The sequence below is a fragment of the Pseudomonas sp. WPR_5_2 genome, from assembly GCF_003634475.1.
GTDB classification, from domain to species: Bacteria; Pseudomonadota; Gammaproteobacteria; order Pseudomonadales; family Pseudomonadaceae; genus Aquipseudomonas; species Aquipseudomonas izuensis.
Genome location: NZ_RBLA01000006.1, coordinates 113630 through 171300 on the forward strand (window position 1 = coordinate 113630; position 57671 = coordinate 171300).

A 57671-nucleotide genomic window follows, 5' to 3' on the forward strand; every position below is an offset into this window, starting at 1 on the left:
CGCATTCCGGTGGTGCCGCGTGCAGAGATGCTGGCCGAGCTGATGCGCTATCGCCACGGTATCGCCGTCGCCGGTACCCACGGCAAAACCACCACCACCAGCCTGATCGCTTCGGTGTTCGCCGCCGGTGGCCTGGACCCGACCTTCGTGATCGGTGGCCGTCTGAATGCCGCGGGCACCAACGCCCAGCTCGGTACCAGCCGTTATCTGATCGCCGAGGCCGACGAAAGCGACGCCAGTTTCCTGCACCTGCAACCGCTGGTGGCCGTGGTCACCAACATCGACGCCGATCACATGGCGACCTACGACGGTGACTTCAACAAACTGAAGAAAACCTTCGTCGAGTTCCTCCACAACCTGCCGTTCTACGGCCTGGCTGTGGTCTGCCTGGACGATCCGGTGGTGCGTGAAATCCTGCCGCAGGTCAAGCGTCCGACCGTGACCTACGGCTTCGGCGACGACTGTGACGTGCGCGCCATCAATGTCCGCCAGCAAGGCATGCAGACCTTCTTCACCGTGCTGCGTCCGGATCGCGAGCCGCTGGATGTCTCGGTGAACATGCCGGGCAACCACAACGTATTGAACGCACTGGCGACCATCTGTATCGCCACCGATGAAGGCGTCAGCGATGAAGCCATCGTCCAGGGCCTGTCCGGGTTCCAGGGCGTCGGCCGGCGCTTCCAGGTCTACGGCGAACTGCCGGTGGACGGTGGCAACGTCATGCTGGTCGACGACTACGGCCACCACCCGACCGAAGTCGCAGCGGTGATCAAGGCTGTACGTGGTGGCTGGCCGGAGCGCCGACTGGTGATGGTCTATCAGCCGCACCGCTACAGCCGTACCCGCGACCTGTACGACGACTTCGTCAATGTACTGGCCGACGCCAACGTATTGCTGCTGATGGAAGTCTATCCGGCCGGCGAAGAACCGATCCCGGGCGCCGACAGCCGCAAGCTGTGCAACAGCATCCGCCAGCGTGGCCAGCTCGACCCGATCTACATCGAGCGTGGTGTCGACCTCGCGCCGCTGGTCAAGCCGCTGCTGCGTGCGGGCGACATTCTGCTGTGCCAGGGCGCCGGTGATATCGGCGGTCTCGCACCAAAACTGTTGAAAAGCGAGTTGTTCGCCGGCGCCGTGGCCGCGCCGGTCGAGGGGAAGTTGAAATGACTGCTGCCTACGCCAACCTCGTCTCCACTGTCGCGCCGAAAGATTTCGGCCGCGTCGCCGTGCTGTTCGGCGGCAAGAGTGCCGAGCGCGAAGTGTCCCTGAAGTCGGGCAATGCGGTTCTCGATGCGCTGCAAAGCGCGGGCGTGGACGCGTTCGGCCTCGACGTGGGCGATGATCTGCTGCAGCGTCTGCTGAACGAAAAAATCGACCGCGCCTTCATCATCCTCCACGGTCGTGGCGGTGAAGACGGCAGCATGCAAGGCCTGCTCGAATGCCTGGGCATTCCTTACACCGGCAGCGGCATCCTCGCCTCGGCATTGGCCATGGACAAGCTGCGCACCAAGCAGGTCTGGCACAGCCTGGGCATTCCGACGCCACGTCACGCGGTGCTGAGCAGCGAGGCCGATTGTATTTCGGCGGCCACGGAACTGGGCTTCCCTTTGATCGTCAAACCGGCGCATGAAGGTTCAAGTATCGGTATGGCCAAAGTGACTTCCGCGTCCGAATTGATCGACGCCTGGAAAGCGGCCAGTACCTACGATTCGCAAGTGTTGGTCGAGCAATGGATTCAAGGTCCGGAGTTCACCATCGCCACCCTGCGTGACCAGGTGTTGCCTCCCATTGCCCTGGGCACGACGCACAGTTTCTACGACTACGACGCCAAGTACATCGCCAACGATACCCAGTACCGCATTCCGTGCGGGCTGGACAGCGCCAAGGAAAAGGAACTCATGGACCTCACGGCCAAAGCCTGTGAGGCGCTGGGTATTGCCGGTTGGGGCAGGGCGGACGTGATGCAGGACGCCGAAGGGCAGTTCTGGTTCCTGGAAGTCAACACCGCGCCGGGCATGACCGATCACAGCCTGGTGCCAATGGCGGCCCGTGCGGCCGGCCTGGATTTCCAGCAACTGGTTCTGGCCATTCTGGCCGAGAGCGTTGGCCGCAACGCTGCCAGTCAGCAAGAGCCGCGAGGTTAAGACCATGCAAGGCGCACAGTTGAGACATCAGCCCCCCGCACCCGGCCGCAAGCCGGTGCCGCGGGGTGCCAGCCGAATGGTGGCCAAAGAGCCGATGTCTGCGCGCCTGCCGAAAGCCAATTTCGGCTTTCTGAAAAGTCTGTTCTGGCCGGTGCTGTTGGTCGCATTGGGGTTCGGTACTTACGAAGGCGCACAGCGTTTGCTGCCGTACGCCGACCGACCGATCACCAGGATCAATGTGCAGGGCGACTTGAGCTACATCAGCCAGCAGGCAGTGCAGCAGCGAATCGCCCCTTATGTGGCGTCGAGCTTCTTCACCATCGACCTGGCGAGCATGCGCACCGAACTGGAACAGATGCCATGGATTGCCCATGCCGAGGTACGGCGGGTGTGGCCGGATCAAGTGGTGATCCGCCTGGAAGAACAACTGCCGGTGGCTCGCTGGGGCGACGAATCGCTGTTGAACAACCAGGGACAGGCGTTCACGCCGCGTGAGCTGGCGAATTATGAACACCTGCCGCAGCTGTTCGGCCCACAGCGGGCTCAACAGCAAGTGATGCAGCAATACCAGGTGCTGAGCCAGATGCTCAGGCCCCTGGGTTTCTCGATTGCACGCCTGGAGTTGCGTGAACGAGGCAGTTGGTTCCTGACCACTGGCCCCGGCAGTGCGGGCCCTGGAATAGAACTGCTGCTGGGACGCGGCAACCTGGTGGAAAAGATGCGCCGTTTCATTGCCATCTATGACAAGACGCTTAAAGAACAGATTACGAACATTGCGCGCATCGATCTGCGTTATGCCAACGGCCTGGCCGTTGGCTGGCGCGAACCTGTAGCGCCTACGACAGCCCAACCCGCTGTCGCGAAGAATTAAGAGAGGCAGGACCCATGGCAAACGTTCAAAGCGGCAAAATGATCGTCGGTCTCGATATCGGCACCTCCAAGGTGGTGGCGCTGGTAGGCGAGGTGTCGGGCGACGGCACGCTGGAAATCGTCGGGATCGGTACCCATCCGTCCCGCGGCCTGAAGAAAGGCGTGGTGGTGAACATCGAGTCCACCGTGCAGTCGATCCAGCGCGCCATCGAAGAGGCACAGCTGATGGCCGGTTGCCGCATCCACTCGGCGTTCGTTGGCGTGGCCGGCAATCATATCCGCAGCCTGAACTCCCACGGCATCGTGGCAATTCGTGATCGCGAAGTCAGCTCCGCCGACCTCGAGCGTGTGCTCGACGCCGCCCAGGCCGTGGCAATCCCGGCCGACCAGCGCGTGCTGCACACCCTGCCGCAGGATTACGTGATCGATAACCAGGAAGGCGTCCGCGAGCCTCTGGGCATGTCCGGTGTGCGACTGGAAGCCAAGGTTCACGTCGTCACCTGCGCCGTCAACGCCGCACAGAACATTGAAAAATGCGTGCGTCGCTGCGGCCTGGAAATCGACGACATCATTCTCGAGCAACTGGCGTCGGCGTACTCGGTGCTGACCGATGACGAGAAAGAGCTGGGCGTGTGCCTGGTGGACATCGGCGGTGGCACCACTGATATCGCGATCTTCACCGAAGGCGCGATCCGTCATACCGCGGTGATCCCGATTGCGGGCGATCAGGTGACCAACGACATCGCCATGGCGTTGCGCACCCCGACCCAGTACGCCGAAGAAATCAAGATCCGCTACGCCTGTGCCCTGGCCAAACTGGCCGGTGCCGGTGAGACCATCAAGGTGCCGAGCGTTGGCGACCGTCCACCGCGCGAGTTGTCCCGTCAGGCCCTGGCCGAAGTGGTCGAGCCGCGTTACGACGAGCTGTTCACCCTGATCCAGGCCGAGCTGCGTCGCAGCGGCTACGAAGACCTGATCCCGGCCGGCATCGTGCTGACCGGCGGTACGTCGAAGATGGAAGGCGCTACCGAACTGGCCGAGGAAATCTTCCACATGCCGGTGCGCCTGGGCGTGCCTCATGGCGTGCGGGGTCTGGATGACGTGGTCCGCAACCCGATTTATTCCACCGGTGTCGGCCTGTTGATGTACGGCCTGCAGAAACAATCCGACGGCATTTCGTTCTCGGGTATCGGCAGTCGCGACAGCTACAGCAACGAAGAACCGAAAGGCGCCTTGCTCGATCGCATCAAGAGCTGGGTCCAGGGCAATTTCTAAGATTCACCGCAGCACCGCTACACCGTTGTAGATACAGGCAGTAGGCGAAAAAACTAGAGAACGTAAAGGAGAGGGAAAATGTTCGAACTCGTAGACAACATCCCCGCAAGCCCGGTTATTAAAGTTATCGGTGTTGGCGGTGGCGGCGGCAACGCCGTGAATCACATGGTCAAGAGCAACATTGAAGGCGTTGAATTCATCTGCGCCAACACTGATGCCCAGGCGCTGAAGAGCATCAGCGCGCGGACCATCCTGCAACTGGGTACCAGCGTGACCAAGGGTCTGGGTGCCGGTGCAAACCCTGAAGTAGGTCGTCAGGCCGCTCTCGAAGATCGTGAGCGCATTGCCGAAGTCCTGCAGGGCACCAACATGGTGTTCATCACCACTGGCATGGGCGGTGGTACCGGTACCGGTGCTGCGCCGATCATTGCTGAAGTGGCCAAGGAAATGGGGATCCTCACCGTTGCGGTGGTGACCCGTCCGTTCCCGTTCGAAGGCCGCAAGCGTATGCAGCTGGCTGACGAAGGCATCCGCCTGCTGTCGGAAAGCGTCGACTCGTTGATCACCATTCCCAACGAGAAGCTGCTGACCATCCTCGGTAAGGACGCCAGCCTGCTGTCGGCTTTCGCCAAGGCTGACGATGTACTGGCCGGTGCCGTTCGCGGTATCTCCGACATCATCAAGCGTCCGGGCATGATCAACGTCGACTTCGCCGACGTACGTACCGTGATGAGCGAAATGGGCATGGCAATGATGGGCACTGGCTGCGCCAGCGGTCCGAACCGTGCACGTGAAGCGACTGAAGCGGCCATCCGCAACCCGTTGCTCGAAGACGTGAACCTGCAAGGTGCACGCGGCATCCTGGTGAACATCACCGCCGGTCCTGACCTGTCCCTGGGTGAGTACTCCGACGTGGGTAGCATCATCGAAGCCTTCGCTTCCGAGCACGCCATGGTCAAGGTCGGTACCGTTATCGATCCGGACATGCGCGATGAGCTGCACGTGACTGTCGTTGCGACCGGTCTGGGCGCTAAAATCGAGAAGCCTGTGAAGGTCATCGACAATACCGTTCACACATCGATGGCTTCCCAGCCACAACAACAAGCCCCTGTTCGTCAGGAAGCTCCAGCAGTGAACTACCGTGACCTGGACCGTCCGACCGTCATGCGCAACCAGGCTCAGGCCGGTGCTGCGACTGCCGCGAAGATGAATCCACAGGATGATCTGGATTATCTGGACATCCCGGCTTTCCTGCGTCGTCAGGCCGATTGATGAAATGTATCAGGGCTATGAAGGTGATTGGTGTTCAGCAAAGGCGTGGTCTGCTATCATCGCCAGCCTTTGTTGATACCAGTTCGCAATTTGCGCTGAAGCGGCCCAAGCCATGATTAAACAACGCACACTGAAAAATATTATCCGTGCCACAGGTGTAGGTCTGCACTCCGGGGAGAAGGTTTACCTGACCCTCAAGCCTGCGCCGATCGACACCGGCATTGTGTTTTGTCGTGCCGACCTCGATCCGGTGGTGCAGATCCCTGCACGCGCGGAAAACGTTGGTGAGACCACGATGTCGACCACGCTGGTCAACGGTGACACCAAAGTGGATACGGTGGAGCACTTGCTCTCGGCCATGGCTGGCCTGGGCATCGATAACGCCTACGTCGAGCTCTCCGCGTCCGAAGTCCCGATCATGGATGGTAGCGCTGGACCCTTCGTATTTCTGATTCAATCGGCTGGCCTGGAAGAACAGGACGCCGCCAAGAAGTTCATCCGCATCCTGCGCGAAGTGACAGTGGAAGACGGCGACAAGCGCGCCACTTTCGTCCCTTTCGAAGGTTTCAAGGTGAGTTTCGAGATTGATTTCGATCACCCGGTTTTCCGTGATCGCACACAAAGTGCAAGCGTGGATTTTTCCAGCACTTCGTTCGTAAAAGAAGTCAGCCGCGCCCGTACTTTTGGTTTCATGAGCGATATCGAGTACCTGCGCAAGCACAACCTCGCACTCGGCGGCAGCGTTGAAAACGCTATCGTGGTCGACTCGGATGGCGTACTGAACGAAGACGGTCTTCGCTACGAAGACGAATTCGTGAAGCACAAGATCCTCGATGCAATTGGTGACCTCTACCTGCTGGGCAATAGCCTGATTGGTGAGTTCAAGGGCTTCAAGTCCGGACATGCACTGAACAACCAACTGCTGCGCAAGTTGATTGAACAGAAAGATGCCTGGGAAGTCGTGACCTTTGAAGACGCCAGCACTGCACCGATTTCTTACATGCGCCCTGTTGCGGCCGTGTAAGTAAAAAACCTCTCTAGTTTTTAAAGGCTACCTTCGGGTGGCCTTTTTTTATGCCCTGATTTTTGTAGTGCCTGGTCGGGCCTCTTCGCGGGCAAGCCTCGCTCCTACAAAGTCTGCGCGAACCTGTAGGAGCGAGGCTTGCCCGCGAATGGGCCGGAAGAGGCGACACACATTTCAGGCACAAACCACCCGATTTCGCCCCCGTTCCTTGGCCTGATACAGCGCCTTGTCCGCCAAAAACAGCAACTGCTCCAGGCTGATATCGCTCGCTGTCGTCCAGGTGCTGATGCCGATGCTGACGGTCATCGGCTGGTCATCGCCTGCCACCACGGGCAACTGTTCCACCTGCGTACGGATGCGTTCGGCGATCTGCCGCGCGCCTGCGTGGTCGGTTTCGGCCAGGATCACCGAAAACTCCTCGCCGCCGTAGCGGGCCACCAGGTCTGTCGGGCGATGGACGTTGGCGCCAATGACCTCGGCCAGTGAGCGTAGAGCCTCGTCGCCGGCCTGGTGGCCATGGCGATCGTTGAAGGCCTTGAAGTGATCGGCGTCGATCATCAGCACTGACATCGGCTTGCCGGAGCGTTGCGCCCGAAACCATTCGTGGCGCAGGGTCTGGTCGAGCGTCCGGCGATTGGCCACGCCGGTCAAGGCATCGGTGGCGGCCAGTTGCGCCAGTTCCTGCTCGGCGCAGTGGCGCAGGCGCAGTTCGCGACAGAGCAACCAGGTCAGCCAGAGCAACGCGGCGCACAGGACTCCGGTGGCGCCGCTGATCACAATGGCCGTGCGTTGCCAGGTGGCGAATACCTCGTCGCCGGAAAGGGCAACGATGACCGTCAGCGGCAGGTTTCCGACCCGGCTGAAGGTATACAGGCGTTGTTGTCGGTCGATGCTCGACACGCCGTCGAAGCTGCCGCTGCCCTCGCGCAGCATGCGCACGACGTTGGGCCGGCCGGCGAAGCTTTTGCCAATTGAGTTGTCTTGCAGAAACGGCTTCTGTGCCAACAGAACTCCGTCGTCATTGATGATGGCCAGCGTACTGCCAGTACCGATGTCCAGGCTGTTGAACAACTGATCGAAGTACGCCAGGCGCATCGAGGCCACCGCGACACCCAGGAACTCACCGGTGGGTGATGAAATGCGCCGGCTGAAACTGATTTGCCATTCGTCACTGTAGGCGCAGTCGCAACGGGGTTTGAACGGGCGGCTGATGAACATGCCGCTGTCGCGGTTCTGGACATGGGCGAGGAAATAATCGCGGTCAGCGAAGTTACCCGGCTTGGGCTCGATCAATGACGAGTCGGCGAGCACTTCACCCTTCTGGTCCAGCAACAGAATGTCGCCCTTGTAGCGCGCCGTAGTGGAGCGGTCGAACAGCACCAGGTGACGGATTTGCGCCGAAACCTGTTTCAGGTCATCCCGTTGCGCCGCGGCAATCAAGCCTTGCAGGGTCAGGTCGTAGAGCTCCACGGTGCGCAGCACGTCGGCGTCGATCAATTGCGCGATGGTGGTTGCACTGCGTGTGGCGGCCTGCTGGGCGTTGGCGTGTTCGCGGATCAGCAGAAAGGTGACGATGCTGAGAATCGCAATGACCGTCAGGATGCTACCGAGGATCACCAGGATCTCGGGCCGTCCGGCGTTGCCTGAACCATTGGAAGTACGGCGTACGGTCATGGGGCTGAAGTCTGCGGGAATGACTGAGTAAGCGTAGTCCCATAACCGTAGCAGCCAGGAAAAAGGCCCGCGACAGCAAACCTCTGATCTCTGTAGGAGCCGGCCTGCTGGCGATAGCGGCGTGTCAGGCACCCGCATGTCTATTGATGCGCCGCCTTCGCCGGCAAGCCGGCTCCTACAGGTTACGCGGTTGATCAGAACACATTGATCGGGTAGTCGACGATCACCCGGTACTCATCGGTGTCCTGATCCAGGGCGCCGTAACCATTGCCGCCACGGTTGGTCGCCCATTGCAGGTGCAGTGCCAGGTCCTTGGCTTTACCGCTCTGGACCACGTATTTCAGGTCAATGTCACGCTCCCAATGCCTGGCGTGTTTGCCGTTGGCGTTGTAGAACGCGGCATAGCCGGGACTGTCCGGGTCAACCTGGGTCAGGTCCAGTTCGCCTCGTGAGTACGACACGGCCGATGTCACACCCGGCAGGCCGAGTCCGGCAAAGTCGTAGGCATATTTGAGTTTCCACGAGCGTTCATTCGGACCGTTGAAGTCTGAGTATTGCTGGGAGTTGTCGAGGAAGATGCTGTCGCCCTGGCTGATGTAGTCGAACGGGGTGTTGCCGTTGACCCGCTGGTAAGCGGCAGTGACGCTGTGATGACCCACGCCGACGGTGAAATGCAGGCTGTAGGTGTTGTTGTCGATGTTGCCCAGCAGCGCATCACCAGTGTCTTGCGTGTGATAGAAGTGCAGGCCCGGGTTGAGGCTGATCAGGTCATTGAGTGCGTAGGTGTAATCCAGGTCGAAGTAGTACTGGTTCCAGATGTCCTTCAGCTCGGCGGCATACAGGCTGCTGGTCAGTCCCGGCAGGCTGCTCCAGGCTACGCCGGCCCAGTTCAGATGCTGGCTGTCCTTGCCCTCGGGCAGGCTGCCGTAGGACGTGCCGATGCGGGTATGGCCACTCTGGTTGTACGGTTTGGTGAAACTGGCCTGGCCACCTTCGATCATCACGCCGTCGATGCTGTGGTTGGTCAGGCTGACCCCACGAAAGGTCTGGGGCAGCATGCGGGTTTCGCCACCGGCGATCACCGGATTGGCGAGAAACAGGTCGCCGGCCTTCAATTCGGTATCCAAAGCACGCATTTTCAGGGTGCCACCGGCAGTCGAGAACGACCCCGGCGCTTTGCCGTTGCCATCGCTGACCGGCAGGATGCTCGAATTGTCCGTGCCGCCACCGCCGTCGAGCTTGAGCCCGAGCATGGCATGGGCATCGATGCCGAAGCCGACAGCGCCTTCAGTGAAACCCGATTCGAAGACCCCCAGCAAACCCTGGCCCCACTCGATGTTGTCGTCGGCCTGCTGCAAGCGATTGCGGTTCATGTAGTAGTTGCGGGCGTTGAGATGAAGGCTCGAATCTTCGACGAATCCTGCGGCGGGCGAATCATCGGCGGCCTGGGCGCTGGAGGCCATCGTTGCAGCGATTGCAATGAACAACGGTGTGAATCGAAATGGGAAACGCACGTGCGGTAAAGCTCCTTGAGTCAACTTGAAACGTCACTGTTTTGCTGGTCGGGGATGTTTATGGCAGGTGTGCCGAAGCCGGCGGGTTTAAATCCACAACGAAAAAAAGCCGCTGATGGCAGCGGCTTGGAAGACAACTTTTCAAAGGGAAGAGCCGATGAAAAGTGTCGAGGGAAACTGGAGCGAGGCGCAGATATCAGCTGTCTTTCTCGGCCTGTGGTTGGGCCTGAGTGCTCGATGCTTGCGGGGCCTGGGTGGCTTGCTGAGCTTTGGCTGTCATCTCGATCTGGTGCTGTTCGTACGCGGCGACGCGTGCTGCATTTTGTGCAGCGAAGGTCTGCGACTCTTCAGCCATGGCGAATGGGGTTACGAACAAAGAGGACAAAACGAAAGCGCTGGCAATACCCATACTGTTGGACATCTTTAAAACCTTCTTGCTTGGCAAGTGCTGTTTGATGGCGGCAAAGATAGGGATATCCGGCGATGGGAAAAAGAGCGGATTCATGAAAGGACTGTTACACAAAAAGCAACAGTAGTTGGTTCGTAAACTGAAACCATTGTGGGAGCGAGCCTGCTCGCGAAGCAGGCGACTCGGTACAGCTCAGGAACCGAGGTGATGCTTTCGCGAGCAGGCTCGCTCCCACAAGGGGTGGGGTCAGACGGGCAGGTGAATGCCGAAGGTGTTCATGCCGTGATCGCTGCGCACAAACACATCCCCGCCATGCATCAGCGCAATCGCCTTGACGATTGCCAGGCCCAACCCATGGTTGTTGCCGCTGTTGCTGCGCGAGGCGTCGACGCGATAGAAGCGTTCGAACAGGCGCGGCAGGTGTTCGCTGGCAATCGGCGAGCCGGGGTTGGCAACGCCGATACTGACCTGATGCTCCTGGGCTTCGATGTGCACCTCAATCACCTGTCCGGGGCCGGTGTGCTGCACCGCATTACTCAACAGGTTGATCAGCGCCCTTCGCAGGTGCGCGATCTCGATCCGCACCTGGGCATCGCCGCTGACCTGTACCTTCACCTGGGCATCTTCGAGGATGAAATCCAGGTATTCCAGGGTCGTCGCCACCTCATCGGCCAGCGAAGTGGCAATCAGTTGGGTGGCCTTGCTGCCCTGATCCGCACTGGCGAGGAACAGCATGTCGTTGATGATCGAGCGCAGTCGCTCAAGCTCTTCAAGGTTCGATTGCAAGACCTCGAAATAATGCTCCGCCGAGCGTCCACGGGTCAGCGCAACCTGGGTCTGGCCGATCAGGTTGGTCAACGGCGAGCGCAGCTCATGGGCGACGTCGGCGTTGAACGATTCCAGGCGCGAGTAAGCCTGCTCGACCCGCTCCAGCGTGGAGTTGAATGAATTGACGAACTGGTTCAGCTCCGGTGGCAGTGATGACATTCGCAAACGCCCTGAGCGCAAGGGCGGGGCGAGGCGTTGGGCCTCCTGAGACAACTTGATCAGCGGCTTGAGCCCGATTCGCGCCACCCAGTAACCCAGTGCCGAGGCCAGCAGCACGCCGACAATCGCCAGGCCGATCAGGGCGATCAGCAGTTGGTGTTGAGTCTGGTAGAACGTTTCGGTGTCGATGCCGATCATGAAGCGCAGCGGTGGGCGCTGATCCTTGGCCGGGAACTGACTGACCAGCACTTTCAGCGGGTAGGGCTGATCCGGCAATTTCATGTCACGCATGCCCAGCGGCCCTTGGGCAAACGCGCGGATCTGCGGTGTCAGGTTGCCGTATTCGTAGAGTGGATCGCCACTGATGATCCAGAAGCTGATGCGCTTGTCTTCTTCACCGAGCAGCTTGAGCTTGTTGTTGATCTTCACCCAATGCTCGGGCGTACCGTAACGGCCGACCGTGGATTCGAGCACGCTGTAGCGCGCGTCCAGTTCGGCTTCGGGCAGCAGGCCCAAACCTTTGTCGACCTGCTGATACAGCGCCCAGCCGATCAGCAGGAATACCAGCAGCGCCACCAAGGTGAACATTCCACTGAGGCGCAGGGCAATCGAGTTACTGGACACCACGGCTCTCCAGCACATAACCCATGCCACGAATCGTGTGCAGCAGTTTCTCTTCGAACGGCCCGTCGAGCTTGGCCCGCAGGCGTTTGATCGCGACTTCGACCACGTTGGCGTCGCTGTCGAAATTGATGTCCCAGACCATTTCGGCGATCGCTGTTTTCGACAGGATTTCTCCCTGGCGGCGGGCCAGAACGCTGAGCAGCGAGAATTCCTTGGCGGTCAGGTCCAGGCGTGTGCCGGCGCGGGTGGCCTTGCGGCTGATCAGATCTATCCACAGGTCGGCGATGCTTACTTGCACCGGTTCATGGCCACCGCTGCGACGGGTCAGCGCTTGCAGGCGCGCCACCAGCTCGAGGAAGGAAAAGGGTTTGCCCAGGTAATCGTCGGCGCCGTCGCGCAGGCCTTTGATGCGGTCTTCGACCCGCTCGCGGGCGGTGAGCATGATCACCGGGGTTTGCTTGCGCGCGCGCAGGGCGCGCAGCACACCGAAGCCGTCGAGGCCCGGCAGCATCACGTCGAGGACGATCACCGCGTAATCGCTTTCCAGCGCCAGGTGCAGGCCTTCCACACCGTCGCGGGCCAGGTCCACGGTGTAACCCTGTTCCGTCAGGCCGCGGTGCAGGTAGTCCGCGGTTTTTTCCTCGTCTTCGATAATCAGAACGCGCATGACCCCGCCTCAGTCTGTGGTCGCCAGCGTCGTTGCGGACGCTGTTTTTTTAGGCCGATGGAATAGCCGCTCCAGCCACAAGTATATGACCGGCGTGGTGAACAGCGTCAGTGCCTGACTTACCAGCAGGCCGCCAACCACCGCGATCCCCAGGGGTTGGCGCAACTCGGCGCCGGTGCCGTAGCCGAGCATCAGCGGCAGGGCGCCGAGCAGGGCGGCGAGGGTGGTCATGATGATCGGCCGGAACCGCGTCAGGCAGGCCTGGAAGATCGCTTCTTCCGGCGGCAAGCCGCCTTTTCGCTGCGCTTCGAGGGCGAAGTCGATCATCAGGATGCCGTTTTTCTTGACGATACCGATCAACAGCACCAGCCCGATCAGGGCCATGATTGAAAAGTCCTGGCCGCAGATCCACAGCATGATCACCGCCCCCAGGCCCGCCGAAGGCAAGGTCGAGATGATCGTCAACGGATGCACGAAGCTCTCGTAGAGCACGCCAAGGATGATGTACACCGCCACCAGCGCCGCCAGAATCAGCCATGGCTGGCTGGCCAGCGAACTCTGGAACGCCTGGGCCGCGCCCTGGAAGTTGCCGCTGATGGCCGCCGGCATGCCGATGTCGACTTTGGCCTGGTTAAGCATGATCACCGCATCGCCCAATGCCACGCCGGGCGCGAGGTTGAACGACAGGTTGGCGGCCGGGAACATGCCGTCATGGGCGATGGACAGCGGGCCGACCGTTGGCGCATCGAACCGGGCCAGGGCCGACAACGGCACCATCTCACCGCTCAGCGGTGAGCGCAGGTAGAAGTAGTTGAGGCTTTCCGCCTTGCCGCGTTGTTTGGTGTCCAGTTCCAGAATCACGTTGTACTGGTTGATCTGGGTCTGGAACTCGTTGATCTGCCGCTGGCCAAAGGCGTCATACAGCGCCTCGTCGACATCGCTGGCAGTCAGGCCGAAACGGGAGGCGGCGCTGCGGTCGATGCTGATGTGGGTGATGCTGCCGCCCAGTTGCAGGTCGTTGGAAATGTCGCGGAATGCCGGGTTGCTGCGCAGTTTTTCCGTCAGGCGCTGGGTCCAGGTGCTGAGGGTCGGGCCGTCGTTGCTCTTGAGCACATACTGATACTGGGCGCGACTCGGGCCGGAACTGAGGTTGATGTCCTGGCCGGCCCGCAGGTACAGGACGATGCCAGGCACTTTCATCAGTTGCGGGCGAATCCGGTCGATGAACTGGCTGGCCGAGACATCGCGGTCACTGCGTTTTTTCAGGGTGATCCAGAACCGGCCGTTGGCAATGGTCTGGTTGCTGCCCGAGACCCCGACCGAGTGCGAGAACGTTTCGACCGCAGGGTCGGCGGCGACGATTTCGGCCATGGCGAGGTGCTTTTTCACCATATCGCCGTAGGAAATATCGGCGGCAGCTTCGGTAGTGCCGAGGACAAAACCGGTGTCCTGAATCGGGAAGAAGCCCTTGGGAATCAGCACGTACCCGGTCACGGCCAGGCCCAGGGACAGGCAGAACACGCCGAGCATCAGGCGTTGATGAGCGAGGGCGCGGTGCAGGCCTTTTTCGTACCAGGCCAGCAGGCGCTCGCCGAAGCCCGGTTTATCGTGGGCGTGATGCACCGGTGCACGCATGAACAGCGCTGCCAGGGTTGGCGCCAGCGTCAACGACACCACCACCGAAATCATGATGGTCGAAGTGGCGGTCAGGGCGAACTCCTTGAACAAGCGTCCGACCACGCCGCCCATGAACAGCAGCGGAATGAACGCCGCTACCAGTGAGAAACTGATCGACACCACGGTGAAGCCGATTTCCCCCGCACCCTTGATCGCGGCCTCGCGCATACCGTCGCCGGCTTCCAGGTGGCGGTGAATGTTCTCTACGACCACGATCGCATCGTCGACCACAAACCCAACGGCCACCACGATCGCCACCAGCGTCAGGTTATTCAGGCTGAAACCCATGACGTACATCAGGGCGAAACTGGCAATCAGCGATACGCCCAGTACCGCCGACACAATCAGGGTCGCCGACAACTGACGCAGGAACAGGGCCATCACCGCCACCACCAACATGATTGCGATCAGCAGAGTGATTTCCACTTCATGCAGCGAAGCACGGATGGTCTGGGTGCGGTCGATCAGCGTCTTGACTTGCACCGACGCGGGGAGCATCGCTTCCAGCCCCGGCAGGGCCGCCTGAATGCGGTCCACGGTCTCGACAATGTTCGCCCCCGGCTGGCGGAAGATCACCAGGTTGACCCCCGGTTGCGTGCCCGCCCAGGCCTGGACGTAGGCGTCTTCCGAACCGTTGACAACCTTGGCGACGTCCTTGAGATGAACCGGTGCACCGTCCTTGTAGGAAACGATCAATTGGCTGTAATCATCGGGGCGGAACAACTGGTCGTTGGTGGACAGGGTCGAGATGCTCGACTCCCCGTACAGCGCACCTTTGGCCAGGTTGAGGCTGGTCTGCTGGATCGCCAGACGGATGTCCGCCAGCGTCAGGCCGATGGCCGCGAGTTTGTCTGCCGACACCTGGACACGGATCGCCGGACGCTGCTGACCGGTGATGGCGACCTGGCCTACGCCGTCGATCTGACTGATCTGACGGGACAACAGGGTTTCCGTCAGGTCGCTGAGTTCGGGACCCGGCATCAGGGAGGAATTGACGCTGAGGATCAAGACCGGACTGTCGGCCGGGTTGACCTTGCGCCAGGTCGGCAGGTTCGGCATGTCCTTGGGCAGCTTGCCGGCGGCGGTATTGATCGCGGCCTGCACTTCCTGGGCGGCGGTGTCGATGCTTTTGTCGAGGGTGAATTGCAGGGTCAGGTTGGTCGAACCCAGGGCACTGCTTGACGTCATCTGGGTCACGCCGGGAATGGCGCTGAACTGCACTTCAAGCGGCGTGGCCACCGAAGAGGCCATGGTTTCCGGGCTGGCGCCGGGCAGTTGTGCCGCCACCTGGATGGTCGGGAACTCGGCTTCGGGCAAGGGCGCCACCGGCAGGCGCGGAAAAGCGATAGCGCCCAGCAGCACCAGCGCAAACGTCAGCAGAACCGTGGCGACCGGGTGGTCGATGCACCAGGCGGATATCGAACCGTGGCCTTTCATGGCGCGGCCTCCGATTGCACCACTTGCGCCGGGTCGGTCAGCACTTGCACGGTGGCTCCGGGCTTGAGCCGCGACTGGCCGTCGCTGACCAGCACATCACCCGGTTCGACGCCCTTGATGATGTTCTGGCTGCTGCCCTGAAAAACCATCTGCACCGGTACGGTTTCGACCTTGTCACCCTTGACCCGATACACGAAAGGCTGGTCCAGGCCACGCTGTACGACGGTGGGCGGTACCACCAGCGCGTCTTTGTCCAAGGCTGTCTGAATTTTTACCGTCACCAGCAGCCCCGGCCAGAGTTTCTGCCCGGCGTTGTCGAATTCGGCCTTGGCACGGATGGTCCCGGTGTTGGCGTTGATCTGGTTGTCGATCAGGGTCAGGTGGCCTTCACCCAACAGGTTACCGGTCTCACCGTCGGTGTCGGCACCGATGTAGGCCTTGACCCTGGCATGTTGCGGATCATTGATCAGGCCTTGCAGGGTCGGCAACATTTGTTGCGGCAGGGAGAATTCCACGGCAATCGGGTCGATCTGGGTGACGGTGAACAGGCCTTGGGCATCGGTCATGCGCAGGAAATTGCCTTCGTCCACCGTGCGGATACCGACGCGGCCACTGACCGGAGAACGAATCTGTGTGTAGGAAAGTTGTACCTGGGCCGAATCAATCGAGGCCTGATTACCCTGGGCGGTGGCCTTGAGCTGGTTGACCAGCGCCTGTTGCTGGTCGTAGGTCTGTTTGGATACGCCGTCGTCGACGCTCAGCAGTTTGTAACGCTTGAGGTTGACCTGCGCCACTTGCAGTTGCGCCTGGCTTTCGCCCAGTTGCGCCCGGGCCTGGTCGAGGCTGGCGCGGATCGAACGGTCGTCGATGGTGGCCAGCAGGTCGCCCTTGCTCACCAACTGGCCTTCCTTGACCAGGATTTTGGTGAGAATGCCGTCGATTTGCGGGCGCACCACGACGCTGTGCAACGACAACACCGAGCCGATGCCGCTGACGTAGCGGGGGACGTCTTTTTCGGCGACGCTGACCACCCGCACGGGGATGGCGCCGGGTGCCGCGAGCTTTGCCTTGGCGGGCTTGGTGGCATACCACAGGCCCAGCGCTGCCAGGAAAATCAGAAGGGCGACAAGCAGGACGGGTTTTTGCTGGATTCGCATGCGAGTGAGGCGCCAGGGCAGGGTGATCGACAGGTTGGTATTTTCCTTTATAAACCTGTTTGGCGGTCAGGAGAGTGACTGCTAACTGACGGCGCTGTCAGTTTCGTACGCTCTTTGACTTGGCGGCCTCTGGGCCGGCACCTGTGGGAGCAAAGCTTGCTCGCGATGACGGCGGCCCAGCCAATATTGATTGCGCCTGATACACCGTTATCGCGAGCAAGCTTTGCTCCCACAGAGGCTCAGACGATCAGTTTGCGACCCGCGCCCCCGCCAGGCTTCCGCTCAACTCATACGCCGCCAATTCCGCCTGATGGGCCGCCAGCAACTCTGGCAACGATCCGCGCAGATACTCCACCCAGGTCTTGATCTTCGCGTCCAGGTACTGACGCGACGGGTAGATGGCGTACAGGTTCAGCTCTTGCGAGCGGTATTTGGGCATGACCCGTACCAGTGTTCCATTGCGCAGACCGTCGATCGCGGCATACAGCGGCAGGACGCCGACCCCCATGCCGCTGGTGATCGCGCTTTTCATGGCGTCGGCGGAGTTCACCAGGAACGGTGAGCTGTTGATGATGACCATTTCCTGGCCATCGGGGCCGTCGAAGGCCCATTTTTCCAGGGGGATGACCGGGCTGACCAGGCGCAGGCAGGCGTGGTTGAGCAGGTCACTGGGTTTTTGCGCGCAGCCATTGGCTTTGACGTAGGCCGGGGAGGCGCAAACGATGCTGTAGGTGATGCCCAGCCGCTGGGAGACGAAGCCCGAGTCCGGGAGTTCGCGGGCGAGCACGATGGACACGTCGTAGCCCTCGTCCAGCAGGTCCGGCACGCGGTTGGCCATGGTCAGGTCGAAGGTCACGTCCGGGTGGGTCTTGCGGTAGCGGGCGATGGCATCGATCACGAAATGCTGGCCGATGCCGGTCATGGTGTGCACTTTCAGTTGCCCGGCGGGGCGCGCGTGGGCGTCGCTGGCTTCGGCCTCGGCTTCTTCGACGTAGGCCAGGATTTGCTCGCAGCGCAGCAAATATCGCTTGCCGGCTTCGGTCAGGGCGATGCGCCGGGTTGTTCGGTTGAGCAGACGGGTTTGCAGGTGGGCTTCCAGGTTGGAGACCGCGCGCGAGACGTTGGCGGTGGTGGTGTCCAGTTGCACGGCGGCGGCGGTGAAGCTGCCGGCTTCGGCCACGTAACTGAAGGCGCGCATGTTTTGCAATGTGTCCATGGGGTGCTCTCGGGTTCGATGGCAAATTGTGACACGAAGTTTCAGAGTCTGAGACCCCAGACTTAAGGATTATCTCGTTAACGGTAACAAAGATTCACAGGAATCCCAGCTTATCGCTTTCAAAGCCCACCCCTAGAATTGCGCCGATCCCTGTAGGAGCAAAGCTTGCTCGCGATGGGTTCACCCAGGTCCGTCAGATCCACCACGGCGATGCCATCGCGAGCAAGCTTTGCTCCCACAGGCTCCAGCCTCATTTTCCTCAGGAATTTTCAGCAGTGCCGCGTCGCATCAGCAGAGCGCTTTCGCCGCTCAGTATTCTGGCTTTAACCCTGGCAATCAGCGGCTGCATCGGAACCGGAGGTATTGCCCCGCAGGGCAAGGCACTGGAGGCCAATTCACTGGCCACCGACGAAGCCATCCAGAGCGCCGCTCAGGATGCTCACTGGCCCACCGCGCAATGGTGGCAGGCCTATGGCGACCCGCAACTGAACCGCTGGATCGACCTTGCCGTGCAAGGCAGCCCGACCATGGCCATGGCCGCCGCGCGGGTGCGTCAGGCCAAATCCATGGCCGGTATTGCCGAAGCGGCCGAGTCGTTGCAGATCAATGGCGAGTCCACCCTCAAGCGTCACAACTGGCCCACCGATCAGTTCTACGGGCCAGGCGAGTTGGCCAACAGTACCACTTGGGACAACAACGCTGCGCTGGGCTTCAGTTACGCCCTCGATCTCTGGGGCCGCGAAAGCAACAACACCGAACGCGCCGTGGACATGGCCCACATGACCGTCGCCGAGGCGCGCCAGGCCCAGCTCGAGTTGCAGAACAACATCGTGCGCGTCTACATCGAACTCTCGTTGCATTACGCACAACGGGACATCGCCCTGGCGACCCTCAAGCAACAACAGCAGATTCTTGAACTGGCACAGAAGCGCCTGAACGGCGGCATCGGCACCCATTTCGAAGTCAGTCAGGCCGAGACCCCGCTGCCGGAAACCCATCGGCAGATCGATGCGCTGGACGAAGAAATCGCCCTGAGCCGCAATCAACTGGCCGCGTTGGCCGGTAAGGGCCCGGGAGAGGGCGCGCAATTGCAACGGCCGACGCTGTCGCTGGGCGCGGCGCTGAAACTGCCGTCGTCGTTGCCGGCGCAATTGCTCGGGCAACGTCCGGACGTGGTCGCCAGTCGCTGGCAAGTCGCAGCGCAGGCCCGGGGCATCGATGTGGCGCATGCCGGTTTCTACCCCAACGTCGACCTGGTCGGCAGCCTGGGCTACATGGCCACCGGCGGCGGGGCTTTGGAGTTTTTGACAGGCAAGAAACTCAACTACAGCGTGGGACCTGCGATTTCCTTGCCGATTTTCGACGGCGGTCGCTTGCGCGCAGAGCTGGGTGAGGCCTCGGCCGGTTATGACATCGCTGTGGCCAGGTACAACCAGACGCTGGTCAATGCGCTGAAAAACATTTCCGATCAACTGATCCGTCGCGAGTCCATGGACAAGCAGCAAACGTTCGCCGCCGAGTCGGTGGCCACCGCGCAGAAAACCTACGACATCGCCATGATCGCCTACCAGCGCGGGCTTACCGATTACCTCAACGTGCTCAATGCCCAGACCCTGCTGTTCAAGCAGCAGCAGGTCCAGCAACAGGTCCAGGCCGCGCGCCTGAGCGCCCACGCTGAGCTGGTGACGGCGCTCGGCGGTGGGCTCGGTGCGGGTAACGACGTGCCGAAAGACAGCCGGACCGCCGCGCCGAAAACCCCGGTCCTTCTGCGTTGAACACGATACCTGTGGGAGCGAGTCTGCTCGCGAAAAGGCCCAGTCAGTCAATGATGATGTCGCCTGACACACCGCTTTCGCGAGCAGGCTCGCTCCCACAGGTCCTGAGTCTGGCCTTAAATTCAATGAGCAGGATTCCATGACCCCCTTGCCCGCACCTTTGCGCTGGCTGTATTCCCTCGAATGGCGCCGGGGTTTGTTCGACTGGGCACGCAGCGATGGCGTGACCTGGGTCTATATTTTCAAGGTGCTGATCGCCGCCTTCCTCACGCTGTGGCTGGCCATGCGCCTGGAATTGCCGCAACCGCGCACGGCGATGATCACGGTGTTCATCGTCATGCAGCCGCAAAGCGGCCATGTGTTCGCCAAAAGCGTCTATCGGTTCCTCGGCACGTTGGCCGGCTCGTCTGTGATGGTCGCGTTGATCGCCCTGTTTGCGCAGAACACCGAACTGTTTCTCGGCTCGCTGGCGATCTGGGTCGGGATCTGCACGGCCGGTGCCACCCGCTGCCGCAACTTCCGCGCCTACGGCTTCGTGCTCGCAGGGTACACCGCGGCAATGGTCGGCCTGCCTGCTCTGGCCCATCCAGATGGCGCGTTTATGGCGGCGGTCTGGCGGGTGCTGGAAATCTCCCTGGGGATTCTCTGCTCGACCCTGATCAGCGCCGCGATCCTGCCGCAATCGGCCAGTGCCGCCATGCGCAACGCCTTGTACCAGCGCTTCGGGGTGTTCGCCCTGTTCGTCACCGACGGCTTGCGCGGGCGCAGCCGACGCGAGGCATTCGAAGCCAGCAACGTGCGCTTCATCGCCGAGGCGGTGGGCCTGGAAGGCTTGCGCAGTGTCACCGTATTCGAAGACCCGCACATGCGTCGGCGCAACGGCCGGCTCAGCCGCCTGAACAGCGAGTTCATGGGCATCACCACCCGCTTCAACGCCTTGCATCAATTGCTCGAGCGCTTGCGCAGCAACGGTGCCGATCACGTCGAGGCGGCGATCAAGCCGGGCTTGCAGGACCTGGCCGAGTTGCTCGACGGCTACAGCGGTCGCGCCCTGACCAGCGCCGATGCAGCGCGACTGGTCACGGCCCTGACGGCCTACAAGGCAGGTTTGCCGGCACGGGTGCGCAGCCTGCGGGCGAGCTTCCAGGAGAGCGAGCCGGGCGACGCCGAACAACTGGATTTCCACACCGCCTACGAATTGCTCTATCGCTTTGTCGATGACTTGCACAGTTATGCACAGACTCACGCGTCCCTGGCGGATCACAGCCATGAGCGAGAGCGTTGGGACGAACCCTTCACGCCGCAAACCAACTGGATGGCCGCCGCGGCGTCCGGGATTCGCGCGTCGTTCATTCTCATCGTATTGGGCAGCTATTGGGTGGCCACGGCATGGCCGAGCGGGGCGACCATGACCCTGATTGCCGCCGCCACCGTGGGCCTGTCCGCCGCGACGCCGAATCCCAAGCGCATGTCGTTCCAGATGGCCTGCGGCACGTTCCTGGGGGCGCTGATCGGTTTCGTCGAGATGTTTTTCATCTTTCCGTGGATCGATGGCTTTCCCTTGCTGTGCGTGATGCTCGCGCCGGTGATCGTGCTCGGCTCGTTCCTGGCTTCGCGGCCGCAATACGCCGGGGTCGGGTTGGGCTTGTTGATCTTCTTCAGCACCGGTTCGGTGCCGGACAACCTGACGATCTATAACCCCTACACCTTCATCAACGACTACATCGCCATGGTGCTCGGCATGCTGGTGTGCGCGGCGGCGGGGGCAATCATTCTGCCGCCCAACAGTCGCTGGTTATGGCGACGGCTGGAGCAGGACCTGCGCGGCCAGGTGGTGTACGCCATCAGCGGCAAACTCAAGGGTCTGGCGTCGAGTTTCGAAAGCCGTACCCGCGACCTGGTGCATCAGGCCTACGGGTTCGCGGCAGGGCAGCCGCAGGTGCAGCGCAATCTGTTGCGCTGGATGTTCGTGGTGCTGGAGGTCGGTCACGCAATCATCGAGTTACGTAAAGAGCAGGCGATCCTCCCGGTGCACCCGGCCTATGCCGAATCCCAGCCGTGGCGCCAGTCGATCCGCGTGATGGGGCGCTCGCTGGTGCGGCTGTTTCTGCAACCGGGCCAGAGCAATCTGGAACGTGCATTGATCGCGGTCGACCACGCCATCAGCCGGGTCCAGGCCACTGACGAACCCTTCGCCCCGCACTTCGACACCTCGGCGTTGCGCCGGGTGAAAAGCTACCTGCACTTCATCCGCACTTCGCTGCTGGACCCGCAATCGCCACTGTCCAGCTACACCCACGCCGCCAAGCCCCAAGGACTTGATCATGCCCCGTGAAATCGCCTTCCACGGCGTGTACATGCCCACCATGACCCTGATGTTTTTGATCGCCGCGGCGCTGGCCTGGGCGCTTGACCGGTTTCTCTCCGGGTTCGACCTGTACCGCTTCTTCTGGCACCCGGCGCTGCTGCGCCTGAGTCTGTTTACCTGTCTGTTCGGCGCGTTGGCGCTGACTGTCTACCGTTGAGAATGCCTTGATGAAAAAGCTCTTCAGCCTGCTCGCCACCCTGCTGGTATTGGCCCTGGCGATATGGATCGGCCGCACCCTCTGGGTGCATTACATGGAGACGCCGTGGACCCGTGACGGCCGGGTGCGTGCCGACATCATCAACGTCGCCGCCGACGTCACCGGCGAAGTGGTGAGCGTGCCGGTGCGTGACAACCAGCTTGTCAAAAAAGGTGATCTGCTGATGCAGATCGACCCCGAGCACTACCGACTCGCGGTCAAGCAGGCGCAATCGCTGGTGGCTTCGCGCAAGGCCACGTGGGAGATGCGCAAGGTCAACGCCCATCGCCGCGCCGACCTGGACAACCTGGTGATCTCCAAGGAAAACCGTGACGACGCCAGCAACATCGCCGACTCGGCCCTGGCCGATTATCAGCAGGCCCAGGCGCAACTCGAAGCCGCCGAACTCAACCTCAAGCGCACCGAAGTCCGGGCGGCGGTGGACGGTTACGTGACCAACCTCAACGTCCATCGCGGCGACTATGCGCGCATCGGCGAAGCGAAAATGGCCGTGGTCGACATGAACTCTTTCTGGGTCTACGGCTTCTTCGAAGAAACCAAACTGCCCCACGTGCGCGTGGGTGATAAGGCGGATATGCAACTGATGAGCGGTGAAGTGCTCAAGGGGCATGTGGAAAGCATTTCGCGCGGGATCTACGACCGCGACAACCCGGAAAGTCGCGAGCTGATTGCCGACGTGAACCCGACCTTCAACTGGGTGCGCCTGGCGCAGCGGGTGCCGGTGCGCATTCATATCGATGAAGTGCCGGAGGGGGTGCTGTTGGCGGCGGGGATTACTTGTACGGTGGTGGTCAAGCAGGGCGATGGTGCATAACCGATAGACCGAGTCGCATTCTTCGCGAGCAGGCTCGCTCCCACAATTGGAATGCATTCCCCTGTGGGAGCGAGCCTGCTCGCGAATGCCGCGCCTCGGTCTGCCAGACATACAGTGACCGTTCACGCGCTGCAAAAAGTCTCGTGCAAATGCCGCCAGAGAATTCTGCCATCCACCTTCTCGAACACCACGGTCGAGCGGCGATCGGAGTGCAGCCCGGTGGCATCGGTTTGTTGTTCGCGATAACTGACCGTCGCGCCGCCGTTGTGCAGCGCAAGGCCATGCAACTCGCTGAGCTTGATGCGAAACCCTAGCTTCTTGCCGCCCGCCAGCATGAACAACTGGTTCAGCGCGTCAAAATCCAGCACCCGGCCCAAGGGCGAGACCATGGAGAACTGCGGCGAAAATCGGGTCAGCAGGCGTTCGAGTTCGCGCGGGTCTTGCTCCTCGGCCAGCCATTTTTCGATGGCGACGTGGGCCTGGATCACTTCGTCAAAGTATTCGGTGAAGTCGGACATGTTGTTTCCTGAGATTCATTGGTGTCTGTTCTGGCCCCTTCGCGAGCAGGCTCGCTCCCACAGGGGAACGCATTTCCATTGTGGGAGCGAGCCTGCTCGCGAAGGCCGCGACTCGGTCCTAGAGCTGCCCGCGCAATCCGAACCGCTTCATCAACGCGGACTCCAATAAGCCTTTTGGCAATAGTCCCGCCATCAACGGCAACGCCCGACTGCCATTCCCCAGCCGCACCAGCCTCGGCGGCTTGTTCTGCTGTACGGCCTTGAGCAACCCGGCGGCGAACTCACTGGCCGGGGTCGGGTTGTCCTGGGAGGCCTTGGCCCGTGCGCGTATGCCATCGCGCAGCGGAAACCATGGCGATTGTTCGCTGATCAGTTGTTCGGCCTCGTGGCCGGCGTTTTTGGCGAAACTGGAGGCAATGGCACCGGGTTGAACTTCCATGACCCTGACACCGAAGGGCGCCAGTTCCATGCGCAAGGCATCGCTCAAGGCATGCACGGCGGCTTTGGACGCGCAGTAGGCACCCGCGAACGGCGTGACCAGCACCCCTGAAACGCTGCCAATGTTCACCACGATCCCTTTGGCCCGGCGCAACACCGGAAACATTGCGCGGGTCACGCCAACGATGGCGAAGACATTGGTTTCGAACTGGCGCTGCATCGCCTGCACACCGCCATCGAGCAAAGGCCCCATGGCGCCGAAACCGGCGTTATTGATCAGTACGTCGAGGCCGCCATGCTGTCGGTTGATCCGTTCGCTCAACTGTTCCAGTGCCTGGCCGTCATTGACGTCCAGTTGTACGGCGGTGAATCCGCCAGCGCTCAGCATGGCCACGTCTTCAGCCCTGCGTGCACTGGCCCAGACTTCGTATCCGGCGTGTTTGAACGCATCGGCGAGCGCGCGGCCTATGCCGCTGGAACATCCGGTAATCAACGCAACGGGCATGGCGCGTTCCTTGTGCAATCAGTGGGGGAAAGCTCGTGGGAGAAAGCTCAGTCAGAAAAGCTACCCTGTAAACGCTCTGCGCGAAACTCCAGGGTTTCCGGACGGTAGCCGGGGCGCAGTGGCGGTAGCGGCAAACAGTCTTCCCAGTTGCCGCCGGCCTGCAATTCACCGGGGCCACGGTAGCGAGGCGCGGAGTATTGATTGTCGGCGAGGTTGACCGTATCGCCTGGTGCGTAAGCGGCCACCCGCCAGCGCAACTCGGTCATCGGCACGTCGTTGCCGTTGTTCAGGGTCAATTTCAGCGGTCGGTCGGCGGGGCAGTGTTGCGGCGCGTAGTTGATGCGCAACTCCAGGCGCTGCAGTTGCTTGAGTTCGCGGTGGTCCATCCAGATGACCCAGGTGGCGACGATGCCCAGGCCGACGGCGGCAGCTAGGGAAACGGGCAGGGCCTTGGCTGGGTAGCGCAACAACAGGATCACCCAGGTGATGACCAGCAGGACACCGATGAACATGACGCGCAAACCTCGGGGATGGAGAGGGCCATCGTACCTAAGGGCAGGGGAGGTTGGCGATGGGCGTGATTTTTGTGCTGGATTTAATGGCCCCTTCGCGAGCAGGCTCGCTCCCACATTGGTTTTGTGAACGCCACAGATCACCTGTGGGAGCGAGCCTGCTCGCGAAAGGGCCAGCCCGGGCAACAAAAAATTCAGATCAAAAAAAGCCCCTGTCCAACCCGCTGCGGATAGGGAACGCAGCAGGCCGGTCAGGGGCTCAAGGTCTACAGAGGCTTACTGCGCGATGGTCTTCACCGACACGCCGCGCTCGATCGGCGTGGTGCGCCCGTAGATATCCTCAAATCGCTCGATATCGTCTTCACCCAGGTAGCTGCCCGATTGCACTTCGATGATCTCCAGCGGGATCTTGCCCGGGTTGCGCAGACGGTGAACCGAGGCAATCGGGATGTAGGTCGACTGGTTTTCGGTCAACAGGAACACGTTCTCGTCGCAGGTCACTTCAGCAGTGCCGCTGACGACGATCCAGTGCTCGGCGCGGTGGTGGTGCATCTGTAGCGACAGGCACGCGCCCGGCTTGACCGAGATGTGCTTGACCTGGAAGCGCCCGCCCATGTCCACCGAGTCGTAGGAGCCCCACGGACGATAGACTTCGCAGTGGTTCTGGGTTTCGCTGCGGCCCTGTTCGTTGAGGGTGTTGACCATCTGCTTCACGCCCTGGACCTTGTCCTTGTGCGCAATCATCATGGCGTCCTTGGTTTCGACGACGACGATGTTTTCCAGGCCGATCACCGACACCAGTTTGCCGTTGCCGTGGATCATGCAATTGCGGCTGTCCTGGACTACTACATCGCCCTTGGTGACGTTGCCGTTGGCGTCTTTTTCATTCACTTCCCACAGCGACGACCAGCAGCCGACATCGCTCCAGCCGGCGGTCAGCGGTACCACGCAAGCGCGCCGGGTTTTTTCCATTACCGAGTAGTCGATGGAGTTGTCCGGGCAGCAGGCGAAAGTCGCTTCGTCGATGCTGACGGTGTCAGCGTCTTGCTGGCTGCGTTCCAGGGTCAGCAGGCAGGTGTCGTAGATGTCCGGGTCGTGCTTTTTCAGTTCTTCGAGGAAGCGGCTGGCGCGGAACAGGAACATGCCGCTGTTCCAGAAGTAGCCGCCGGACTGGACGAACTCGGTGGCGCGTTTCACGTCGGGTTTTTCGACGAAGTGCGAGACACGGCTGACGCCTTCGGGCAGCAGTGAATCGTTGGTCGACTTGATGTAGCCATAACCGGTTTCCGGTTTGGTGGCCGGTACGCCGAACAGCACCATTTCGCCGTTTTCGGCGGCGACGGTGGCCAGGGCCAGGGCGCGTTGCAGGGCTTTCTGGTCTTCCAGTACGTGGTCGGCCGGCAGTACCAGCATCAGTTCGTCACGACCTTCATTGACCAGCATCATCGCGGTCAGGGCCACGGCCGGCGCAGTGTTGCGACCGAACGGTTCCATCAGGATGCGCTGGGTTTCCAGTTTGCGGGCGGCCAGTTGCTCGTTGACGATGAAACGGTGGTCTTTGTTGCAGACCACGATCGGCGTGTCCATGCCTTCGAACACCAGGCGCTCCAGGGTTTGCTGGAACAGGGTGTGTTCGCCGGTCAGGGCCAGGAACTGTTTAGGGAACTGCTTACGGGAAAGCGGCCAAAGACGTGAGCCGCTACCACCGGAGAGGATGACTGGAATCATGGTGTTACTCCTTGAAAATCGTTTGGTTAGAGCCCCTGTGGGAGCGAGCCTGCTCGCGAAAGCGGTGTATCAGTCGACATTGATGTTGAATGTCAGACCGTATTCGCGAGCAGGCTCGCTCCCACCAAGGAGACTGCGTCAATTGGGGAATAGGGTTAGCGTGTCGACACCGGGCGTTTCACCCAGACCGGCGACAGGCTGCTGCCACTGCCGGTGACGTACAGCACGGCGGCTTCACCGCGTTCCAGGGCGACCGGTTTCACGTCGCCGACTTTGGTTGCACCGTCGTACAGCGCCAGGCTGACTTTCACCGGGTTGATTTCACGTTCGCCACGGCCCTTGGCCGCCACGTTCGGCACCACGTCCGTCTTGCCATCGGCGGTTTTCAGGGTCAGTGCCTTGTCGCTGAGGTTCTGCACACGGACCAGGGATTTCTGTTTGTTCTTGAACGGCGGCTCTTCGATCAGTTGCGGCGCGCCGCTGGCGTTGTTGACCAGGGTGTAATAGTGGTCACCGGCCAGTTTCACCGGCAGCGTCTGACTGCCGACCTTGGCGCTGTAGTCACCGCCTGGCATGAAACTGAAGTCACTGCTCGACAGCGGCGCGACGTCGCTCAGGTTGGTGCTGCCGACGGTGGCGCTGACTTCGGAATTGCCGGCGTTGTAGATGCGCACGAAGGTCGAGCCTTTCGGGGCGGTCGGACCGTAGAGCGCGGCGTCGCCACCGGCGAAAGCGTTCATGGACAGGACGCTGAAGGTCGCGGCCAGTGCAAAGGTCTTGGCGAGACGACGAGGAGTAGTCGTGAAAGTCATGGTAGTACCTCTCTCTTTCAGTTTTGCGCCCGGTCGGGCGTCTCGGATTTAGCGTTAATGGCTACGTTTTGTTGGCGCGCGCCGGCTTGTTTAAGCTCTGCGACCCACTGCGGGTCGGCGTCGCCGATTTCGTTGTTCACAGGCAGATATCGTTCAGGAAACTCCCAGATCAGCACCTGCGGCGGGCTGTTCTTGAAAGCATCGCTTTTGAGGTAGCTGAGCATCGGCAGGATCGGGCCATGGCCGTCTTCGGCGTAATTGACCACGTCGCTGCGCAGGGCTTGTTTCAGTGCGCCCACAAAGTTCCAGTTGGGGTTGGCGCTGTAGCTGGTACCGATCAGCGCGACGGGCACTTCGGTATTGGCGAACAGGGCGTCGTCACCGGCAGGCTGATCGCCGGCGGCCACGGTGTTGCGCTTTTGCAAAGGCTCTTGGGCCGGCATCAGGTTTTCGAACAACGGGTCCAGTGGCAGGAACAGACGCAGGTCGCCTTTGTGGGTGATCTTTTCCGCAGGTGTAGTGACGAAGGTTTGCGGTTCACCACTCAGTGGATATTTCTCGGCAATGGTCTTGGCCAGGCGGTTGGCGGCGATCTCGGCGCCTTCCGGGGTCCAGTGGGTGTCGGTGCGCAGGAACACCTGCTTGCCGTCGTTTTTCGCGGCTTGCAACGGGCCCAGCAGGTCCGGCGCGGGAATCCGGTCGGCGGCCAGGCGCTGGTGGAAGTCCTTGTAGAGGTTGGCGTGGATGCTGGCTGGTTTCACCTCACCGAGGTGTTCCGGGTACAGGCGCACCTTGGCCGGCACCACCGCCATCACCAGTTGCACGCCTTTGTCCTTCAGGGTCTGGCGCACGCCTTCGACCAGCGCATAGTTGCCTTGCAGGTTCAGCTCTTCGTTGACCACCGGGTGGAATTCTTCATCGCTGTACAGCCACTGGTCGCGACCGAGCACCACGCCCGGACGACCTTCGTTGAACAGTTTGAAATCCAGTGCTGCCCAGAGGTTGGTGCCCAGGCGCTTGATCGGGAACTCGTCGTCGTAGTGCGTTTCCACGGCTTTGGTCCAGCGACCGTTGAGCACCGTTGCATCGGCGTTGGTGCTGAAGCCCAGGAAGCTGCGAACCGACCACAGGCCCAGGGCCAGCAGGGTCACCAGAAACAGGGCGATGTAGAAGATGCGTAATGAGCGGGTCATGGCCGGATCCCTCAGAACTGGAAGTAAAGGAACGGCGAGAAGCTTTGCGCCGAGAGTTTGAGAATCGAGGCGATGAACAGCAGCAGCACCAGCGCGCGCATCACGTAGCGCGACCAGTCAGCGGTCCAGTAGGCCGGTTGCACCTGGGCTTCGACGCCGACGGTGTAGCCAGGCTGATGGATGTTCGCCGGGTTATCCCCAGGCACGGCTTTGATCGTGCCGGCCGTCGCGGCGGCCGGGCCGACGGCGTCGACATTCACTTCAGGCTTGGACTTGACTGGCGGCTGGTTGGTATAGAAATCGCGCAGGCCGAAGAACGCCAAAGTCACGTAAGCCACGATCAAGGTCGCCACTTGCAGGCCGGTGAGGCTGGCCTGGTTGAGTTCCGACAGCGACCAGTCGCCGAAGCTGAACATCGCGCCGTACATGCGCCCGGCGACGTGCAGGTTCTCGGCACGGAAAATCACCCAGCCCATCACCACCAGCAGGAAGGTCAGTACCCAGCGGATCGGGTTGAAACTGCGCGGTGTGGTGTTCAGGCCGATGGCTTTTTCAATCGCCAGCCACATGCCGTGCCACGCACCCCAGACGATGTAGGTGATGTTCGCGCCGTGCCACAGACCACCGAGCAGCATGGTCAGGAACAGGTTGCGATAGGTCATCAACGTGCCTTTGCGGTTACCGCCCAGGGTGATGTACAGGTAGTCACGCAACCAGGTCGACAGGCTGATGTGCCAGCGCCGCCAGAACTCGGTGATCGACTGGCTGACATACGGCTGCTTGAAGTTTTCCATGAAGCGGAAACCCATCATCAAGCCCAGGCCGATGGCCATGTCGCTGTAGCCGGAGAAGTCGAAATACAGCTGCGCGGTGTACGCCAGGGCACCGAGCCAGGCATCGCCCGTGGTCGGGTTTTGCAGGGCGAAGCAATGGTCGGCCACCACCGCGAGGGTGTCGGCGATGAAGACTTTCTTGATGAAACCCTGCATGAACCGCGTGCAGCCCTCGGAGAATTTGTCGAGGGTGTGGGTGCGGTTGTTGAACTGATCGGCCAGGTCGCGGAAACGCAACACGGGGCCGGCGATCAGGTGCGGGAAGATCGCCACGAACGCCGCGAAGTCGATCAGGTTGCGGGTTGCCGGGGTATCACCACGATAGACGTCGATGATGTAGCTGATGGACTCGAAGATGTAGAACGAGATCCCGATCGGCAACAGCACGTGGGTCAGGATGAACGGCGAAAGACCCACCGAGGTCATCATGGCGTTGATGCTCTCGACGCCGAAGTTGGCGTACTTGAAGTAGCCGAGGATGCACAGGTCGACAGCCACGCCGAGCAGCAGCCAGCGCTGCGCCGGTTTGGTCTTGACCCCGGCCGCGCCGACTTTCAGGCCGATCCAGTAGTTCCACAACGTGACGGCGGCGAATAGCGCCAGGAAGTCCACACGCCACCAGGCGTAGAACACGTAGCTGGCGATCAGCAGCAGCAAATTGCGATAGCGTTGCCCGCTCAGGTAGTACAAGCCGAGAAAGATCGGCAAGAACAAAAACAGGAATACGTTGGACGAAAAAACCATCCCGATCTCTCCTTGTTTAACCAACATTCAAGGGCCAACGGCCCCCCCAAACCCCCCATGAAAAATCGGGGGCAATAACTCAAATCTCACAACTGACAATTAACCCTGTGGGAGCGGGCTTGCCCGCGATTGCAATCTGACATTCAACATTGATGTCGACTGAACTACCGCTATCGCGGGCAAGCCCGCTCCCACAGGATCTTCATTCCACAGGGAAATCTACTAACTCCCCTTATTGCCCTTTTCATTGGCCGGGTCGTAGACCCTGGTCAGGTCACCCCCGAGCCGGAAGGACTTGAACGGCTGCATGGAATGTTTCTTCTGCAGCACATCCGGCGCGCAGGTGTAGAGCGTGCAGAACGGTTCGAGCCAGGCGAATTTCGAGTCGATCTTCAGGTCGGTCATGTCCTGTTCCTTGCCGTTCTTCTGCTCGAACTGATCCGGGTCTTTCACCCCGGCGAGCACGCGATCACCCAGGCGTTTCAGGGCGCCGTTGTTTTCCTGGCGCAAGTCCACACCGTTGACCTGGGCGAAACTGGCGATCATCGCCAGCGGCGGCAGGGCGTAGTTGTGGTAGGCGAGGGCGCGTTGCTGGCGCTTGAGTTCGTTGGGCAAAAAGCCCTGGGCGTCGACCTGATTGGCGCCGACCTTGTATTCCTTCACCGCCCAGTCGAACAGGTCGCGGCGGTTGGTGGCGACGGACGTTGCCATCACCGACCAGGCAGCCCAGTACGAGTGGTTGTTGGTTTGTTCCAGTGGCAGGTTGTCCCAGTCGCTGACCACCTGATCGGCCATTTTGCTGAACCAGGCTTCGATCAACTGCGACTCCTGCTGGTGGTTGGCCAGCGGATGGGAGTCGGAGAACTTCAGGCGAATGTACGACGACGCCATGCTGCCCAATGCCCATTTGCGCATGGATTTGCCGGTGTGGTTGAAGTCCCTGGACATCAGTGCGTCCGCCCGAGCCCAGGTCGTCAACCAGTTGAGCGTGCATTCCAGTTGCTCCGGACGCCCATCGCGCATGAACTGCATCACCCGCTTGCTGGTGCCGCGCTCGATTTTGGTGATGTCGGCGGTGCTGTCACGGAAGGCTTTTTCCGATTGCACGTTCAGGGTTGCACGGGCCTTGTCCGAGCCTTCGTACTTGCTGCGAAATTGCAGTGAACCGGTGTACGGCGTCGGCATCGCATCGCAGCCTTCGCTCTTGTCGCCGGTTTTGACTTTTTCGATGGGCGCGAAGTAACCCTGAGGCGGGCGCAGTGGCGCGGCGGCCTGGGTCGCGCCGGCGAACATCGCCAGGCTCAACAGCGTCAATGTCGCAAGTGTCGGAGTTCGCATGGCAGTCCTCATTGCCCGACCGAAGCAGTACGCTGCTCGCCCGGGAATACGTTGCGTTTGCAGATTTTCGCTTCGACCTTCTGTGGCGCGGCACCCGCTTCAGGGCCCTGGACTTCGACGGCCAGCAGGTTCTGCGAGGCCCAGTCTTCGTCCGTGCGCAACTCGAAGGCGAAACGCCCGTCAGTCTCGGAGGTTTCCGGTTTGTCGATCTTGATGTCCTCGTGGCGCCCGTTCATGTACCAGAGGGTGGCTTGCAGGGTTTTCACCGATGTGTCGGCGAAGCGGATGTCGACCTGGTGACTGCTGTTTTGCAGGTTCAGGTTTTTGCTGTTGACCATCAGTTCGTTTTTGCCCGGCTTCAACGTTGTGCTGCCGGACATCTGTGCTTCCTTGCCTTCGCAACCGTTGTCCAACAGCGCCATCATCTGGCGGTAGATGGTTTCCTGGTCGAGGCGATAGAGCGGCGAGAATTCCCAGATGAGAATCTTCGGCGGATGCTTCTGGAACTCGTCGCTGCCAAGGTACTGCAGCATCGAACCTTCCAGGCCGCCACCGGGGAACGCCACGTTGAGAATGTCGGCGCCGATGGCCTCTTCGAGGAAACCGGCGAAGTTGTAGTTCTTGCCACTGTGGCTGGTGCCGACCAGGGTGATCTCCGGGTTGCCGGAATCGCCGAACAGATCGCCATCACCCGCTTCGCCTTTCGGTTCGGTGGTGAATTGATCCATGTACTGGATCGCGTAGCTGGTGCCACAGAGTTGACCGGCCATGTTGTGCAATGTTCCGGTCTTGCCCATGCGACCCGACTTATGGGTCTCGAATTCACGCTTGGGAATGTCGGCGAAGGCCGGGATCTGCTTGACCTTTTCGGCGACGATTTTCGCTGTGCGCTGGGCACCATACGGGGTCCAGTGCTGGTCGCCGCGGAAGTAGAAGTCATGGGCGGGCAGGGTGTCGGGCAGCGATTCGTTGGTCAGCGGCGACAGGTCCGGCACCACGTAACCCATGGCCGCGAAACGGCCAAGCATGGTCTTGTAGTTCTTCAGTGCCTTGTCGAAATCGAAGCTGGCTTTCTCGGCCGGGTTGAGCTTGTTGCGGTTCACCAGGCCACGGGTCGGCTGGTACACGACGACCAACTCCACGCCTTTGCTCTTGAATGCATCGTGCAGCTGTTTCATGCGTTTGTAGCCGGCGGGCGTGGTGTCGAATTCGGTGCGCAAGTCTTCTTGCGTACGGAACAGCCAGTCGCCCTGGGCCTGCACCAGCGTGGTGAAGTTCTGCTGATAACGGGTGGTGTAATTCTTCGCGTCGTGGGCGGCAGGGCACAGGCTGCAGCAGGGCTCGGCAGAGAACTTCGGCGCTTGTGCTTCGTCGGCTCTGGCGCCAGTGCTGGCGGCGAGAATGCCGGCGGTCAGGGCCGACAGGCTGAGTAATTTGATCAAGTGTGGGTGCATAAAATTATCCTCAGTCCTGCATTTCGGTCTGGCGTTCGACAGGGTCGATCAGCACGGCTTTCTGCTGGCGTACCAGCAGGTCGAGAATTTCATCCTGACGATCGCCAAGGATGCCGGTGAAGCTGATGCCGCTGGATTTGGTCGGCGCGAGCATGGACACGCGATACAGCTCGACACTCAGCGGCGAGTCGATGGACAGCGGCCCGCTGCCGTTGGCCGCCAGTTCGCCGCCGACCACGATCAGCGACACTTGGGCGTCGAACGGGTCGAGCTTGATGTCGCGGTCGGTGTTGGTGAGGTCCTTGATGTGCCCGTAGACACCGGTCAGGCCGTTGGCCATGGCGACGTTTTCGTAGAGGCGAATGTTCACGCTGTTACGAATGCGGATACCGTGGCGGCGGTTGCTGAGCACCTTGTTGCCCCACAGCAGGTTGTCGGCACTCTCGTAGAGGGTGATGCCGTCAGTGTGGTTCTGGTAGATCTCGTTGTGGGCAATCAGGTTGTTCACGCTGTTACGGTCGATCACCAGCCCCGAGAGGTGGTTGTCGTAGCTGCGGTTGTTGAAGATGAAGCTGTCGTTGACCTCACGGGAGATAATGATCCCGTGCTTCTTCTTCGTACCAAACACCGTGTTGTCGGCAATGATCAAACGGTGGGAACGGTCGTGGGGGTCAATGCCGTAGACGATGTTGTCTTTGTAAGTGTTGCCCTTGACCACGAAGTCGCGGGTTTCGTAGCAGTAGAAGCCGTACCACATGTCCGAGAACTCGGAGCCGACGATCCAGCCGGTCGGTTCAGGACGCTTGAGCACCTTGGCCATGTTCGGCGTGTACTGGGAAATACTCACGCCGTAGGACTTACTGTTGGCGTAGCCGAAACTGGCGATCTTGCTGTTGGCGATGTAGGTCTCGGTGCCGCCCCAGGCCAGCAGGAACGGACGAAATTCCTTGGGCGAGTTGAACGTTGCCGGGCCGTTGTCCTTCTCGCGCCAACCAGTGATTTTGGTGTCACGTACAAACAGCTGGCCGTCGTTGACCAGGAACGAGCCGGCCTCCTGGGACAGGCGCAATTCCTGGGTCTGTTTGTCGATTTCCAGGATGCCGTGGCGGCCGACTACGATCGGCAACTTTGCCAGGTAAACCCCCGGTGCGGTTTCGATGACGTACTTGGGTTGCTTCTTCGCCAGGTCCTTGAGGTTCATGTAGCCATCGTCGACGAAGATCGCCTGGGGGATACCGTGCTGACGCACCACCCACTCGGCCATCTTGTTGTCGCCGCCGATGAAATCCTTCAGGGCGTCTTCCTGCATCATCCGGCGCACGCTGATTTTGCCGACCTTGCTGCGCACGATTTTCGCGGCGATAGCCTCGGCGGTGTAGCCCGAGAGGTCCGGCAGTTTCGGCGTGGCCAGTTCCAAAGGCTCGGTTGGCGCGCTGCTGACGGTGTAGGTCTTGGCCTGTTGTAGCCCCTTGCCCATGGTTACCGGCTTCGCGGCCGGCTCCACATTGGCCTGCACTGCATGGGCGAAGCCAGCACAACTGGCCAGCAGTAAAGCGCCGGCCAGCAGGCTGATCGAGCCTTTTCGGGCTTGATGATTCATCTGGGAGACTCCCTTCGCAATGTGCATCAGAAGCGCCAGATCACGTCGATGAACGCGCGGTGCATGTACGAATCGACCTGACTGCCATAGGCGTCACCGGGCTTGAACACGCCGCCACGGAACCGCACCAGGGCCGAAGGCTCGTCGATCGACTGGCTCAACGCCGCCGGCAACAGGCCCTGTTTGAAGTACTTGGTGACCACCAGGTCCATTTCCTGACCCATGTCTTTCTCACCATCGTTCAGCGGCAGCGAAGTGCTGGACAGCACGGCACCGGTGACGTCGTCGGTGTTGTTCTCGACGGCGTTGATGCCGTTGCTGCCGACCGGCTTGTTGCCGTCTACACGCCAGAACTTGTGGTAGATCAGGCTGGCATCGTATTCGTCGTTGAGCATCCACGAACCGAACAGTGTCGCGGTTTGCAGGTTGTTCATTTCGCCGCGGAAGGCTTCGCCGAAACGGTGCACCCGCGAGCGGGTGCCGGTGAAGTTCGAGCGGTTGCTTTCCAGGCCGTTCTGTTCGTAATCGGCGCTGGCACGGGCGTAGGCCGCACCGACTTGCCATTGCGGATCGAGGCGCAAGCGCACACCGACATCGGTGGCCCAGCCGTTGAGGTCTTCACCGCGCTTGGCTTCGGTCGGAGGCGTGCCATCGGCGTTCAGCGGGTTGACCGTGTCGGTGTCGCCGCGCATGCCGGTGATGCTGCCCCAGTAATTGACCGTGTTGGTGTTGCGCCAGTTGTAGGCGTCGCTGTCGGCGGTCAGGCCCAGCCAACTGATGTCGCCGTTCTGTTTCTTGTCCAGCGAATCGGCCGGCACGCCCGGTTCCGGGTAGTCGAGCTTGCCGTTGTCATGGGTGTGATGACCGCGAATGCCGACCCAGTTGCCCGGTGTCCACTGATACGCCGCATCGGCGTAGGCGTGCAGGCGATCCTTGTCCTTTGGCGCCAGCTCTTTCAAGTCGGTGCGGTACTCGCTGAAGCGTTCGGCAACACCGGCGTTGGCGCGCAACAGGGTGGTGTCGAAGGTCCAGTTCAGGGCTTCGATGTTGGTGTCGCGCCATTGGCCGTCGTCGTTGCGCAGGCGCTGGCGACCGAATTTCAGGATCTCGCCAGGGTAGGGCGTGAAGCCGCTGTAACCGACCCAGAATTCACGCATCGCCAGGTAGTTTTTCTTGGTCTGGCGATCACTGTTGTCGGTGTTCTCGGCGCCGTCGGACTGTTGCAGGGTGTCGGTCTCGATGATGTCGGTGGACGTCACGGCCTGCCCCATGGCGTAGGCACTCCACGCGCCACTCTCGCCGTAGACCCACGGGCGCAGGTCGAGGCCGACGCCATTGACGTCGCCGCCGCTGCGGGTGCCGAGGTCACGGTCGTCTTCGGACTGGCCGGTGATTTTCACTTCAAGGCCGAAGTTCTTCGGTTCTTCAGTCATCGCGGCCAGTGTCGGGCACGACCAGATCAGCGCGAATGTCAGGCCGATGCCAGCCTGTACGAATGGATTCGATTTCATAGGGATTCCTCGCCGTCTTCTTGCAGGGCCTGCAGTTGCGGTGTGTTCTGGCTAAGCGCACCACGGGTCGCCTGTTCCTGTTTCAACAGACGCTGGGCCTCGGCCAGCTGCGCAGGCGGCAGTTGGGCTTCGAGTGTTTGTGCAAGCTCGGTGGCTTGCGGGGTGTTTTGGGCTTTGGCGAGCTGGCTGAACACGTAGGCGTTCAGCGGGTCAGGCTTGGTGCCTTTGCCTTGGGAAAACAGTTGGGCGATGGCGAAGTCGGCGCTGTTCTGGCCGTTTCGCGCAGCGGTCAGCAGGTGGTCGAGGGCCTTCTGCGGATAGACCTTGCCCAGGTAGCCACGGCGATAGATCTGGCCGAGGTAGTAATCGGCGGCGACTTCGCGGCCGACGGCTTTCTGGAAATGTTCTTCAGCGACCTTGGCGTCGGCCGGGACCATTTTGCCTTCGTAGTAGAGCTTGCCCAGCAACAGTTCGGCGCGCGGCTGGTCGGCGGCGCGGCCATTGTCGAGGTACTTCATCATCTGATCGACGTCGCCCAGTTCGGGGAAGTCGTAGAGCAATTGCGCGAGGGTGACCCACGACGCCGGGTAGCCCGGTGCGATCGGTTCGAGCAGCGATTGCGCGGTTTTTTCGTCGGTCTTGCCCAGGGTTGGATCGGCGAGCACGCGGGCGACGCTGTCCACCCGTTGAGCGGATACAGCGCCGCGAGTGTGCGCCGCCTGCATCTGCTTGATCAGCTCGGCCTGTTGCTCTGGCTGGGCTTTTTTCTGATAGACCGTGGCCAGTTCGACGTAGCAGATGTCGGTGGTGTTGATCGCGGCCTTGCAGATTTTTTCCACGTCATCCAGATGCTGGTCGTAGGTGCCCTGGGTGCGATACAGCAGCACTTGGGCCAGGCCCGCTTCCGGCTTGCCTTCGGCGCGCCATTGGCTGATCTGCTTCTGCGCATCGACGTTGGGGAAGCTGTGCGGGTATTGCAGGTACAGCATTGCCAATGGGATCAGGGTGTTGCCTTCGCCAGCGGCGGAAGCCTTTTTCAACAGGCCTTCGGCCTCGTGATGTTCGGCTTCTGTGGCACCGGGCTTGGCCACCAGCAGACGACCGAGACGCGCCTGGGCACGCGGGGAAACACTGGCGGCCGCGCGATAAGTCGCCTCGGCCTGTTTCATTTGCGCCGGGTCGCGGCTGTCGACCTGAAGGTCGGCCAAGCCAACTTGGGCCTCGCTGTAGCCCAGGTCCGCCAGCTGCTGATAGTTCGCGGCGGCGGTGGCGGTGTCGCCACGCTTGAGCGCTTCGTTGGCCAAACGCTGGTCGGGCAGGCCGGCGCAACCGGCGAGGCTTACCGCCAATGCCAGCGAGCACACCATATGACCCCTGTGGGAGCTGGCTTGCCAGCGATTCAGGCGACTCGGTGTTTCAGAAAGACTGAGGTGTCCCAATCGCTGGCAAGCCAGCTCCCACAGGGTCTGTGGTGTTCTGAGTATTGGTGGAATGGTCACAGGCATGTCCTCCGGTTACAGACCAGCTGCCATGGCTTTGTCGATCAGCCAGTTCAGGTTCGGTCCGCGGTCGCTGTTCACTTCCACCGGACGGCCGGCGAGGGTGCTGTCCAGGGCTTCGTCCGGTTGGATCAGGACGCGGATGTCGGACGACAGGTCGGCGCTTTTCAGGCTGGTGCTGCTGACGATCTTGCCGGTGCGGGTCTTGTCTTCACCGGCGATCTGGAAGCGCACGGCGGTGCCTGGCCGCACGTCGCCGAACTGACGGTAGGAGAAGCGCGCTTCGACATTGGCTTCGGTGTTGCGTGGCACCAGTTGGAAGATCACGTCGCCCTTGCTGGCGTACTGGCCATCGGAAACCATTTGCTGGGCCACGGTGCAATCGCACGGCGACGTCAGGGTCCCGGTCATTTGCTTGCCAAACAGTTCTTCAACCTTGGCGGGTGTCAGTTGGTCGTCTTGCAGGTGGCCCTTGAGCACGTCGAGCATGCTGGTGCTGAACGTCGCCAGCGGTGCGCCCTTGGCGGCCACGCCGTCGGCTTTCACCAAGCTTTGCACAGTGCCGTCACGGGGCATGGTGATGTTCACGCCCGGCACGCTGACCAGACCGGCCTGGGCATGGCTGACGAAGTACATGCCGTACACCGACTTGAAAATGAACCCGAACGCGGCCAGGCCAACGACGAAAACCCCCAGGCTGAAGGTCACGGCCTTCATGCGCCCGAACGCGGTCATGCCATGGCCGCCGTCCTTCATCTTGCGCGCCTTGGTGAAGTTGTCGCGCTGCAGGGTCGCCAGTACTTCGCCGATGCTGACGATGTCGCCGGCCAGGTGCGAGGTGATCAGGTGCCGCAGGGTCGAGATATCTCGTGGTTCCAGGTTCTGGAACTGGCAGCCGGTACGGCCGGTATCGCGATCGTAGGAACGCACCTGCAGTTCCACATCCATGGCCAGGCCGAGGTTGTCGATGACGAATTGCAGGCGGGCCTTGTACACGTCACCCATTTTCAGCGGCAACTGACCGGCGTTGAACGCCAGGCCACCCGCGGACAGGTCGATCACTCGCGCTTCGACCGGTGTACGGTCGGGTCCGAAGAAACGCAGCTTGGCCGGGATTTTGACCCGGGCGTGTTGGCGCTGGGCTTCGGATTCATGGACTACGTTGGCGTTGACGGCGGTATTCATAAGGGCGATTTCCGGGTTAATTCAAGAAAGGTGGGTCAGACCATCAGCAGCAGCGCGGCGACGAAAATGCTGCCGGCGGAGAAGGTCATGGTCCGAGACGACCAGGTGTTGAACCAACGTTGAAAGCTGGCGAGGTCACGGGACAGAGAAGTGGGTTGGCGAGTCCAGGACTGTTGATCGAGGCGGAAGAACACGTAGATCTTCACCAGTGCGCCGACGATCTGGTTGTAATAGAGAATCGCCGGGTAAGCCGGGCCGATCCGGTGACCGGAGCAAGACAGCAACAGGGTCAGGATCAGGCGGGTGATGCCGATCCACAGCAGGTACACCAGGATGAACGCGGTGCCGTACTTGAAGCTGGCGATCAGCGCCACGGTCAGGCCCAGCAGGGAGGTCCACATCGACACGCGCTGATCGAACAGCACCACCGAGGTGAACAGACCGAGACGTTTCATCCCCAGGCCCAGGGCGCGGGAGTTCTGCCGCAGGTTGTTGCCGTACCAGCGGAACATCAGCTTGCGACTGGCCTTGATGAAGCTCTTTTCCGGCGGATGCTCGACGGTGTTGATCGCAGCGTCAGGCACGTAGAAGGTGTCGTAGCCCAGGCGCATCAGGCTGAACCAGCTGGACTTGTCGTCGCCGGTGAGGAACTTGAAACGGCCCAGGCGCCAGTGTTGCAACGAGTCGCTTTCCACGTCGGCGATGAATTCCGGGTTGGTGACCACAGTGGCACGGAACACCGACATCCGCCCGGTCATGGTCAGCACGCGCTTGGACAGGGCCATCGAGCACATGTTGATGTGACGCTGGGCGAAACGCAGCTTGTGCCATTCGCTCATGATGTAGCCGCCACGCACTTCGCAGAATTCGTTGGTGGTCAGGCCACCGACATTGCCGAACAGCTGGAACCACGGCACGGTCTTGCGCACCACGCCTTCGCCGAGCACGGTGTCGCCATCGATCACGGCCACCACCGCGCGGTCATCCGGCAGGTGGCGGGAGATGGCGCGGAAACCATAAGCCAGGCCGTCGCGCTTGCCGGTGCCGGGAATGCGCACGAAGTCGAGCTTGACCCGTGCCGGCGGGTTCATCCGCTTCCACAGGCTTTTGACCAGCAGCTCATCGGACATTTCCACAATGGAGCAGACCACGGTGGTCGGCAGTTCGCAGTCGATGGCTTCGCGAATCACCGAGCTGTAGACCTGCGCGGTGGTCAGGGCGTCGATACGGAAACTGGTGACCATCAGGAATACGTGGGACGGGTCCGCCGCTTTGCCCAGCTTGCGCACTTTGCGCCGCAGGTGCGGGTAGACCACGTACAGAAACAGCATGCCGCGCAGAAAATGCGTGGCACCCATCGAGTAGCGCCAGATACCGACGATACCGATCAGGAAAATGAAGTCCTTCGACTCGGAGTCGAATGTGGACACAGGCAGCGCAATGGCGATGCCCATCAATAAACTTAGAAAAAACAGCCAACCGGCGGCCTGGAGTAGGCCGTGCTTTAGCCTGTGCATAATCGGAATCCTAAAGTCAGTTGCAAGTCTCGCGCCCCCTGTAGGAGCCGGCTTGCCGGCGATGGCGATCTCAGGTACGCCTTCGCTGGCGAGCCAGCTCCTACAGGGTTGCGGTGATCTGTAGGAGCCGGCTTGCTGGCGATCAGCGCGAAGCGCTTACAACCTGCCGGTTACCAGCAGATGCCTTCGGTGCGACCGGTCACGCTGGTGGCCTTGGACATGAAGCCCACCAGGTCGATCACTTGCTTGCCGTGAGGAACGTCCTTGACCAGTGAGCGGAATTTCTCGTCACGGTTACCGAGGATGATCACGTCGGCGTTGTTGATCACGTCGTCGAAGTCAGCGTTGAGCAAGGAGGAGACGTGGGGAATCTTCGACTCGATGTAGTCCTTGTTCGCGCCGTGAACACGGGCGTATTCGACGTTGCTGTCGTAGATGCGAAGGTCGAAACCCTTGCCGATCAGCATTTCTGCCAGGTCGACCAGCGGGCTTTCGCGCAGGTCATCGGTGCCGGCCTTGAAGCTCAGGCCCAGCAGGGCGACTTTGCGTTTGTCGTGGCTGGAAACGATGTCGAACGCGTTCTGCACCTGGGATTCGTTACTGCGCATCAGCGAGTTGAGCAGCGGCGCTTCCACGTCCAGGGAACTGGCGCGGTAGGTCAGGGCACGCACGTCCTTGGGCAGGCAGGAACCGCCGAAGGCGAAGCCCGGGCGCATGTAGTACTGGGACAGGTTCAGGGTCTTGTCCTGGCAGACCACGTCCATCACTTCACGACCGTCGACGCCGACCGCCTTGGCGATGTTGCCGATCTCGTTGGCGAAGGTCACCTTGGTGGCGTGCCACACGTTGCAGGTGTACTTGATCATCTCGGCGACGGCGATGTCCTTGCGGATGATCGGTGCGTCGAGTTCTTCGTACAGCGATTGCAGAACGTCGCCCGAGGCCTTGTCGAACTCGCCGATCACAGTCATCGGCGGCTGGTCGTAGTCGGCGATGGCGGTGCTTTCACGCAGGAATTCAGGGTTCACTGCAACACCGAAATCGACACCGGCCTTCTTGCCGGAGCAGTCTTCGAGAATCGGGATGACCACATTGGCGACGGTGCCCGGCAACACGGTGCTGCGCACCACGATGGTGTGACGGGTGGATTTGTCACGCAGGACAAAACCGATTTCGCGGCACACGGCTTCGATGTAGTTCAGTTCCAGGTCGCCGTTCTTCTTGCTCGGCGTGCCCACGCAGATCATCGACAGATCGGTGTCGCGAATCGCCTCGGCGAAGTTGGTGGTACCGCGCAGGCGGCCGGTTTGAATACCTTGGGCCAGAAGTTCGCCCAGGCCCGGTTCAACGATTGGCGATTTACCGGCATTGATCATATCGATCTTGTCTTTTGCAACATCGACGCCAACGACGTCATGGCCCCGTGCAGACAGGCAACCGGCACAGACTGCGCCAACGTAACCCAAACCAAATATGCTGATGCGCATCGCAAATTACCTCTGTGTTTATCAAGCCATTAAATGGCCGGAGTTAATGGTGTTCAGCGGTGATAGTGCACTCGCAAGTGCGTGTTACAGGCGCAACGATGCCGTGTTCTGGCATATAAGTTACGAGTGTCTAAATAAGTGCACTCAAGGTGTGCGTAACCGGGACTTATTGTTATGACTTGCCCTGTAATGCAGCCAATCCTCATATCAGAAGATATTCGTGCAATGGTCCTGCGCGCTCGATTCCAGGCCGCAGGCCCGTCGAATCAAGCGGTCGGGTGCTCGGATGAGCACGTTATAGGGGCGCTGCCTTGGCCCTGTAGGGGATAGTCATCATCGGTTATCTCCTGTCCGTATCTGTGTTGCCCAAATCAGGGATTAGTCAGCGAAAGTTGATGTGACAACTTCGCTACATGGATCTCTGCTCTGCGTAAGTTATCTCCTACAAGCTCTGTGAGAATCGTTACCGGTGGTATGAGCGGTGCATTCGGACATAGTTCCGGTCCGCTCATCACGAATTCTGAAATTTCTTGAAATATTGAGAAAGATGGCACTGCTCTCAAATTGATAGCACTTGCCGTTTCGCCCTTTATATATAGGCGGATTATTCGAGCGGATAGTTTTTTGCCACTACCGATAAAAATTTTCAGTGCCACTACTGAAAAAAAAGATCGAAGTCGAGTGAAACTAAAGTTAGAAATTAGACTGGTATAATTTTGACGCCATAAAAATGGCGAGGCGGGCGGGAAAAGTGGCGTCAATCAATGGTCGGCGCAGGGCAGTTTTTGATGCCGTGCGCCGACCGGTCGAATCACTCGGGAGCGTGATCGCGCAGGAACACCAGATTGTCCGGTTTAGACTGCTCGGCGCTGTAGCGATAGCCCTGGACGTCGAACTGTTTGAGGGCTGCCGGATCGTTGATGCGTTGCTCGATGACGAAGCGACTCATCATGCCCCGGGCCTTTTTCGCGTAGAAGCTGATGATCTTGTACTGACCGTTCTTCAGGTCCTTGAACTCGGTATTGATGATGCGTGCGTTCAAGGCGTTGCGCTTGACCGCCGAAAAGTACTCGTTGGAGGCCAGGTTCAGCAGCACGTCATCGCCCTGATCGGCCAGGGCTTCGTTCAGCCACTCACTGATGCGCGAGCCCCAGAACGCATACAAATCCTTGCCCCGGGCGTTGGCCAGTTTGGTGCCCATTTCCAGACGGTAGGGTTGCATCAGGTCCAGCGGGCGCAGCAGGCCGTAGAGGCCGGAGAGCATGCGCAAGTGTTGCTGGGCATAATCGAAATCGGCTTCGCTGAAGGTTTGCGCGTTCAGCCCGGTGTACACGTCGCCCTTGAACGCCAGTAACGCCTGTTTGGCATTTTCCGGCGTGAATGCCGGGGTCCAGCTGCCGAAACGCGCAGCGTTGAGCCCACCGATCTTGTCTGAGACGTGCATCAACTCGCTGATCTGCGCGGGCGTCAGGTCGCGCAATTGCAGGATCAACTCCTGGGAATGGTCGAGGTACTGCGGTTGGGTAAAGCGTTGGGTCGCCGGCGGTGTTTCGTAATCGAGGGTCTTGGCGGGTGAAATCACCATCAGCATGAAGTCGTCTCCTTTAAACGTGGGGGCGATTCTAGGGGGTTGTCCTTAATGACTCCAGCTATCAAGTCCATAGGTGATGATCGGTGGCATATCACAAGGCTGTAGGAGCAAGGCTTGCCCGCGATGACGGTGTACCAGCCAGCATTTTTATCGACTGACACACCGCCATCGCGGGCAAGCCTTGCTCCTACAGGGTGTTCGGGGTGATGCGGGAATTGAGGGCGGATCAGCTATAGTGCCGCGCGGGTTTTGTTATGGAGACATCCCATTGCGTATCGTTTTTCTACTCGTCACGTGGCTTCTGAGCGTCGGTGCCATGGCGGCGCCGGGCGAGGTGGCTACGCTCGATCGCAGCACCTGGCCGGAAAAGCTCAACAATCCGACGCTGTTCGACGTGGCATCGCGCGCCGAAATCCTCATGTTCGCTCGAGTGCTGCTGGCCAGCGAATCCCTGGATGAACCCGCACTGGCCCAGCGCCTGGGCTTGCGCACGGTCAACATGGAATCGGTCAACCGCGTTCGCCAGCGCCTGTGGCAACGCTTGCTGACCAGCTTCAATTTCGCCCAGCAGAGTTGTGATCAGGATGCGTCCTTCTGTTTTCTGGTCGAGGACATGCCCACGCTGCGTGAACAAGCCGCAAAGTTCCTGATCGGCGAAGACAGCTACTACATCAAGTGGGCCGAACCGAGCCGGTTGTTTCATGCCCAGTACCTGGACGAGCAGTTGCGCAAGGCTGCCCTGTTTCCGCAAGCCAGCAGCGAAGTCGATCGTTTTGGCGACTACGAGCGCAATGGCGATGCGATGCATGACCGGCTGTTTCTGCTCACATTCGACAGCGCCGCCAATGCCGCGCCGGACAACACGGACTGGGTCACCGAGTACCTTCGCAAGTCAAACATGAGTGGCACATTCTTCGTTCTGGGCAAGGATATCCAGGCGCGGCTGGCGGAGCGTTCGGTGGCCAACTTGCAGGCGACCTATTCGACGCAGTGTATCGGCGTGCAAGGCTGGGAGTTCCGTTCCCACAGCCATTGGCAGGACTGGCAGGACTCGGTGCGACGCAGCGTCGATCTGGTCAAAAGCAAACTGCCGGAAAACTATGTGCCGCTGTTCCGCCCGCCCGATGGCCAGCGACGGTCGGATGCCGAGGCGTTCTTCAAGTCCCAGGGTTTGCACGTGGCGCTGTGGGACATCGATGCCCAGGACGGTGCCGGCAAGCTCAAGGCCCATCAGAGCGCGCAGCGGGTGCTGACTCTGATGCTGCTGTGGCGTCATGGCGTGATCAATTTCAATGTGAAGCAGGACGGCGTGAAAACGGCGCTGCCGTGGTTGATGACGCATACGGCGCAGAGCGGTATCGGCTGGGAAGACTGTCAGAACGCCTTTTGATGAAAAAGGCAAAAGCCCGTAAACATTGGGCGATGGGCGATTTTGGGAGGGATTTTGCTGCAGGTTGATCTCCGACTGTAAACGGGTGATGGCAGTCCGCCAAGGGCTTTTCGTCACTCTGCAAAATAAACTTCAAAAAAGCGTCAAAGTGCTTTTTTCTGTCATGTGTTTTGGAGTATTACGAAGACAGACCGCCGAAACCTGCAACACAGGTGGCGTCTCCCAAGACCCGTTTGTTTGCAGTCACTTAAGTCTCCGTAGGTGAGATCGGCGGCCACTTCGAGGCGCAGCACCGCCCAGGTATTGCGTCCACTGGCTCTGACAAAGGTGACCGAGTATGGATGATCACGGACGTAGCTCTTCTTCCAACCAGCCAATCCTGTATGTACTCGATACCAACGTATTGATTCACGATCCAAACGCCCTCCTGAACTTCGAAGAACACCACGTCGCCATCCCGATGACCGTGCTGGAAGAGCTCGACAAGCTCAAGAGCGGGCATCACAGCGTCGCGGCCGAATGCCGTCAGGCCATTCGCCTGATCGACAAGACCCTGGGCGATGCCTCGCCGGAAGACGTTGAACAGGGCGTGCCGATCCAGCGTGGCAAGAGCGGGCCGAAAGGTTTGCTGTCAATTCTGATGAGCAAGCGCGCCGAGCCGAACATCATTCTGCCCGAGCACCTCAACGACAACATCATCATCAACCAGTTGATCGACCTGCACGCGCGCGATCCGAAACTGCCCGTGGTTTTGGTGACTAAAGACATCAACATGCGCCTCAAGGCCCGCGCCTGCGGGATTGCTGCCGAGGACTACAGCACCGACCAACTGGTCGATGACGTGTCGTTGCTGCCCAATGGCTATCACGAGATGAAGGGTTCGTTCTGGGACCTGGTAAGCAAGGTCGAAACCCGTCAGGGCCATGGCCGCACCTGGCATGAGGTGAAGCTGATAGACAACCTGCCGGCGGTGCACATCAACGAGTTCATCATTGATGAGCAGGGCTTCGTCGGCTGGATCAAGGAGATCGAAGGCGACAAGTTACTGATCCTGGACCTGCACCAGGAACCGCTGTTGCACCAGGAAGCCTGGGGCCTCAAACCCCGTGACATCTATCAGAGCCTGGCGCTGTTCGCCTTGCTCGATCCGGACATCCATCTGGTCAACCTGTCCGGTGCTGCCGGTTCCGGTAAAACCATCCTGGCCCTGGCCGCTGCGATCGAGCAGACCATGGTCAGCAAGCGTTACCGCCGGATCATCGCCACCCGCAGCGTGCAGGGCCTGGACCAGGAGATCGGCTTCCTGCCCGGCACCGAAGCGGAAAAAATGGAGCCTTGGCTGGGCGCCATTACCGACAACCTCGAAGCCTTGCACATGGATGATGAAAGCACCCATGGCAGCGTCGATTACATCCTCAGCAAGGTGCCGTTGCAGTTCAAATCCCTCAACTACATTCGGGGCCGCAGCTTCCAGCAGAGCCTGATTCTGATCGATGAATGCCAGAACCTCACGCCGCACCAGATGAAAACCATCATCACCCGTGCCGGCGCCGGTTCCAAAGTGGTGTGCCTGGGCAACCTGGCGCAGATCGATACCCCTTACCTGTCCGCGACCAGTTCCGGGCTGACTTACCTGACTGAACGCTTCAAGGATTTCCCCAACGGCGTGCACATCACCCTGCAAGGGGTGCCACGTTCGATTCTGGCTGAATACGCCGAATCGCATCTGTAACCGCTTCAGCCAAACCGGGCGGCCTCAACACCGCCCGGTTTTTCATGCCCGACACAAAACCCCATTTTCATGGCAAACACATCCCCCTGTGGGAGCAAGGCTTGCCCGCGATGGCGGTGTATCAGTCAGCATTGTTATCAACTGACACACCGCCATCGCGGGCAAGCCTTGCTCCTACAGGGATTGTGGTGACCCGATAATCGCGCGTGCGGAAAATTGACTCGCAGGTTTACAATCGACGCTCCTGATCAGGAGTAATCCCGTGCTGACTCATCTCGATTCCCAAGGTCGCGCCAACATGGTCGACGTCACCGAAAAAGCCGTGACGTTCCGTGAGGCGACGGCCCAAGCGCTGGTGCGCATGCTGCCCGAAACCCTGCAGATGATCGTCAGCGGCGGTCACCCCAAGGGTGATGTGTTTGCCGTGGCGCGCATTGCCGGCATTCAGGCGGCAAAGAAAACCAGCGATCTGATCCCTCTGTGCCATCCGCTGATGCTCACGGGCGTCAAGGTCGAGCTCAGTGCCGAGGGCGACGACAGCGTGCGCATTGTGGCGCGCTGCAAGCTCTCCGGGCAGACCGGTGTAGAGATGGAAGCCCTGACCGCCGCCAGTGTTGCCGCATTGACTATCTACGACATGTGCAAGGCCGTGGATCGCGGCATGACCATTGAAAGCGTGCGCCTGCTGGAAAAGGTCGGCGGCAAGAGTGGTCATTTCCAGGCGGATCAGCCATGAACGTCACCGTGAAGTTTTTTGCCCGTTACCGGGAAACGCTGGGTATGGATTCGCTGAAAGTCGAAGGTCACTTCGCCACCGTCGACGACGTGCGGGCGCTGCTGGCGCAACGAGAAGGGGCTGACGTGCTCCGCGAACAGAACCTGATGTGTGCACGCAACGAAGACCTGTGCCAGCTCGACGAACCCGTCAGCGATGGCGATGAAGTGGCGTTTTTTCCGACCGTGACCGGGGGCTGAGCCATGGCAATTCGCGTGCAGTCCACGGCGTTCGATCCGGGCGCCGAAGTCAATGCCATGCACGCTGCCAATGTCGGCGTCGGGGCGGTGGTGAGTTTTGTCGGCTACGTGCGCGACTTCAATGACGGGCTCGACGTGGCCGGGATGTTCCTCGAACACTATCCGGGCATGACCGAAAAGGCCCTTGGCAAAATCGCCAGCGAGGCCGAGCAGCGCTGGCCGTTGCTCAAGCTGGAAGTGTTGCATCGCATCGGCGCGCTGGAGCCGGGCGAGCCGATTGTCTTCGTCGGCGCCGCCAGCGCCCACCGCCAGGCAGCGTTCGATGCCTGCGCCTTTGTCATGGACTACCTGAAAACCCGTGCGCCGTTCTGGAAGAAAGAAAACACCAGCGACGGCCCGCGTTGGGTCGAGGGCCGTGACAGCGATCATGCGGCGGCGGATCGCTGGAAGCAGTAAATCCTGTATCGCTCTCAAGTACGCCATCGCGGGCAAGCCTTGCTCCCACAGGTTCTGAGTTGTTCTCAAATGAGTGAACGACGCCAACCTGTGGGAGCAGGCTTGCCCGCGATGGCGTCATCTGCGACACAAAAAATCCAGCTGAGTCACCTCCCGACCATCGGCCGGCACGGGCTGCATTTGCCTCATTGACGGTTTATACGTAAAAGTCCAATATGGAATTATAAGTACAAAAAAGGTCTTTCCCCGTTTCTGCTTTTTCTTCTGTCTTGCAAAACCAACAACAACCCGCGAGAGAACGAATATGAAGAAGTTCCCCCTCATCACCGGTCTGGCCCTGAGCCTGTTGGCGTGCAGTAGCCTGTTTGCCGCCGAGAAAACCCTGCGCATCGGTATCGAAGCGGCTTATCCGCCGTTTGCCTCCAAAACCGACCAGGGCGAGATCGTCGGTTTTGACTACGACATCGGCAATGCCTTGTGCGCTGAGATGAAGGTCAAGTGTGTGTGGGTCGAAGGCGAGTTCGACGGTCTGATTCCTTCCCTGAAAGTGAAGAAAATCGACATGGCGCTGTCGTCCATGACCATCAACGAAGACCGCAAGAAGTCGGTGGATTTCACCCACAAGTATTATTTCACCTCGTCGCGCCTGGTGATGAAGGAAGGCGCGGTAGTGGATGACCAGTACGCCAGCCTCAAGGGCAAGACCATTGGCGTGCAGCGTGCGACCACTACCGACCGCTACGCCACCGAGGTGTTCGAGCCCAAGGGCATCAACGTCAAGCGTTACGGCAACAATGAAGAGATCTACATGGACCTGGCGGCCGGTCGCCTGGACGCCATTTTTGCCGACACCATTCCGCTCAATGACTTCCTCTCGATGCCGCGCGGCAAAGGCTATGCGTTTGTCGGGCCGGAATTGAAGGATCCGAAATACGTGGGCGAAGGCGCGGGGATTGCGGTGCGCAAGGGCAATACCGAATTGGTCAGCCAGTTGAACACGGCCATCGACGGCATTCGCGCCAATGGCGAGTATCAGAAGATCTCGGAGAAGTACTTCAAGTCCGATATCTACGGCGACTGACAGTCCGCCATCGCTGGCAAGCCAGCTCCCACAGGTTCGGCGGTGTGCATATATCTTGTGTACGACCCGGACACTGTGGGAGCTGGCTTGCCAGCGATGAGGCTGGAACACTCACAGCAAATCTTCAGCCCTTCAATTCCTTCAAATGCTTGTACACCGTCGCCCGCCCCATGTTCAGCACATTGGCCACATAGTTCGACGCGCTTTTGCCCTTGAACGCCCCTTCGGCGTGCAGTGCTAAAACCAATTCCCGTTTGTGGTCACGAGTCAGCAGGTTCAGGCTCAGCTGCCGTTCGCGCAGCCAGGCATGAAGGAACGTGTTGATCCGCTCCTGCCAGTCATCACGGAACAGTGAGTCCGGCTGCGGGATCAGTTTGGTCGGCGACAGGAACAGGTCCAGCGCGGCCTTGGCATTCTCGAACAGCGAAATATTCAGATTGATGCACAGCACGCCCAGCGGATGACCTTCGCTGTCGCGCAGCACGGTGCTGACGCTGCGAATGTTCTGACCATCCCAGTTGAGTTTTTCGTACGGCCCGATATTACGTTCGCTGACATCATCGCTGAGCATGTCTTCCAGCGACGAGTCATCGCCGATTTCCCGTTTCGACAGGTTGTTGGCGATGTAGTCGACCTTTTGCGTGCGCAGGTCGTGCAGCACCACCTCGGCGTGGGGGAAGAACAGCGTGGCAATGGCATCAGCGATCGCCCGGAAGTTATCCAGGGACATATCGTTCAGGGCCGGGTCTTTTTCTGGTGCATTCATACAAGGGGCTCCGGGAAGCATCAGCGCCCCGTGGAACGGGGCTCTGAAAGTGTGCCGCAATCGAGTGGGCACGTCACGCGAGGGCAGCGATCAGCCCAGGCGGGCAGGGGAGAGCATCTCGGCACTCAGGCCGAAGCGGGTGAGTTGCTCGGGCAGGGTTTCTCCGCGCACCAGGGCGGCGCTGGCCTGACCCATGGCCGGCGAGGTCTGGATGCCGTAGCCGCCCTGTGCCGCGACCCAGAACAGCCCTGGCACCTGCGGATCGAAACCGGACAGCAAATCGCCGTCGCTGACGAAGCTGCGCAGGCCGGCCCAGGTGCGGGTCGGACGGCGGATGGTCAGGGTGGTGGCTTCTTCGATCTGGTAGATGCCCATGGCGATGTCCAGCTCTTCGGGCTGCACGTCGTGGGGCTCCACCGGGTCGGCGTTGGCCGGCGAGCCAAGGAACATGCCGGCATCGGGTTTCATGTAGAAGGATTCGTCGAGGCTGACCAGCATCGGCCAATGGTGGATGTCCACGCCTTCGGGGCCGGCGAAGATGAAGGCGGCGCGACGCTTGGGTTGCAGGCCCAACGGTCGGGCGCCGGCAAGTTCGCCGATCTTGTCGGCCCAGGCGCCGGCGGCATTGATGACGACGGGTGCGCTGAACGTCCCGGTGGTGGTCTGCACCTGCCATACACCATTGGCATCACGGCTCAGGCCTTGCACTTCGCAGTCGGTGTGCACTTCGCCGTTGTTGCGACGGATGCCCCGCAGGTAGCCCTGATGCAGGGCGTCGGTATCGATGTCGCTGGCCGTCGGGTCATAGATCGCACCGTGGACTTTCTCCCGACGCAGGATCGGCACGCGCACACAGGCCTCTTCGGCGCTGAGCAATTGCATCTCTGGCACCGTGGCTTTTGCGCTCAGGTATTGGTTGTTCAACTCAGCCGGATCGCCGGTGAAGTCCACGGTCATCTCGCCGCGCGGGGTCAGCAGCGGGTGCTCGCAGAAACCGCTGGGTGGAGTGTCGAAAAAGTCCCGACTGGCCAGGGTCAATGCACGAACCTGCGGCGTGCCATAGGCGGCGGTGAACAGTGCCGCCGAGCGCCCGGTGGAGTGATAGGCCGGATGGGATTCGCGTTCGAGCACAATCACGCGCCCGTGCTGCGACAGCCAGAACCCGGTGGAAGCGCCGGCAATCCCGCCGCCGATGATGATGAAATCTGCCTGGCTCATGAACGTCTCCTGATCAAGCGAAAATAAAGGTCCCACTGTAGGAGCAAAGCTTGCTCGCGATGGCGGTGTATCAGCCAACATCAATGTTGAATGTCAGTACGCCATCGCGAGCAGGCTTTGCTCCTACAGGGTTGTGTGGTGTCAGTGCTGCAGGCGGTAGATGGCATTGGCCAGCGCGATGTCTTCCAGGCCCAGGCCGATGGAGCGGAAGAACACGTGGCGGTCGTAGTCCGGGCGCTGCACCTTGTCGCTGAGCAGATCAGGCAGGTCGCCGATGATCGCGTTCTTGTCCCAGCCATGTGCTTCGCCGGCGATCAGCATTTCACCGGCCGAACCCGGAGTAGTCTGACGGTAGTCGCAGAACACCTGCATGTCATTGAGGCTCTGCGGCGGCACTTCGTGAGCGCGCGGGGCGTTGGTGCTGATGGAGGTGATCAGCGCCGGCTTGCTCAAGTGAGACGGGTCGATCACGGGACCGGCGGACGAGGTGCAGAGCATGATCACATCGGCATCAGCGATGGCGGCTTCACGGGTTTCGACGATGTTCAGGCGCGGGTCGATGCCTTTGAGCAGGTTCACGGTTTGCGCATCTTCGCTCAGGCTCGGCGAATACAGGCTGATGCTCTGCCAGTCCCGCAGGTTCTTCACGTAATGCAGGTGGGCCTGTGCCACTTTACCGCTGCCGATGATCGCCAGGCGAGTCGCTTTCAACGGTGCCAGGGCATCGACGGCCACTGCCGTGGTCGCGGCAGTGCGCGCCGTGGTCAGTTCACCGGCGTCGCAAAGCAGCAGTGGCTGGCCGGTCTGCATGGACATCAGCAAGGTCCAGGCCGTTACCAGCGGCCCTTGTTCGCGCACGATGTACGGTGAAGTCTTGACCCCGTACACGCCATCTTCGGCCAGCACGCCCAGGTAATTGATGAAGTCGCCGGCGCCCTGTGGAAACTCAACCAGCTGTTGTGCCGGCTGCACCGCTTGCCCGGCGGCCAGGTCGCGGAACAGTTTGCGCAGGATCTGCGGCACGTCGACCTGCGCCAGCAGCTCGCGGGCCTGGGATTGGGTGATCACGTAGGGGGTGCTGGACATGGTCGGCTCCGGGAGTGGCAGATAAACTAATTTGTCCATTATGGACTTTTAAATATGTCGAGCAAGCTCCTGAGAAAAAACAGGCGAAAAAAAAGCGCAGTCCGTTTCCGGCTGCGCCTCTTTCTGCACATGGTCCGTTATGGACGTTTGCGCTCAACCGCCCGCAGTAGATGCGTCGGTGGTGTTTCACAGTTGATTTTGCGACCCAGCAGCGTCTCGATGGACGGTAGCTGGTAGGAGTCGTCTTCCCCGGCAAAGCTGATGGACACGCCGTCGGCACCGGCGCGACCGGTACGGCCGATACGGTGCACGTAATCGTCCGGGACTTCCGGCAGGGTGAAGTTGATCACGTGGCTGATGCCGTCGATGTGGATACCGCGACCGGCCACATCGGTGGCCACCAGCACGCGGATCTTGCCTTCGCGGAAGCCTTCGAGGGTCTTGATGCGCTTGTGCTGCGGTACATCGCCGGACAGCTGCGCGGCGTTGATGCCGTCGCGCACCAGGCGCTCTTCGATGCGCCGCACTTCATCCTTGCGGTTGGCAAACACAATGACCCGCTCCCAGCCGTTGTCGTTGACCAGGTTGTAGAGCAGCTTGTATTTGTCGGCGCCGGCCACGGCATAGATATGCTGCTCGACGTTTTCGCTGGCCACGTTCTGCGACTCGATCTCGACGATTGCCGGATCGGTGGTCCATTGCTTGGCCAGGTTCATCACGTCATCGGTGAAAGTTGCGGAGAACAGCAGCGTCTGACGTTCATTCTTCGGTGGCGTCTGGCGAATGATCTGGCGTACTTGCGGGATGAAACCCATGTCGAGCATGCGGTCGGCTTCGTCCAGCACCATGACTTCAACCATGTCCAGGTGCACGTCGCCGCGCTGGTTGAAGTCCAGCAGGCGGCCGGGGGTGGCCACGAGGATGTCGCAGTGACGGGCTTCGAGATGCTTGAGCTGCTTGTCGAAGTCCATGCCGCCCACAAACGTCATGACGTTGAGGCCGGTGTATTTGGTCAGGTCCGCCGCATCCTTGGCAATCTGCACCACCAGCTCGCGGGTCGGGGCGATGATCAGGGCCCGGGGCTCACCCATGTAGCGCTCTTTCGGCGGCGGGGTTTGCAGCAGCTGGGTGATGATCGAAATCAGGAACGCCGCGGTTTTACCGGTGCCTGTCTGGGCGCGGCCGATGGCGTCTTTACCGGCGAGGGTGAAGCCCAGCACCTGCGCCTGGATCGGCGTGCAATAGGGGAAGCCCAGGTCCTGGATGGCGTGCATCAGTTCCGGAGCGAGCTTGAAATCGTGAAAACGGGTTTTGCCTTCCTGGGGTTCGACGACGAAGTCTTCGAGTTTCCAGGGAATGACCGGCGCCTTGGGCTTGGGTTCGCGACGCGGCCTGGCGGGTTTTGGGGCTTCGTCGCGGGCAGGTTCGGCAACGGTGGTTGCGGCAGGAACAGGTTGCGGTTCGTGTTTCGGTGCCGCTGCGGGAGCGGGGCGGTCGGCCTGGCTGGCATCGCTGCGATGGCCGTGGGAGTGCGACGGCGCGCTGGTGACTGGCGCGAGTTGCTCAGTCTCGCTTTTACCGAACATTTTCTTGAGTGCTTTGAGCACGGTCATCTCATCAATTGGTTAAGGAATGTACGCCGGCCAGTGTAATGCAAGAAACGGGCGCGGCGTAGTGGGATGGATCAAAGGGCGCTTTTAAACAAAAACAGGCGCCCAAAAGGTTTAACGCAAACGCTCGGCGAGCCAGGTGCCGATGTCGCGAATCTCCTCGGGTAACACTTCGTGGCCCATTGGGTACTCCTGCCATGTCACGGTGACACCATGTTGTTTCAAATGCTCGTAGGCGGTACGGCCCATCGAGTTTTGTACCACGTCATCGTATTGACCATGCAGCGACAACACCGGAATGCGCTGCTGGCTGGCGGACAGTTCAAGCTCATCGCTGAAGGTCGGTGCATAAGTAGAGAGGGCAAGTACGCCACCCAACGGTCCTTGCCACTTCAGGAACGCGGTGTGTAGCACCACGGCACCGCCTTGGGAAAAACCGGCCAGGAAAATCCGCGAGGCGTCTATTCCAACGGCTCGCTGCACGTCGATCAAAGAAATGATCCGCTGCGCCGACTCTTCCAGCTGGTCGCGGTTGATTGCGCGCGCCGGGCTCATGGCCAATATGTCGTACCAGCTCGGCATCTCGTAGCCACCGTTGATGGTGACGGCGCAGGTCGGGGCCTGTGGCAGAACGAAGCGGGTGGTCAGCAACGTTTCCTGCAGGGCTTCGGCGACCGGCAGGAAGTCATAGCGATCGGCGCCGAGGCCGTGCAGCCAGATGACGCAGGCGTCTGCGGGCTTGACGGGTTCTAGAATCAGGGGCTCGGTCATGGCTGCTCCAAATGTGTGCGCGCGCGCTCATTGAGTGCGAGGTGCGAGTGCGCGCCGGGTTGATCAGTTACGAAGATGTCGCAAGGTTACAAGTTTTGCTATTGACCTGTCGCTTAACCGCTTAAGCAGCCGGTGTGGTACGGGCTTTGCTATAGGGAAGCGCGTACGAAAATCCCACGTCTGTCGGTAACACTATCAGGCCATTGTCGGCAGTGGGATAGCAAAGAATCCGGTGATGGATGTTCGCCAGTGGCCGCTACGGGCTTCGCGAACGTGAAAGGGCTACAGCCCGTTCGGCCGATTTGGTGAGAAGTGAGTTGTCCATGATGTGGATTTTCTCCTACTAGACTCATAGCTACGGTCTTTACGTCGGTTGACCCTAAAACAAGCCAACACGGGTCGACAACGCCTCAAAAGGGTGCGGCAGGACTCACGCTCCGACACAACAAGAGCAAAACTGGAGGTTTGAATGAAGATGTTGAAATCCACCCTGGCGATCGTGACTGCAGCCGCAGTACTCGGTGTCAGCGGGTTCGCTCAGGCGGGTGCAACCCTGGATGCAGTGCAGAAGAAAGGTTTCGTGCAGTGTGGCGTCAGCGATGGCTTGCCAGGCTTCTCGGTTCCGGACTCCACCGGCAAGATCGTGGGTATCGATGCGGACTACTGCCGCGCTGTGGCCGCCGCCGTCTTCGGTGACGCGACCAAGGTCAAGTTCAGTCAGTTGAACGCCAAGGAGCGCTTCACCGCGCTGCAGTCGGGCGAAATCGACATCCTGTCGCGCAACACCACCATGACCAGCTCGCGTGACGCCGGCATGGGCCTCAAGTTCCCGGGCTTCATCACCTACTACGATGGCATCGGCTTCCTGGTAAACAACAAGCTGGGCGTCAAGAGCGCCAAAGAGCTGGATGGCGCGACCATCTGCATCCAGGCCGGTACCACCACCGAACTGAACGTTTCCGACTACTTCCGCGGCAACGGTCTGAAATACACCCCGATCACTTTCGACACCTCCGATGAAAGCGCCAAGTCGCTGGAATCCGGTCGTTGCGACGTACTGACCTCCGACAAGTCCCAGCTGTTCGCCCAGCGCAGCAAGCTGGCTTCGCCGAAGGACTACGTGGTTCTGCCGGAAACCATTTCCAAGGAGCCACTGGGCCCGGTCGTGCGTAATGGCGACGACGAGTGGCTGGCCATCGTGCGCTGGGTTGGCTACGCCATGCTCAACGCTGAAGAGGCCGGTATCACTTCGAAGAACGTCGAAGCCGAAGCCAAAGGCACCAAGAACCCGGACGTCGCTCGTCTGCTGGGCACCGACGGTGAATACGGCAAAGACCTGAAAGTGAAGAAGGACTGGGTTGTCCAGGTCGTCAAGCAGGTCGGCAACTATGGCGAAGTGTTCGAGAAAAACCTCGGCAAGAGCACTCCGCTGGAAATCGACCGCGGGCTGAACGCCTTGTGGAACGCTGGCGGCATTCAATACGCACCACCAGTGCGCTGATGGTTCTGTCACCCGGTGGGCCAACCACCGGGTGATGTTCTGTTCCATTATTTCCGGGGCACTTCATGCAAAATTCAATCGGCGCACCAAAGCAGAGGCTCAGCCTCAGCGATCCAAAAGTGCGTGCGTGGCTCTTCCAGATCATCACCATTGTCGCTGTGGTCTCGATGGGCTGGTATCTGTTCGATAACACGCAGACCAACCTTCAGCACCGGGGCATTACCTCGGGCTTCAGCTTTCTGGAGCGCAGTGCCGGTTTCGGCATCGCTCAACACCTGATCGACTACACCGAAGCGGACAGCTATGCCCGGGTGTTTGTCATCGGTTTGCTCAACACCTTGCTGGTGACCTTCATCGGCGTGATCCTGGCGACGATCCTCGGCTTCATCGTTGGTGTGGCCCGGCTGTCGAAGAACTGGATCATCGCCAAGCTGGCGACAGTGTACGTGGAGGTTTTCCGTAACATCCCGCCGCTGCTGCAGATCCTGTTCTGGTACTTCGCGGTGTTCCTGACCATGCCGGGGCCACGCAACAGCCACAACTTCGGCGACACCTTTTTCGTCAGCGCCCGTGGCCTGAATATGCCCGCCGCGAAGATGGCCGACGGCTTCTGGCCGTTCGTGGTCAGTATCGTCGTGGCCATCGTCGCCATCGTACTGATGAGCCGCTGGGCGACCAAACGCTTCGAAGCGACCGGTGTGCCGTTCCATAAATTCTGGGCCGGCCTGGCGCTGTTCCTGGTGATCCCGGCGTTATGCGCACTGATCTTCGGCGCGCCTTTGCACTGGGAGTTGCCGAAACTGCAAGGTTTCAACTTCGTCGGTGGCTGGGTATTGATCCCGGAACTGCTGGCGTTGACCCTGGCCCTGACCGTGTACACCGCGGCGTTCATCGCCGAGATCGTGCGTTCGGGCATCAAGTCGGTCAGCCACGGCCAGACCGAAGCGGCCCACTCGCTCGGCCTGCGCAACGGCCCGACCCTGCGCAAGGTGATCATCCCGCAAGCCCTGCGCGTGATCATTCCGCCGCTGACCAGCCAATACCTGAACCTCGCGAAAAACTCCTCGCTGGCGGCCGGTATCGGTTATCCGGAAATGGTGTCGTTGTTCGCCGGGACCGTGCTGAACCAGACGGGGCAGGCGATCGAGGTGATTGCCATCACCATGAGTGTGTACCTGGCGATCAGTATCAGCATTTCCCTGCTGATGAACTGGTACAACAAGCGCATTGCGCTGATCGAGCGGTAAGGAAAAGCGCATGAGTACTCATACCTTCAAACCCGACATGCCTCCACCGAGCAAAGTCTTCGGGCCGGTGGCGTGGATGCGCGCGAACATGTTCTCCAGCTGGCTCAATACCCTGCTGACCCTGTTCGCGTTCTACCTCATCTACCTGGTGGTGCCGCCAATCCTGCATTGGGCGATCATCGATGCCAACTGGGTCGGCACCACCCGCGCCGACTGCACCAAGAGCGGCGCCTGCTGGGTGTTCATCCAGCA

At 60.5% G+C, this 57671-nt stretch carries 48 protein-coding genes (2 of these 48 running past the window's edge); 19 read left to right on the forward strand and 29 right to left on the reverse strand.

The genetic code is table 11. The annotated features are described in order from the left end of the window. The 6 genes from murC to lpxC form a co-directional block, all read left to right on the forward strand. Positions 1-1167 carry the 3' portion of a UDP-N-acetylmuramate--L-alanine ligase gene (murC, locus tag BJ917_RS21605; RefSeq protein ID WP_121104461.1) on the forward strand. It extends 294 nt beyond the left edge of the window, so 1167 of the gene's 1461 nt are visible here — the last part of the coding sequence; the start codon falls outside the window, past its left edge; it ends in the stop codon at positions 1165-1167. Further along, positions 1164-2144 carry a D-alanine--D-alanine ligase gene (locus BJ917_RS21610; protein ID WP_096509156.1) on the forward strand — a complete coding sequence of 327 codons (981 nt, stop codon included), beginning with the start codon at positions 1164-1166 and terminating at the stop codon, positions 2142-2144. The genes murC and BJ917_RS21610 overlap by 4 nt, the downstream gene beginning before the upstream one ends. A gap of 4 nt (positions 2145-2148) precedes the next feature. After that, positions 2149-3015 carry a cell division protein FtsQ/DivIB gene (locus tag BJ917_RS21615; RefSeq protein WP_096509157.1) on the forward strand — a complete coding sequence of 289 codons (867 nt, stop codon included), beginning with the start codon at positions 2149-2151 and terminating at the stop codon, positions 3013-3015. Between the two features lie 14 nt (positions 3016-3029). Continuing rightward, the gene (gene ftsA / locus BJ917_RS21620) at positions 3030-4289 is read left to right on the forward strand and encodes a cell division protein FtsA (protein ID WP_096509158.1); all 1260 of its coding nucleotides are present in this window, start codon (positions 3030-3032) and stop codon (positions 4287-4289) included. Positions 4290-4367: 78 nt separating this feature from the next. Next, the gene (gene ftsZ / locus BJ917_RS21625; protein ID WP_095193000.1) at positions 4368-5561 is read left to right on the forward strand and encodes a cell division protein FtsZ; all 1194 of its coding nucleotides are present in this window, start codon (positions 4368-4370) and stop codon (positions 5559-5561) included. Positions 5562-5673: 112 nt separating this feature from the next. Further along, positions 5674-6585 (forward strand): UDP-3-O-acyl-N-acetylglucosamine deacetylase, encoded by a 912-nt coding sequence (gene lpxC, locus BJ917_RS21630; RefSeq protein ID WP_003178240.1) that lies wholly within the window; start codon positions 5674-5676, stop codon positions 6583-6585. A 174-nt stretch (positions 6586-6759) separates the two neighbouring features. Here lpxC and BJ917_RS21635 read toward each other — a convergent pair whose 3' ends face one another. From BJ917_RS21635 to BJ917_RS21670, 8 genes are all read right to left on the reverse strand, one after another. Beyond that, the gene (locus BJ917_RS21635) at positions 6760-8259 is read right to left on the reverse strand and encodes a sensor domain-containing diguanylate cyclase (RefSeq protein WP_121104463.1); all 1500 of its coding nucleotides are present in this window, start codon (positions 8257-8259) and stop codon (positions 6760-6762) included. A gap of 194 nt (positions 8260-8453) precedes the next feature. After that, complete coding sequence (locus BJ917_RS21640; protein ID WP_121104465.1) at positions 8454-9773, reverse strand: OprD family porin; 1320 nt, start codon at positions 9771-9773, stop codon at positions 8454-8456. Positions 9774-9969: 196 nt separating this feature from the next. Beyond that, positions 9970-10194: a hypothetical protein gene (locus BJ917_RS21645; protein WP_096509161.1), complete on the reverse strand. Its 225-nt coding sequence runs from the start codon at positions 10192-10194 to the stop codon at positions 9970-9972. Positions 10195-10428: 234 nt separating this feature from the next. Then, positions 10429-11793, reverse strand: coding sequence for a heavy metal sensor histidine kinase (locus tag BJ917_RS21650; RefSeq protein WP_096509162.1), 1365 nt, complete (start codon positions 11791-11793; stop codon positions 10429-10431). Next, entirely contained in the window at positions 11783-12460 is a 678-nt protein-coding gene (locus BJ917_RS21655; RefSeq protein WP_033056445.1) for a heavy metal response regulator transcription factor, read from the reverse strand. The genes BJ917_RS21650 and BJ917_RS21655 overlap by 11 nt, the downstream gene beginning before the upstream one ends. A 9-nt stretch (positions 12461-12469) precedes the next feature. Next, positions 12470-15574 (reverse strand): multidrug efflux RND transporter permease subunit, encoded by a 3105-nt coding sequence (locus BJ917_RS21660; protein ID WP_096509163.1) that lies wholly within the window; start codon positions 15572-15574, stop codon positions 12470-12472. Continuing rightward, positions 15571-16731: an efflux RND transporter periplasmic adaptor subunit gene (locus BJ917_RS21665; RefSeq protein ID WP_121104467.1), complete on the reverse strand. Its 1161-nt coding sequence runs from the start codon at positions 16729-16731 to the stop codon at positions 15571-15573. The genes BJ917_RS21660 and BJ917_RS21665 overlap by 4 nt, the downstream gene beginning before the upstream one ends. Positions 16732-16978: 247 nt before the next feature. After that, positions 16979-17947 carry a LysR family transcriptional regulator gene (locus BJ917_RS21670; RefSeq protein WP_096509165.1) on the reverse strand — a complete coding sequence of 323 codons (969 nt, stop codon included), beginning with the start codon at positions 17945-17947 and terminating at the stop codon, positions 16979-16981. Between the two features lie 275 nt (positions 17948-18222). On the opposite strand from BJ917_RS21670, the gene BJ917_RS21675 reads away from it, so the two are divergent. The 4 genes from BJ917_RS21675 (at position 18223) to BJ917_RS21695 (ending at position 23121) form a co-directional block, all read left to right on the forward strand. Further along, on the forward strand, positions 18223-19722 hold the full coding sequence (locus BJ917_RS21675) for an efflux transporter outer membrane subunit (RefSeq protein ID WP_121104469.1): 1500 nt from the start codon (positions 18223-18225) through the stop codon (positions 19720-19722). 139 nt (positions 19723-19861) lie between these two features. Then, positions 19862-22057, forward strand: coding sequence for an FUSC family protein (locus tag BJ917_RS21685; RefSeq protein WP_121104471.1), 2196 nt, complete (start codon positions 19862-19864; stop codon positions 22055-22057). Further along, the gene (locus BJ917_RS21690) at positions 22047-22247 is read left to right on the forward strand and encodes a DUF1656 domain-containing protein (RefSeq protein ID WP_047532914.1); all 201 of its coding nucleotides are present in this window, start codon (positions 22047-22049) and stop codon (positions 22245-22247) included. Before BJ917_RS21685 ends, BJ917_RS21690 begins: the two co-directional genes overlap by 11 nt. A gap of 10 nt (positions 22248-22257) precedes the next feature. After that, positions 22258-23121 carry an HlyD family secretion protein gene (locus BJ917_RS21695; RefSeq protein ID WP_121104473.1) on the forward strand — a complete coding sequence of 288 codons (864 nt, stop codon included), beginning with the start codon at positions 22258-22260 and terminating at the stop codon, positions 23119-23121. 122 nt (positions 23122-23243) lie between these two features. Here the strand turns inward: BJ917_RS21695 and BJ917_RS21700 are convergent, their stop codons facing one another. The 16 genes from BJ917_RS21700 to yaaA form a co-directional block, all read right to left on the reverse strand. Next, positions 23244-23639 carry a DUF4440 domain-containing protein gene (locus BJ917_RS21700; protein ID WP_096509169.1) on the reverse strand — a complete coding sequence of 132 codons (396 nt, stop codon included), beginning with the start codon at positions 23637-23639 and terminating at the stop codon, positions 23244-23246. A gap of 118 nt (positions 23640-23757) precedes the next feature. Then, complete coding sequence (locus tag BJ917_RS21705) at positions 23758-24582, reverse strand: SDR family oxidoreductase (protein WP_096509170.1); 825 nt, start codon at positions 24580-24582, stop codon at positions 23758-23760. Between the two features lie 47 nt (positions 24583-24629). Continuing rightward, positions 24630-25094 carry a multidrug transporter gene (locus BJ917_RS21710; RefSeq protein ID WP_121104475.1) on the reverse strand — a complete coding sequence of 155 codons (465 nt, stop codon included), beginning with the start codon at positions 25092-25094 and terminating at the stop codon, positions 24630-24632. Positions 25095-25370: 276 nt separating this feature from the next. Then, positions 25371-26822 (reverse strand): mannose-1-phosphate guanylyltransferase/mannose-6-phosphate isomerase, encoded by a 1452-nt coding sequence (locus tag BJ917_RS21715; protein ID WP_096509172.1) that lies wholly within the window; start codon positions 26820-26822, stop codon positions 25371-25373. Between the two features lie 155 nt (positions 26823-26977). Then, positions 26978-27634, reverse strand: a complete 657-nt coding sequence (locus BJ917_RS21720) for an alginate O-acetyltransferase AlgF (protein ID WP_096509173.1) — start codon at positions 27632-27634, stop codon at positions 26978-26980. Between the two features lie 17 nt (positions 27635-27651). After that, complete coding sequence (locus BJ917_RS21725; RefSeq protein ID WP_096509174.1) at positions 27652-28827, reverse strand: alginate O-acetyltransferase; 1176 nt, start codon at positions 28825-28827, stop codon at positions 27652-27654. Between the two features lie 11 nt (positions 28828-28838). After that, positions 28839-30404 carry an MBOAT family protein gene (locus BJ917_RS21730; protein WP_121104477.1) on the reverse strand — a complete coding sequence of 522 codons (1566 nt, stop codon included), beginning with the start codon at positions 30402-30404 and terminating at the stop codon, positions 28839-28841. 222 nt (positions 30405-30626) lie between these two features. Then, positions 30627-31742: a mannuronate-specific alginate lyase gene (locus tag BJ917_RS21740; protein WP_096509176.1), complete on the reverse strand. Its 1116-nt coding sequence runs from the start codon at positions 31740-31742 to the stop codon at positions 30627-30629. 8 nt (positions 31743-31750) lie between these two features. Then, a complete protein-coding gene (locus tag BJ917_RS21745) occupies positions 31751-33196 on the reverse strand; it encodes an alginate O-acetyltransferase (RefSeq protein ID WP_096509177.1) in 1446 nt (481 codons plus the stop codon). A gap of 10 nt (positions 33197-33206) precedes the next feature. Next, positions 33207-34796, reverse strand: a complete 1590-nt coding sequence (gene algG / locus BJ917_RS21750) for a mannuronan 5-epimerase AlgG (protein WP_096509178.1) — start codon at positions 34794-34796, stop codon at positions 33207-33209. Positions 34797-34822: 26 nt separating this feature from the next. Continuing rightward, entirely contained in the window at positions 34823-36307 is a 1485-nt protein-coding gene (locus BJ917_RS21755; RefSeq protein WP_121104479.1) for an alginate export family protein, read from the reverse strand. After that, complete coding sequence (gene algK / locus BJ917_RS21760) at positions 36304-37812, reverse strand: alginate biosynthesis TPR repeat lipoprotein AlgK (RefSeq protein WP_305955492.1); 1509 nt, start codon at positions 37810-37812, stop codon at positions 36304-36306. Before algK ends, BJ917_RS21755 begins: the two co-directional genes overlap by 4 nt. 9 nt (positions 37813-37821) lie before the next feature. After that, positions 37822-38991: an alginate biosynthesis protein Alg44 gene (locus tag BJ917_RS21765; protein WP_096509180.1), complete on the reverse strand. Its 1170-nt coding sequence runs from the start codon at positions 38989-38991 to the stop codon at positions 37822-37824. Between the two features lie 35 nt (positions 38992-39026). Beyond that, complete coding sequence (alg8, locus tag BJ917_RS21770; RefSeq protein ID WP_096509181.1) at positions 39027-40508, reverse strand: mannuronan synthase; 1482 nt, start codon at positions 40506-40508, stop codon at positions 39027-39029. 170 nt (positions 40509-40678) lie between these two features. Continuing rightward, positions 40679-41995, reverse strand: a complete 1317-nt coding sequence (locus tag BJ917_RS21775) for a nucleotide sugar dehydrogenase (protein WP_096509182.1) — start codon at positions 41993-41995, stop codon at positions 40679-40681. 811 nt (positions 41996-42806) lie between these two features. Then, positions 42807-43586 carry a peroxide stress protein YaaA gene (gene yaaA / locus BJ917_RS21780; protein WP_096509183.1) on the reverse strand — a complete coding sequence of 260 codons (780 nt, stop codon included), beginning with the start codon at positions 43584-43586 and terminating at the stop codon, positions 42807-42809. Between the two features lie 268 nt (positions 43587-43854). Between yaaA and BJ917_RS21785 the strand changes: the two genes are divergently transcribed. From BJ917_RS21785 to BJ917_RS21810, 6 genes are all read left to right on the forward strand, one after another. Beyond that, positions 43855-44976, forward strand: a complete 1122-nt coding sequence (locus tag BJ917_RS21785) for a polysaccharide deacetylase family protein (protein ID WP_121104481.1) — start codon at positions 43855-43857, stop codon at positions 44974-44976. Between the two features lie 337 nt (positions 44977-45313). Next, a complete protein-coding gene (locus tag BJ917_RS21790; RefSeq protein WP_096509185.1) occupies positions 45314-46708 on the forward strand; it encodes a PhoH family protein in 1395 nt (464 codons plus the stop codon). A 262-nt stretch (positions 46709-46970) separates the two neighbouring features. Beyond that, the gene (gene moaC / locus BJ917_RS21795; RefSeq protein ID WP_034148967.1) at positions 46971-47444 is read left to right on the forward strand and encodes a cyclic pyranopterin monophosphate synthase MoaC; all 474 of its coding nucleotides are present in this window, start codon (positions 46971-46973) and stop codon (positions 47442-47444) included. Further along, positions 47441-47683, forward strand: a complete 243-nt coding sequence (gene moaD / locus BJ917_RS21800) for a molybdopterin converting factor subunit 1 (protein ID WP_096509186.1) — start codon at positions 47441-47443, stop codon at positions 47681-47683. Before moaC ends, moaD begins: the two co-directional genes overlap by 4 nt. Positions 47684-47686: 3 nt before the next feature. Then, positions 47687-48139, forward strand: a complete 453-nt coding sequence (gene moaE / locus BJ917_RS21805; protein ID WP_096509187.1) for a molybdopterin synthase catalytic subunit MoaE — start codon at positions 47687-47689, stop codon at positions 48137-48139. Between the two features lie 304 nt (positions 48140-48443). After that, positions 48444-49220, forward strand: a complete 777-nt coding sequence (locus BJ917_RS21810; RefSeq protein ID WP_096509188.1) for an ABC transporter substrate-binding protein — start codon at positions 48444-48446, stop codon at positions 49218-49220. Between the two features lie 124 nt (positions 49221-49344). Here BJ917_RS21810 and BJ917_RS21815 read toward each other — a convergent pair whose 3' ends face one another. The 5 genes from BJ917_RS21815 to BJ917_RS21835 form a co-directional block, all read right to left on the reverse strand. Then, positions 49345-49986, reverse strand: coding sequence for a transcriptional regulator (locus tag BJ917_RS21815; protein WP_121104483.1), 642 nt, complete (start codon positions 49984-49986; stop codon positions 49345-49347). A 90-nt stretch (positions 49987-50076) separates the two neighbouring features. Beyond that, positions 50077-51204, reverse strand: coding sequence for an FAD-binding oxidoreductase (locus BJ917_RS21820; RefSeq protein WP_121104485.1), 1128 nt, complete (start codon positions 51202-51204; stop codon positions 50077-50079). A 141-nt stretch (positions 51205-51345) separates the two neighbouring features. After that, entirely contained in the window at positions 51346-52290 is a 945-nt protein-coding gene (locus BJ917_RS21825; RefSeq protein ID WP_121104487.1) for an ornithine cyclodeaminase family protein, read from the reverse strand. 137 nt (positions 52291-52427) lie between these two features. Beyond that, the gene (rhlB, locus tag BJ917_RS21830) at positions 52428-53903 is read right to left on the reverse strand and encodes an ATP-dependent RNA helicase RhlB (protein WP_121104489.1); all 1476 of its coding nucleotides are present in this window, start codon (positions 53901-53903) and stop codon (positions 52428-52430) included. Between the two features lie 111 nt (positions 53904-54014). Continuing rightward, on the reverse strand, positions 54015-54671 hold the full coding sequence (locus BJ917_RS21835) for an alpha/beta hydrolase (protein ID WP_096509193.1): 657 nt from the start codon (positions 54669-54671) through the stop codon (positions 54015-54017). 469 nt (positions 54672-55140) lie between these two features. Here BJ917_RS21835 and BJ917_RS21840 point away from each other — a divergent pair, with 469 nt between their 5' ends. The 3 genes from BJ917_RS21840 to BJ917_RS21850 form a co-directional block, all read left to right on the forward strand. Further along, positions 55141-56172, forward strand: a complete 1032-nt coding sequence (locus BJ917_RS21840) for an amino acid ABC transporter substrate-binding protein (protein WP_096509194.1) — start codon at positions 55141-55143, stop codon at positions 56170-56172. Positions 56173-56237: 65 nt separating this feature from the next. Beyond that, positions 56238-57419, forward strand: coding sequence for an amino acid ABC transporter permease (locus tag BJ917_RS21845; RefSeq protein ID WP_096509195.1), 1182 nt, complete (start codon positions 56238-56240; stop codon positions 57417-57419). Between the two features lie 10 nt (positions 57420-57429). Further along, positions 57430-57671 carry the 5' portion of an amino acid ABC transporter permease gene (locus tag BJ917_RS21850; protein WP_121104491.1) on the forward strand. It continues 856 nt past the right edge of the window, so only the first 242 of its 1098 coding nucleotides appear in the window; its start codon is at positions 57430-57432; the stop codon falls past the right edge of the window.

Coding starts and splice junctions, on each gene's coding strand:
- BJ917_RS21610 (WP_096509156.1), top strand. CDS start 1,164: ATGACTGCTGCCTACGCCAACCTCGTCTCCACTGTCGCGCCGAAAGAT.
- BJ917_RS21615 (WP_096509157.1), top strand. CDS start 2,149: ATGCAAGGCGCACAGTTGAGACATCAGCCCCCCGCACCCGGCCGCAAG.
- ftsA (WP_096509158.1), top strand. CDS start 3,030: ATGGCAAACGTTCAAAGCGGCAAAATGATCGTCGGTCTCGATATCGGC.
- ftsZ (WP_095193000.1), top strand. CDS start 4,368: ATGTTCGAACTCGTAGACAACATCCCCGCAAGCCCGGTTATTAAAGTT.
- lpxC (WP_003178240.1), top strand. CDS start 5,674: ATGATTAAACAACGCACACTGAAAAATATTATCCGTGCCACAGGTGTA.
- BJ917_RS21635 (WP_121104463.1), bottom strand. CDS start 8,259: ATGACCGTACGCCGTACTTCCAATGGTTCAGGCAACGCCGGACGGCCC.
- BJ917_RS21645 (WP_096509161.1), bottom strand. CDS start 10,194: ATGTCCAACAGTATGGGTATTGCCAGCGCTTTCGTTTTGTCCTCTTTG.
- BJ917_RS21655 (WP_033056445.1), bottom strand. CDS start 12,460: ATGCGCGTTCTGATTATCGAAGACGAGGAAAAAACCGCGGACTACCTG.
- BJ917_RS21660 (WP_096509163.1), bottom strand. CDS start 15,574: ATGAAAGGCCACGGTTCGATATCCGCCTGGTGCATCGACCACCCGGTC.
- BJ917_RS21665 (WP_121104467.1), bottom strand. CDS start 16,731: ATGCGAATCCAGCAAAAACCCGTCCTGCTTGTCGCCCTTCTGATTTTC.
- BJ917_RS21670 (WP_096509165.1), bottom strand. CDS start 17,947: ATGGACACATTGCAAAACATGCGCGCCTTCAGTTACGTGGCCGAAGCC.
- BJ917_RS21685 (WP_121104471.1), top strand. CDS start 19,862: ATGACCCCCTTGCCCGCACCTTTGCGCTGGCTGTATTCCCTCGAATGG.
- BJ917_RS21690 (WP_047532914.1), top strand. CDS start 22,047: ATGCCCCGTGAAATCGCCTTCCACGGCGTGTACATGCCCACCATGACC.
- BJ917_RS21695 (WP_121104473.1), top strand. CDS start 22,258: ATGAAAAAGCTCTTCAGCCTGCTCGCCACCCTGCTGGTATTGGCCCTG.
- BJ917_RS21700 (WP_096509169.1), bottom strand. CDS start 23,639: ATGTCCGACTTCACCGAATACTTTGACGAAGTGATCCAGGCCCACGTC.
- BJ917_RS21705 (WP_096509170.1), bottom strand. CDS start 24,582: ATGCCCGTTGCGTTGATTACCGGATGTTCCAGCGGCATAGGCCGCGCG.
- BJ917_RS21710 (WP_121104475.1), bottom strand. CDS start 25,094: ATGTTCATCGGTGTCCTGCTGGTCATCACCTGGGTGATCCTGTTGTTG.
- BJ917_RS21715 (WP_096509172.1), bottom strand. CDS start 26,822: ATGATTCCAGTCATCCTCTCCGGTGGTAGCGGCTCACGTCTTTGGCCG.
- BJ917_RS21720 (WP_096509173.1), bottom strand. CDS start 27,634: ATGACTTTCACGACTACTCCTCGTCGTCTCGCCAAGACCTTTGCACTG.
- BJ917_RS21725 (WP_096509174.1), bottom strand. CDS start 28,827: ATGACCCGCTCATTACGCATCTTCTACATCGCCCTGTTTCTGGTGACC.
- BJ917_RS21730 (WP_121104477.1), bottom strand. CDS start 30,404: ATGGTTTTTTCGTCCAACGTATTCCTGTTTTTGTTCTTGCCGATCTTT.
- BJ917_RS21740 (WP_096509176.1), bottom strand. CDS start 31,742: ATGCGAACTCCGACACTTGCGACATTGACGCTGTTGAGCCTGGCGATG.
- BJ917_RS21745 (WP_096509177.1), bottom strand. CDS start 33,196: ATGCACCCACACTTGATCAAATTACTCAGCCTGTCGGCCCTGACCGCC.
- algG (WP_096509178.1), bottom strand. CDS start 34,796: ATGAATCATCAAGCCCGAAAAGGCTCGATCAGCCTGCTGGCCGGCGCT.
- BJ917_RS21755 (WP_121104479.1), bottom strand. CDS start 36,307: ATGAAATCGAATCCATTCGTACAGGCTGGCATCGGCCTGACATTCGCG.
- algK (WP_305955492.1), bottom strand. CDS start 37,812: ATGCCTGTGACCATTCCACCAATACTCAGAACACCACAGACCCTGTGG.
- BJ917_RS21765 (WP_096509180.1), bottom strand. CDS start 38,991: ATGAATACCGCCGTCAACGCCAACGTAGTCCATGAATCCGAAGCCCAG.
- alg8 (WP_096509181.1), bottom strand. CDS start 40,508: ATGCACAGGCTAAAGCACGGCCTACTCCAGGCCGCCGGTTGGCTGTTT.
- BJ917_RS21775 (WP_096509182.1), bottom strand. CDS start 41,995: ATGCGCATCAGCATATTTGGTTTGGGTTACGTTGGCGCAGTCTGTGCC.
- yaaA (WP_096509183.1), bottom strand. CDS start 43,586: ATGCTGATGGTGATTTCACCCGCCAAGACCCTCGATTACGAAACACCG.
- BJ917_RS21790 (WP_096509185.1), top strand. CDS start 45,314: ATGGATGATCACGGACGTAGCTCTTCTTCCAACCAGCCAATCCTGTAT.
- moaD (WP_096509186.1), top strand. CDS start 47,441: ATGAACGTCACCGTGAAGTTTTTTGCCCGTTACCGGGAAACGCTGGGT.
- moaE (WP_096509187.1), top strand. CDS start 47,687: ATGGCAATTCGCGTGCAGTCCACGGCGTTCGATCCGGGCGCCGAAGTC.
- BJ917_RS21810 (WP_096509188.1), top strand. CDS start 48,444: ATGAAGAAGTTCCCCCTCATCACCGGTCTGGCCCTGAGCCTGTTGGCG.
- BJ917_RS21815 (WP_121104483.1), bottom strand. CDS start 49,986: ATGAATGCACCAGAAAAAGACCCGGCCCTGAACGATATGTCCCTGGAT.
- BJ917_RS21820 (WP_121104485.1), bottom strand. CDS start 51,204: ATGAGCCAGGCAGATTTCATCATCATCGGCGGCGGGATTGCCGGCGCT.
- BJ917_RS21825 (WP_121104487.1), bottom strand. CDS start 52,290: ATGTCCAGCACCCCCTACGTGATCACCCAATCCCAGGCCCGCGAGCTG.
- rhlB (WP_121104489.1), bottom strand. CDS start 53,903: ATGACCGTGCTCAAAGCACTCAAGAAAATGTTCGGTAAAAGCGAGACT.
- BJ917_RS21835 (WP_096509193.1), bottom strand. CDS start 54,671: ATGACCGAGCCCCTGATTCTAGAACCCGTCAAGCCCGCAGACGCCTGC.
- BJ917_RS21840 (WP_096509194.1), top strand. CDS start 55,141: ATGAAGATGTTGAAATCCACCCTGGCGATCGTGACTGCAGCCGCAGTA.
- BJ917_RS21845 (WP_096509195.1), top strand. CDS start 56,238: ATGCAAAATTCAATCGGCGCACCAAAGCAGAGGCTCAGCCTCAGCGAT.